Origin of the sequence: Paenibacillus lautus, from assembly GCF_050482385.1 — a bacterium.
Taxonomy (GTDB): Bacteria; Bacillota; Bacilli; order Paenibacillales; family Paenibacillaceae; genus Paenibacillus_AQ; species Paenibacillus_AQ lautus_B.
Window position 1 is genome coordinate 288358 of record NZ_JBCNHV010000005.1, and the last position, 57671, is coordinate 346028.

Annotated in this window: 57 protein-coding genes and 1 tRNA gene (2 of these 58 only partly in view); 12 read left to right on the forward strand and 46 right to left on the reverse strand. The window is 49.0% G+C overall.

Annotation, left to right across the window (positions count from 1 at the left end):
- The 3 genes in view from ABEW73_RS08960 to ABEW73_RS08970 are tightly spaced (at most 52 nt apart) and all read right to left on the reverse strand, a layout consistent with a single transcriptional unit that may run on beyond the window.
- Positions 1-299 carry the beginning of a ThuA domain-containing protein gene (locus tag ABEW73_RS08960; protein ID WP_430164381.1) on the reverse strand. The gene continues 433 nt to the left of window position 1, outside the view, so 299 of the gene's 732 nt are visible here — the first part of the coding sequence; it begins with the start codon at positions 297-299; its stop codon lies beyond the left edge, outside the window.
- A gap of 52 nt (positions 300-351) precedes the next feature.
- Positions 352-1512: a Gfo/Idh/MocA family protein gene (locus ABEW73_RS08965; protein ID WP_430164384.1), complete on the reverse strand. Its 1161-nt coding sequence runs from the start codon at positions 1510-1512 to the stop codon at positions 352-354.
- A gap of 25 nt (positions 1513-1537) precedes the next feature.
- Positions 1538-2590, reverse strand: coding sequence for a LacI family DNA-binding transcriptional regulator (locus tag ABEW73_RS08970; protein ID WP_430164387.1), 1053 nt, complete (start codon positions 2588-2590; stop codon positions 1538-1540).
- A gap of 263 nt (positions 2591-2853) precedes the next feature.
- Between ABEW73_RS08970 and ABEW73_RS08975 the strand changes: the two genes are divergently transcribed.
- Positions 2854-3897, forward strand: coding sequence for an ROK family protein (locus ABEW73_RS08975; RefSeq protein ID WP_430164390.1), 1044 nt, complete (start codon positions 2854-2856; stop codon positions 3895-3897).
- 29 nt (positions 3898-3926) lie between these two features.
- Entirely contained in the window at positions 3927-5180 is a 1254-nt protein-coding gene (locus ABEW73_RS08980) for an MFS transporter (RefSeq protein WP_430164393.1), read from the forward strand.
- A gap of 97 nt (positions 5181-5277) precedes the next feature.
- On the opposite strand, the gene ABEW73_RS08985 is transcribed toward ABEW73_RS08980, so the two are convergent.
- Positions 5278-7041: a beta-galactosidase gene (locus ABEW73_RS08985; protein ID WP_430164396.1), complete on the reverse strand. Its 1764-nt coding sequence runs from the start codon at positions 7039-7041 to the stop codon at positions 5278-5280.
- Positions 7042-7233: 192 nt separating this feature from the next.
- Between ABEW73_RS08985 and ABEW73_RS08990 the strand changes: the two genes are divergently transcribed.
- Entirely contained in the window at positions 7234-8148 is a 915-nt protein-coding gene (locus ABEW73_RS08990; protein WP_430164399.1) for an AraC family transcriptional regulator, read from the forward strand.
- 136 nt (positions 8149-8284) lie between these two features.
- The gene (locus ABEW73_RS08995; protein WP_430164402.1) at positions 8285-8677 is read left to right on the forward strand and encodes a DoxX family protein; all 393 of its coding nucleotides are present in this window, start codon (positions 8285-8287) and stop codon (positions 8675-8677) included.
- A gap of 226 nt (positions 8678-8903) precedes the next feature.
- Here the strand turns inward: ABEW73_RS08995 and ABEW73_RS09000 are convergent, their stop codons facing one another.
- The 6 genes from ABEW73_RS09000 to ABEW73_RS09025 form a co-directional block, all read right to left on the reverse strand.
- Positions 8904-10145, reverse strand: coding sequence for an MFS transporter (locus ABEW73_RS09000; RefSeq protein ID WP_430164405.1), 1242 nt, complete (start codon positions 10143-10145; stop codon positions 8904-8906).
- Positions 10146-10283: 138 nt separating this feature from the next.
- On the reverse strand, positions 10284-10562 hold the full coding sequence (locus tag ABEW73_RS09005) for a DUF6171 family protein (RefSeq protein ID WP_430164408.1): 279 nt from the start codon (positions 10560-10562) through the stop codon (positions 10284-10286).
- Between the two features lie 9 nt (positions 10563-10571).
- Positions 10572-12065, reverse strand: coding sequence for an alpha-N-arabinofuranosidase (locus tag ABEW73_RS09010; RefSeq protein ID WP_430164412.1), 1494 nt, complete (start codon positions 12063-12065; stop codon positions 10572-10574).
- A 194-nt stretch (positions 12066-12259) separates the two neighbouring features.
- On the reverse strand, positions 12260-13006 hold the full coding sequence (locus ABEW73_RS09015; protein WP_339290673.1) for an amino acid ABC transporter ATP-binding protein: 747 nt from the start codon (positions 13004-13006) through the stop codon (positions 12260-12262).
- Between the two features lie 15 nt (positions 13007-13021).
- On the reverse strand, positions 13022-13681 hold the full coding sequence (locus ABEW73_RS09020) for an amino acid ABC transporter permease (protein WP_113058793.1): 660 nt from the start codon (positions 13679-13681) through the stop codon (positions 13022-13024).
- Positions 13682-13840: 159 nt separating this feature from the next.
- Positions 13841-14608, reverse strand: coding sequence for an amino acid ABC transporter substrate-binding protein (locus tag ABEW73_RS09025; protein WP_430164415.1), 768 nt, complete (start codon positions 14606-14608; stop codon positions 13841-13843).
- A 280-nt stretch (positions 14609-14888) separates the two neighbouring features.
- On the opposite strand from ABEW73_RS09025, the gene ABEW73_RS09030 reads away from it, so the two are divergent.
- Positions 14889-15614 carry a hypothetical protein gene (locus ABEW73_RS09030; protein WP_430164417.1) on the forward strand — a complete coding sequence of 242 codons (726 nt, stop codon included), beginning with the start codon at positions 14889-14891 and terminating at the stop codon, positions 15612-15614.
- Positions 15615-15841: 227 nt separating this feature from the next.
- Here ABEW73_RS09030 and ABEW73_RS09035 read toward each other — a convergent pair whose 3' ends face one another.
- The 9 genes from ABEW73_RS09035 to ABEW73_RS09075 form a co-directional block, all read right to left on the reverse strand.
- A complete protein-coding gene (locus ABEW73_RS09035) occupies positions 15842-16357 on the reverse strand; it encodes a hypothetical protein (protein WP_430164420.1) in 516 nt (171 codons plus the stop codon).
- A gap of 332 nt (positions 16358-16689) precedes the next feature.
- Positions 16690-17619, reverse strand: coding sequence for a manganese-dependent inorganic pyrophosphatase (locus ABEW73_RS09040; protein ID WP_430164423.1), 930 nt, complete (start codon positions 17617-17619; stop codon positions 16690-16692).
- Positions 17620-17745: 126 nt separating this feature from the next.
- Positions 17746-18768: a UDP-N-acetylmuramate dehydrogenase gene (locus ABEW73_RS09045; RefSeq protein ID WP_430164426.1), complete on the reverse strand. Its 1023-nt coding sequence runs from the start codon at positions 18766-18768 to the stop codon at positions 17746-17748.
- A 202-nt stretch (positions 18769-18970) separates the two neighbouring features.
- Positions 18971-19921 (reverse strand): RNA polymerase sigma factor RpoD, encoded by a 951-nt coding sequence (gene rpoD, locus ABEW73_RS09050; RefSeq protein WP_430164428.1) that lies wholly within the window; start codon positions 19919-19921, stop codon positions 18971-18973.
- 262 nt (positions 19922-20183) lie between these two features.
- Complete coding sequence (gene nagZ / locus ABEW73_RS09055; protein WP_430164988.1) at positions 20184-21503, reverse strand: beta-N-acetylhexosaminidase; 1320 nt, start codon at positions 21501-21503, stop codon at positions 20184-20186.
- A gap of 174 nt (positions 21504-21677) precedes the next feature.
- Positions 21678-21833, reverse strand: coding sequence for a hypothetical protein (locus ABEW73_RS09060; protein WP_430164431.1), 156 nt, complete (start codon positions 21831-21833; stop codon positions 21678-21680).
- Positions 21834-21956: 123 nt separating this feature from the next.
- Positions 21957-22805 carry a DegV family protein gene (locus tag ABEW73_RS09065; RefSeq protein WP_430164434.1) on the reverse strand — a complete coding sequence of 283 codons (849 nt, stop codon included), beginning with the start codon at positions 22803-22805 and terminating at the stop codon, positions 21957-21959.
- A 150-nt stretch (positions 22806-22955) separates the two neighbouring features.
- Positions 22956-23309, reverse strand: coding sequence for a GIY-YIG nuclease family protein (locus tag ABEW73_RS09070; RefSeq protein WP_430164437.1), 354 nt, complete (start codon positions 23307-23309; stop codon positions 22956-22958).
- Between the two features lie 27 nt (positions 23310-23336).
- Positions 23337-24092, reverse strand: a complete 756-nt coding sequence (locus tag ABEW73_RS09075; protein WP_430164440.1) for a DUF2087 domain-containing protein — start codon at positions 24090-24092, stop codon at positions 23337-23339.
- Positions 24093-24249: 157 nt separating this feature from the next.
- On the opposite strand from ABEW73_RS09075, the gene ABEW73_RS09080 reads away from it, so the two are divergent.
- On the forward strand, positions 24250-25548 hold the full coding sequence (locus ABEW73_RS09080) for an MFS transporter (protein WP_430164443.1): 1299 nt from the start codon (positions 24250-24252) through the stop codon (positions 25546-25548).
- Here the strand turns inward: ABEW73_RS09080 and ABEW73_RS09085 are convergent.
- From ABEW73_RS09085 to ABEW73_RS09100, 4 genes are all read right to left on the reverse strand, one after another.
- Positions 25538-26215: a DUF4166 domain-containing protein gene (locus ABEW73_RS09085; RefSeq protein WP_430164445.1), complete on the reverse strand. Its 678-nt coding sequence runs from the start codon at positions 26213-26215 to the stop codon at positions 25538-25540. The genes ABEW73_RS09080 and ABEW73_RS09085 overlap by 11 nt on opposite strands.
- Complete coding sequence (locus ABEW73_RS09090) at positions 26199-27152, reverse strand: DoxX-like family protein (RefSeq protein ID WP_430164448.1); 954 nt, start codon at positions 27150-27152, stop codon at positions 26199-26201. Before ABEW73_RS09090 ends, ABEW73_RS09085 begins: the two co-directional genes overlap by 17 nt.
- A gap of 187 nt (positions 27153-27339) precedes the next feature.
- Positions 27340-27978, reverse strand: a complete 639-nt coding sequence (locus tag ABEW73_RS09095; protein ID WP_430164451.1) for a response regulator — start codon at positions 27976-27978, stop codon at positions 27340-27342.
- A complete protein-coding gene (locus ABEW73_RS09100) occupies positions 27975-29321 on the reverse strand; it encodes an ATP-binding protein (protein WP_430164453.1) in 1347 nt (448 codons plus the stop codon). Before ABEW73_RS09100 ends, ABEW73_RS09095 begins: the two co-directional genes overlap by 4 nt.
- Positions 29322-29582: 261 nt before the next feature.
- On the opposite strand from ABEW73_RS09100, the gene ABEW73_RS09105 reads away from it, so the two are divergent.
- From ABEW73_RS09105 to ABEW73_RS09115, 3 genes are read left to right on the forward strand one after another with little or no spacing between them, the layout of a single operon-like run.
- Positions 29583-30296, forward strand: coding sequence for a polyphosphate polymerase domain-containing protein (locus tag ABEW73_RS09105; RefSeq protein WP_430164456.1), 714 nt, complete (start codon positions 29583-29585; stop codon positions 30294-30296).
- A gap of 3 nt (positions 30297-30299) precedes the next feature.
- The gene (locus ABEW73_RS09110; RefSeq protein ID WP_430164458.1) at positions 30300-31010 is read left to right on the forward strand and encodes a DUF4956 domain-containing protein; all 711 of its coding nucleotides are present in this window, start codon (positions 30300-30302) and stop codon (positions 31008-31010) included.
- A gap of 18 nt (positions 31011-31028) precedes the next feature.
- Positions 31029-32963: a CotH kinase family protein gene (locus ABEW73_RS09115; protein WP_430164461.1), complete on the forward strand. Its 1935-nt coding sequence runs from the start codon at positions 31029-31031 to the stop codon at positions 32961-32963.
- Positions 32964-33056: 93 nt separating this feature from the next.
- Here ABEW73_RS09115 and ABEW73_RS09120 read toward each other — a convergent pair whose 3' ends face one another.
- The 9 genes from ABEW73_RS09120 to ABEW73_RS09160 form a co-directional block, all read right to left on the reverse strand.
- Positions 33057-33374 (reverse strand): hypothetical protein, encoded by a 318-nt coding sequence (locus ABEW73_RS09120; RefSeq protein ID WP_430164464.1) that lies wholly within the window; start codon positions 33372-33374, stop codon positions 33057-33059.
- A gap of 148 nt (positions 33375-33522) precedes the next feature.
- Complete coding sequence (locus ABEW73_RS09125; RefSeq protein WP_430164991.1) at positions 33523-34137, reverse strand: TVP38/TMEM64 family protein; 615 nt, start codon at positions 34135-34137, stop codon at positions 33523-33525.
- Positions 34138-34190: 53 nt separating this feature from the next.
- A complete protein-coding gene (locus ABEW73_RS09130; protein ID WP_430164467.1) occupies positions 34191-34661 on the reverse strand; it encodes a DinB family protein in 471 nt (156 codons plus the stop codon).
- A complete protein-coding gene (locus ABEW73_RS09135) occupies positions 34654-35253 on the reverse strand; it encodes a DUF4269 domain-containing protein (RefSeq protein WP_430164470.1) in 600 nt (199 codons plus the stop codon). Before ABEW73_RS09135 ends, ABEW73_RS09130 begins: the two co-directional genes overlap by 8 nt.
- A gap of 38 nt (positions 35254-35291) precedes the next feature.
- Positions 35292-36098 carry a GNAT family N-acetyltransferase gene (locus ABEW73_RS09140; RefSeq protein WP_430164473.1) on the reverse strand — a complete coding sequence of 269 codons (807 nt, stop codon included), beginning with the start codon at positions 36096-36098 and terminating at the stop codon, positions 35292-35294.
- A gap of 91 nt (positions 36099-36189) precedes the next feature.
- The gene (locus ABEW73_RS09145; RefSeq protein ID WP_430164476.1) at positions 36190-36909 is read right to left on the reverse strand and encodes a DsbA family oxidoreductase; all 720 of its coding nucleotides are present in this window, start codon (positions 36907-36909) and stop codon (positions 36190-36192) included.
- A 133-nt stretch (positions 36910-37042) separates the two neighbouring features.
- Positions 37043-37627, reverse strand: a complete 585-nt coding sequence (locus ABEW73_RS09150) for a uridine kinase family protein (RefSeq protein WP_430164478.1) — start codon at positions 37625-37627, stop codon at positions 37043-37045.
- Positions 37628-37795: 168 nt separating this feature from the next.
- On the reverse strand, positions 37796-38056 hold the full coding sequence (locus ABEW73_RS09155) for a YqkE family protein (RefSeq protein ID WP_076322198.1): 261 nt from the start codon (positions 38054-38056) through the stop codon (positions 37796-37798).
- A gap of 130 nt (positions 38057-38186) precedes the next feature.
- A tRNA-His gene (locus ABEW73_RS09160) sits at positions 38187-38259 on the reverse strand.
- A gap of 192 nt (positions 38260-38451) precedes the next feature.
- Between ABEW73_RS09160 and ABEW73_RS09165 the strand changes: the two genes are divergently transcribed.
- Positions 38452-39300, forward strand: coding sequence for an alpha/beta hydrolase family protein (locus ABEW73_RS09165; RefSeq protein WP_430164481.1), 849 nt, complete (start codon positions 38452-38454; stop codon positions 39298-39300).
- A 70-nt stretch (positions 39301-39370) separates the two neighbouring features.
- Here the strand turns inward: ABEW73_RS09165 and ABEW73_RS09170 are convergent, their stop codons facing one another.
- The 8 genes from ABEW73_RS09170 to ABEW73_RS09205 form a co-directional block, all read right to left on the reverse strand.
- On the reverse strand, positions 39371-39886 hold the full coding sequence (locus ABEW73_RS09170; protein ID WP_430164484.1) for a GNAT family N-acetyltransferase: 516 nt from the start codon (positions 39884-39886) through the stop codon (positions 39371-39373).
- A gap of 2 nt (positions 39887-39888) precedes the next feature.
- Positions 39889-40344 (reverse strand): RidA family protein, encoded by a 456-nt coding sequence (locus ABEW73_RS09175; protein ID WP_430164486.1) that lies wholly within the window; start codon positions 40342-40344, stop codon positions 39889-39891.
- 631 nt (positions 40345-40975) lie between these two features.
- Entirely contained in the window at positions 40976-42586 is a 1611-nt protein-coding gene (locus ABEW73_RS09180) for an S-layer homology domain-containing protein (RefSeq protein WP_430164489.1), read from the reverse strand.
- A 100-nt stretch (positions 42587-42686) separates the two neighbouring features.
- Positions 42687-44639 carry a type I pullulanase gene (pulA, locus tag ABEW73_RS09185; RefSeq protein WP_430164492.1) on the reverse strand — a complete coding sequence of 651 codons (1953 nt, stop codon included), beginning with the start codon at positions 44637-44639 and terminating at the stop codon, positions 42687-42689.
- A gap of 12 nt (positions 44640-44651) precedes the next feature.
- A complete protein-coding gene (locus ABEW73_RS09190; protein ID WP_430164495.1) occupies positions 44652-45953 on the reverse strand; it encodes a DUF4129 domain-containing protein in 1302 nt (433 codons plus the stop codon).
- Positions 45950-47056, reverse strand: a complete 1107-nt coding sequence (locus tag ABEW73_RS09195; protein ID WP_430164498.1) for a DUF58 domain-containing protein — start codon at positions 47054-47056, stop codon at positions 45950-45952. The genes ABEW73_RS09190 and ABEW73_RS09195 overlap by 4 nt, the downstream gene beginning before the upstream one ends.
- Before the next feature lie 13 nt (positions 47057-47069).
- Entirely contained in the window at positions 47070-48050 is a 981-nt protein-coding gene (locus tag ABEW73_RS09200; protein WP_430164500.1) for an AAA family ATPase, read from the reverse strand.
- A gap of 219 nt (positions 48051-48269) precedes the next feature.
- Positions 48270-48656: an antibiotic biosynthesis monooxygenase family protein gene (locus ABEW73_RS09205; RefSeq protein WP_430164503.1), complete on the reverse strand. Its 387-nt coding sequence runs from the start codon at positions 48654-48656 to the stop codon at positions 48270-48272.
- Positions 48657-48807: 151 nt separating this feature from the next.
- Here ABEW73_RS09205 and ABEW73_RS09210 point away from each other — a divergent pair, with 151 nt between their 5' ends.
- The gene (locus ABEW73_RS09210) at positions 48808-49107 is read left to right on the forward strand and encodes a hypothetical protein (RefSeq protein ID WP_430164506.1); all 300 of its coding nucleotides are present in this window, start codon (positions 48808-48810) and stop codon (positions 49105-49107) included.
- Between the two features lie 205 nt (positions 49108-49312).
- On the opposite strand, the gene ABEW73_RS09215 is transcribed toward ABEW73_RS09210, so the two are convergent.
- Both ABEW73_RS09215 and ABEW73_RS09220 read right to left on the reverse strand, forming a co-directional pair.
- Complete coding sequence (locus tag ABEW73_RS09215; protein WP_430164508.1) at positions 49313-50239, reverse strand: NAD(P)/FAD-dependent oxidoreductase; 927 nt, start codon at positions 50237-50239, stop codon at positions 49313-49315.
- Between the two features lie 168 nt (positions 50240-50407).
- The gene (locus ABEW73_RS09220) at positions 50408-51637 is read right to left on the reverse strand and encodes a chromate transporter (protein ID WP_430164511.1); all 1230 of its coding nucleotides are present in this window, start codon (positions 51635-51637) and stop codon (positions 50408-50410) included.
- A gap of 313 nt (positions 51638-51950) precedes the next feature.
- On the opposite strand from ABEW73_RS09220, the gene ABEW73_RS09225 reads away from it, so the two are divergent.
- Complete coding sequence (locus tag ABEW73_RS09225; protein ID WP_430164994.1) at positions 51951-52688, forward strand: YheC/YheD family protein; 738 nt, start codon at positions 51951-51953, stop codon at positions 52686-52688.
- 351 nt (positions 52689-53039) lie between these two features.
- Here the strand turns inward: ABEW73_RS09225 and ABEW73_RS09230 are convergent, their stop codons facing one another.
- The 4 genes from ABEW73_RS09230 to ABEW73_RS09245 form a co-directional block, all read right to left on the reverse strand.
- The gene (locus ABEW73_RS09230; RefSeq protein WP_430164514.1) at positions 53040-54275 is read right to left on the reverse strand and encodes a CynX/NimT family MFS transporter; all 1236 of its coding nucleotides are present in this window, start codon (positions 54273-54275) and stop codon (positions 53040-53042) included.
- Positions 54276-54443: 168 nt separating this feature from the next.
- Complete coding sequence (locus tag ABEW73_RS09235) at positions 54444-55829, reverse strand: transcriptional regulator (protein ID WP_430164517.1); 1386 nt, start codon at positions 55827-55829, stop codon at positions 54444-54446.
- Between the two features lie 39 nt (positions 55830-55868).
- Positions 55869-57248 (reverse strand): helix-turn-helix domain-containing protein, encoded by a 1380-nt coding sequence (locus ABEW73_RS09240; RefSeq protein WP_430164520.1) that lies wholly within the window; start codon positions 57246-57248, stop codon positions 55869-55871.
- 330 nt (positions 57249-57578) lie between these two features.
- Positions 57579-57671, reverse strand: partial view of a helix-turn-helix transcriptional regulator gene (locus tag ABEW73_RS09245; RefSeq protein WP_430164523.1) — the end only. It continues 1296 nt past the right edge of the window; the window shows 93 of its 1389 coding nt (coding positions 1297-1389); its start codon lies beyond the right edge, outside the window; the stop codon is at positions 57579-57581.

Below are 57671 nucleotides of genomic sequence, written 5' to 3' on the forward strand. Positions count from 1 at the left end.
TGCCAATCCACATTGTTGCGGAACGAATCACACATGCCGCCGTGGCAGCCCGCCAAACCGGTTCCCTTCTGTACGGCAAGCGATACGTTCTCCACCTGCTCCTTCGATATTTCTCCCATCGTCCATACAGGCACGATCAGATCCAAGGCTTGAAGCTTCTCTGCATCATGAAAGGCCTCCAGCGTGTCGGATACCTCTACCTCATATTGCTCACTCCGAAGCAATTCCGCGAAAATGCCGGCAACCTGCTCGGGCTCGTGTCCGTCCCAGCCGCCCCATACGATTAAAGCCTTTTTCATGCATAGCACTCCTTTTTTTATGTGTCCGGCCAAGGGTGGCCGAATGACTTGATTACATTTCCGACAGCTGCACCCAGCGGCGCTCTTCAATGGATTTATCCACGGCTTCCAGCACAGCCTGACATTTCACGCCATCCTCGAAATTGGGCATAGGCTGCCTTCCCTCGGATATAGCGGTTGACAGCTCCAGAATTTCATGCGTAAAGGTGTGCTCGAAACCGATCGTATGCCCCGGCGGCCACCATGCTTCCATATAATCGTGAACGGGATCGGTTGCCAATACGCGGCGGAAGCCCTGAACGTCCTCATCATCGGATGTAAAGTAAACCTCCAGCTCATTCATCCGTTCAAAATCGAATTTAACGCTGCCTAAACTGCCGTTGATCTCGAAGGAGTTAGTGCTGCGGTGGCCCGCAGCAAAGCGCGTCGCCTCAAAACTGCCCAGCGCCCCGTTCTCAAAGCGGGTCATGAATAGCGTAGCGTCATCTACCGTCACTTTCCCCATGGGACCGCCTGTGCTTCCTTTTGCGCTTAACCCGGTCATCTCGCTGGCAATAGGACGCTCCTTGATAAAGGTCTCACTCATTCCGATCACTTCCTGCATATCGCCGACCAGATAATGGGCGAGATCGATCAGGTGAGCACCAAGATCCCCGTGAGACCCGGATCCTGCTACTTCCTTCTGCAACCTCCATACCAGCGGGAACTGCGGGTCCATGATCCAATCCTGCAAAAACCAGGCGCGAAAATGATAGATCTCACCCAATCTTCCACCTTCAACCAGCTTCTTGGCCAGTCTTACGGCTGGTGAAAATCTATAGTTAAACCCGACCATATGGGTGACTCCCGCTTCTTGCGCAGCCTGCAGCATCTCTCTGGCGTCCGCCAAGGTCAAAGCAAGCGGCTTCTCGCAAAATATATGCTTGCCCGCCTTGGCCGCGGCAATGGCAATCTCCTTATGGGCATCGCTTGGAGCATTGATATCGATCAGATCGATATCTTCCCGATTGACAAGCTCCTTCCAATCGGTAACGCTTTCACTCCAGCCCAGCTGAGCCGACGCTGCTTGAACAGCCGACACATTACGGCCGCAGATCGCCACCATTTCTGGCTTCAGCGCCTCCGGAAAAAACATCGGAAGGCTCCGGTACGCATTGCTGTGAGCTTTACCCATAAATTTATAACCAATCATACCGACACGTAATTGTTTCATCCTTCATTCCTCCTTGAATAAGGGTTCATTGATTTCGATGAAGCGAAGATCCACGGACGACCAGGCGAGTTGGCAGTTGGCGATGGAGCACTGCGTTCGTTACGTTACCTTCTGGCAAATCGGAGGCGTCCAGCATGCGAAGCACATGCTCTGCGGCAAGGCATCCCAGTTCATAGAACGGAACTCTCACGCTGGTAAGCGGTGGGGTGCACAGCTCGGCGGCATCCGAATCGTCATACCCGACAAAGGCTGGCATTCGCTCTTCTGGAGTGCCCAACGCACGCAGGCCCTGCTGAAGTCCAATCGCCATGCGGTCATTGGCGGCAAATACGGCTTCAATCCGGTCCAACTTCCCGGCGATTAACTCGGCTGCGGCATAACCGCTTTTGCGGCTGAAGTTGCCTTCGAACAGCAAGGATTCATCCAGCACGATTCCCGCTTCATTCAGTGCCCGGGTGTACCCCTTCAACCGGTCGCGACTATTGGAATACTGAGGCGGCCCATTCAGAAAAGCAATCTTCCGAAATCCCTGCTTCGTCAAGTGATGAACGGCTTGATAGCTTCCATCCACATGATCGGCATCCATAACGTGAAACGCCTCGCCGTCAAAGTATTGATTAATCAGGCAATAGGGTTGATCCGCTTCACTCAGCTGTTTGATGGCCGCACGTTCGCCATCATCATCCCGGGCGCCCAGAATAATGCAGGCATCAACCTTCTGGGTTCGGAATAGGTTCAAGTAGTCCATCGAACCGCCGGGCTCGCGGAACAGCATCAACAGATCATATTGACTCTCCAGCGCCTTACTGCCAATGCCGCTTAATATTTCGGAAAAATAATAAGCGGAGAATATACGAGCCTTCGGCAGGTAGGGCATGACGACGCCCAGGTTACCACTTCTTCGACGGGCAAAACTTCGGGCAAGCGCACTCGGGGTATACCCGAGTCGATCCGCCGCTTCCAGCACTCGCTGCTTGGTCTCCTCCTTGATTGGTCCGACCCCATTCAGTACACGGGATACCGTTGCTTCCGAAACGCCGGCAAGCTGTGCGACTTCTTTACGACTAGCGATATTCATCAAGCCTCCTGCATTTTATGTACGCGCGTACATTTTCTCATGGAGCCTTTCTGTTGTCAACCGCTTTAATCTAATTTCATGTTTAATCGGGCGCCAAGAACGCTGCTGCGGTTCTCCATGATCCTGATGCCGATCCTCGGCGGTGCCATCATGCTTCTGCGATAATCTCATGTCGCAAAATTGTTCTTGCACCATCATTTGAGATATGCAATAATCTTCTCCAGACACTTATTAAACTCGTTTAAAAAGAGGGGGGAGTGGTGATGACAACGCGCAAAGAAGCTTTACCCACACCGCAATCCATGAAGTACGCCGTGCGGCGCGCGCTCCGATCTTCTCTACTGGAGCTCGGCAGTGGAACCAAAGCGGAGCTAAGCGATCGGCTCGGAATCAGCTTTCCTACGGTGAGCAAAGTTCTGGAACAGATGGCGCAGGAAGGCGAGGTCACCCTGCTCGGACTGGATGAATCCAGCGGCGGCAGGCGTGCAAACCGCTACGCTTTTAACCCGGACTATATGCTGGGTCTCGCCGTTTATTATGAGAAGGAGCAGAGCGTATATACCATTTTTAATTGGAACGGCGATCTGATCGAACGGAAAGCTGAAGACGGCATACTTCAGCTTGGGCCGGAAGCGCTGGCTTCCCAGCTAAGAAGCTGGATCCACCGTTATCCGAAGATCCGCTCGATTGCGGTCGGCATGCCGGCTGCGGTGCGAGATGGCGTCATTTTTTATGTGCCGCTGTACGGGACATTCCAGGATTACGACCTCAAATCTTACCTGGAGAACCTGTTCTCCATTCCTGTCATCGTGGAGAATGACATGAATGCGGCCGTGCTTGGTTATCAGAGTTTGAGCCGGTCGGAGGAAGCTTCCCTGGTATACGTGTATCTCGGACATAATGGACCGGGGGCGGGGCTGCTGATCAACGGAAACGTCGTTCGGGGCAGGTCGTTCTTCACGGGTGAGATCGGCTATGTACCGATGAGCAAAGACAACAATTTTCATGATGTATTGGACCGTAAAAGTTCCGTCATGAGCAGTCTCACCCAGCCGGATGAGGAGCAAATCGATGCGTTAGGCCGATTAAGCGCCGCCTTCACCGCGATTCTGAATCCGGATGCCATTCTGTGGTGTGAGCATAACCTTCTGCCCTCCACCCTGCTCTCCGTCAAAGACCGGGCTTCCGCCTACGTCCCGGAGCGGCATCTGCCCGAAATGCTGCTTCGCGAGTGGGAACATGACTATATAGCCGGCCTGCAGCGGCTTGCTCTGGATATGATGATATCCGATACAAGTGCAATGTAAAATTCAACGATGACGATTGGGGAATAACCGTGAATACAGACCTTCAAACGAAAACAAAACCTAAATTCAGCAAAGACTACACCCTTCATTTGGCAACCATCTTTCTCGGCTTTATCATTTTCGGAATATCGGAAAATATTAAGGGACCCGCCATCCCAAGGATTCAATTCGATTTCCACCTGGATGAAATGCAGATCGGTACCCTGCTATCGCTGAACGCGCTAGGGTACTTGATTGCCTGCTCTTTCACCGCGCTGTTAACCCGGAAGATCGGGATCAAGTGGGTCAGCATGGCTGCCTTCGGTTCGATGGCCATCTCGGGTGTGTTGATCTTCCTGTCGCACAGCTACCCGATGTTTACCGCATCCTACTTCTTCATGTACATCGGAAACGGTATGCTGGAGATCGGCCTTGCCATATTGGCGGCCCGGATCTTTGTGCGAAACACAGGCACGATGATGAACCTATCCCATTTCTTTTACGGAATCAGCTCAACCGTGGCGCCGATGATTGCATCCGGCCTGATGACCGTAACCGTGTTTAATTACACGCTGGACTGGCGGGGCATGTATCTGGCCATGCTGATGTTATCCGTACTGCCGATGATCCCGGCACTCATGAGTAAGTTTCCCGGGGACGATCTGTCCGAAACAGAACGAACTCCGCTCAAGTTATTAGTTAAAGATCCTGCGCTGTGGCTGGTCGTCATGATTCTATCCTTCGGTGTTGTATCGGAGATGGCAGTTGGCGGTTGGCTCGTAAACTTTCTTGAAAAATCGTACCAATGGGAACCTACGGCTGCAGCCGGGATGCTGTCCGCCTTCTTCCTCTGCTTCTCGGCAGCACGCCTGCTGCTTGGCCCGATAACGGATCGGATCGGCTTCACGCTGTCCATCATCATCCTGTCCGCGCTGACCGGAGTATGTACGTTTGTCGCGATCTTTGGCGGGGAATCCTATGCCTTCCTGTTCGCGGCTGCCGGTATTGGGATTGCTCCGATTTATCCCACGGTCATGGCTCTCATTGCCAAAAGATATCCAAAAGAGAGCGACACCGCGATTACGTTCATCGTCACCATGATGGGAGTCGGCAGCGTTATCGGAAATTATGCGATCGGAGCGATCACGAACGGATTCAAGCAAATGTACGGCAGCGGGACAGAGCTCGGGTTGCTGCGCGGGCTGCAGGCTGGCTATAGCTTCATCGGATTGTGTGCCATCCTATGTTCACTCTTCGGCATCGTTCTGTACCGTTATTTAAAAGTTCGTAAGCAATTGGTCTAACCCTTTGGTTCTCTTTTGAACACTAAAGGGAGCCCTCTCATGAGTACAAGAGGGCTCCCTTTTATTCATTATTACCGTTTGTCTACTTACACCCTCATTAGCCTAAGTCGGGTTGATCAACAAGTTCGATGCTTGCTGTTTCGGTATGATGCAGCTCAAACACCAAGATTTCATTGCGCCCCTGCTTCAGCAGTGGTCCAGGCAGATAAAGCGCTGCTTGCGGTCCTTGTTCCCAGTAACGCCCCAGGTTAAAGCCATTGACCCAGACGACCCCTTTTCCCCATCCATCCAAGCGGATAAACGTATCGCCAATGTCATCCACCGAGAATTCACCCCGATAGAAGGTAGGGCGATCTCGCTGTTCAAGCGGACCCGCAAGCGGTTGAAAAGGTGCCGCATTCGGATTCTCCAGCGGCAAAGGATAGATGCTCCAGTCATATAGGAACTGGTTGTTCATCCGGACTCCCTCAGTAATCCCTTTATAATCCTTCAGCTTCGGGCCGTAATTGATACGCCCCATATTCTCGACAACGATCTCCAGCTTGGCGCCGGCTGCCGGAACATCGATCTGCAAGGCTTGGGGATTCCAGCGTTCAACCGTACCCTGATATTTACCGTCCAGGAATACCTGTGCCCGGTCATGCACCTCTTGCAGATACAGCGATTCTCCTTGACGAGGTCCGGAGATATCCGTTGCGTAAACGATGAAGCCATAGCTTTGAGCCAGCAGTTCCATCGGTACAGGTGTCGTACGTTTCACCGGCTCGGATAGCACCGGCAGATGCTCCAGCAAGTCAGCATAATGCGTCATGCGAACCGAACCATAGCTTTTTTTCTTGACGGACTGAGGCAGACTTGGGAAATCAGAGAGCTCTTTCCCCTGATGCTTCGCAATCGTGCTGCGAATGGCCTCGTACTTAACGGTTACATCCCCGCACTCCGAGAGTGGGGCATCATAATCATAGCTGGTGATCGTGGGCTCATACTTCTCGTGGAAATTCGCCCCGTTATAAAATCCGAAATTCGTTCCACCATGAAACATGTAGAAGTTCACGGATGCATTCAAGTCCAGCATCTCCTTGAGCACGGCAGCGGCATCTTCCGCGTCCCGGGTATGATGCGGTTTCAGCCAATGATCAAACCATCCATTCCAGTATTCCATGCACATCAGAGGGTCTTCCGCCCGATATTCCCGCAGTTTAGCAAAAGCCTCCTCGGTTCTTGAACCGAAATTGACGGTGGCAAGCACGCCCGGAACGGTTCCCCCTTGCAGCATCCCGTCGGTGGGACCATCCGAAGTGAACAACAGTACATCTACGCCCCGCTTGATCAAGCCATCCTTCAGATACTCCAGATAAGCCGTATCATTTCCAAAGCTCCCGTACTCGTTCTCGATTTGCATGGCAATGACCGGACCTCCATTGGAGGTTAATAACGGAACCAGCCGCGGAATCAGTTCATCATAATAATGGTCAACCTTCTCCAGATACACCGGGTCCATGCACCGCAGGTGGATATCCGGATACTGCAGCAGCCAGGACGGAAGCCCGCCAAATTCCCATTCTGCACATATGTAAGGGCTTGGTCGAAGGATCACATGCAGCCCGAGATCGTCGGCGATTTGGACGAATCTCTCCAAGTCGGCGATACCATCAAATGTAAATTGTCCTTCCTTGGGTTCATGCAAATTCCACGGAATATAACTTTCCACGGTGTTCAATCCACAGCTTTTCAGCTTCATTAGCCTGTCTTCCCAATATTCCGGTACGATCCGAAAATAATGTACGGCACCCGACAGAATCTGGATCGGCTCATCCCCGAGCACGAACTGTTGATTAACCGCTTTCAATTGAGCTTTCATATCCTGTTTCCTCCCTGCTCGCATCATTTCGCTTTCTATTATCATCATCTATCAAAAGCTCGTGCTGCTCAATCTCCAAATGGATCATTCTTTATACCTTTTGTGCCGAACATTCAGAATCGCAAGCTCCTATTATGATACAATATATGGCATAATCACTGGAATTTTCGATGCCAAAGGAGCCTGACCATAATGGATATCGCTTTTCGCTTTCCTAATATGATTAACACGCTTCAAGTAACAGGATGCCTTTTTGATTCCCATCCCCCCGGATGGAGTTATCCGAGGCATCATCATCATCTGTTTGAGCTGCTGTACTGTCTGGAAGGCGAGGTCCTGCAGGAAATTCATCGGGAGTCCTTTATGCTGCGGCAAGGGGAATGGCTTCTGATCAAATCCGGGGTGCCCCATCAAACCTCTAATCTGGCGAGCGGGCCGTATGGATACTTCAACGTTCATTTCGATCTCGATGACCAGGAAATTCGGAGGTTATTGTCCGCCGCCCCTTACCGTCACATTCGCCAGCAGGAAAGCGAGCACAGCAATCTGTATGCATACGTTCAAGAGCTGGAGGGAATCGTTCGGCGCAGTCAGCCGGCAGCCCACTCGCTTCACCCGGAGAACCCGAGAGCTGAATACAATCTCACCTTTGAAGACAGGCTGCTGCTCCAATCCTATACATTGCTCATCATCCACGATGTCCTCTCCCTTCTCAAGGTGCAGGATGAAGTCAAGCTGCCTTCGTCGACACAGGCTGCAGCAGGCTTGCATAAACCGTCTTCCTTGCTTGCTGCCGATGCGGCGCATGCCATTGAAGAGAAACTATCATCAGGGCTCACAGAGGAGATCTCTGTCGCTGCGGTATCCAAAGAGCTTAATTTAAGCCGCAGCCAATGCAGCAAGTTGTTTCGCCAGGTTTATGGAATCTCGCCAAGACAATATATCAGCCGTCAAAAGCTCACCCTAGCCAAGGAGCTGCTGGTCACAACCCACCTGCCAATGACGGCGATCGCAGACAAACTCGGTTTTCGCTCAGCCAGCCATTTTTCAAGACAATTCCGCCGCTGGACTGGGCAGTCGCCGACCGAATACCGCCCCAGACACTAAATAGTGGGATTTGATTATTTTTAGTAAGTTACTTGACAATTAACAGCATTGTTGAGTATGATACAATCTATAGTTTCAGCTATACAAAAGTTAGTTGATAACAATTAAAAACAAAAACAAGGAGCTGTTACCATTCATGCGTAGTTATTCTTCTACGGGTACATTTATTATTCGGGTTATTCTGGGGGTCATCTTTTTGGCTCACGGTTTGGATAAATTCCAGAGCGGCATCGGGAATATCGAGGGCTTTTTCGCAAGTTTGGGTATCCCCGCATTCATGGCATCCGTTGTGGCCATTATCGAAATTGTGGGTGGTATTGCACTGATTATCGGTTTGGGAACGAGAATTGCCTCCCTTGTTCTTGGCGTTGTGCTTGTCGTTGCTATTTTTCAGGCCAAGCTGGGCATGGGCTTCCTAGGTGGCTATGAATTGGATATAGCGCTGCTCGCAATGGCTGTCCACCTTGCCCTTAGCGGCAGCAGCCTGCTCTCGGTTGATTCATTGTTTAGCAAGAAGAACAAAGCCTAAAATAAACGCAAAGGTTTGCCGGTGATCCGAGGCGACAACCTCATGAAAGAAAAACGTCTATCGGCGTACTCTCAAAGAAGACAGACCGCGTTTAGCGGTAGTTTTCCTTGCGATATCAGGCAGCAGATGCTCCGAAGTTTATACTTTCTGAAATTTAAGAAAGAGCCGTACCTGACGATCAGTCTCCCATGACCCTGATCCAGATACGGCTCTTTTTATAACATTTTTATGAAAAGTTGCTTCCGCTCGATTCTGCTGCTAAAGCCGAATTCCTCTGCAACCTCAGAAGCGTGAATGACAACCCTGCGGATATCGCAATACAGATTGAACCTGCGATGTACACCATACGAATGCCAAGTGTATCCGCTATTAGACCTATTACGGCAATAGATAAACTCGTTACCGTGGATAGCAAGATATCACGCGAAGCGTAAATTTTCGGCAGCATCTCTTGATTTACACTGGATTGGAGCGCGGTTTGCTGCGCCACATCCCGCAGCTGATAGGCTGGTCCCATCGCAATGCACAGGATCAAAGCCACGATCGGGATACTGTTCAGACCATACCACAGAGTAAGTAAACTGAACACCGCTGAACCTACAGCCATGCATGGAATCAGATTTTTCTGGATAAAGGAAGACAGCAGCAGCATCAGTAACCCACCCACAATGGCGCCTACATAATAACTGGCGTTAATGAATCCCCACCAAGCTTCGCCTTGATGCAGCACTTCCTTGACATATACCAGCGTGATCGCTCCAACCCATATGGTTCCGGCAATCCCTTCAATCATGTCCATCATCGTGACGATTCTTAATGTCGGATTTCTCCACAGGTAGAACCAGCCTTCACGAATCACTTCCCAGCTTGGTTTCGCTCGTCCAGCCGCAGCCGTTTCCTTCGCCTTCATGGAGCGCGCTGCGATCCAAAGGGACAAGACGGATACCCAGATGAGTACGCAGCTCATGATTAAAGTCGGCATATGTCCAAACCGTACAACTAGAAAGCCCGTAAAGGTATACCCTGCAATCTGCAAGGATTGGCTGGTCACGGATAATGAGCTGTTGGCCTTAACCAATCGGTCAGGTGCAACTAATCTCGGAACCATGGACTGGATGAGCGGGTTTCCCCATCCTTCGGTAAAAGCTATGAACAAGATAAACATACACAGTATGGAAACCTGAGATGATATGTATGGGAATGCAATGACCAATCCAGTTAACAACAGAGCTTTCATGACTTGAAGCCTTACCAAAAGCTTGGAGAAACCGAATTTCTCCATGACAAGCGGAGCTGTAAGACCGGCGACAAACCGTGCGACTGCGTTAAACAGCGGGAACAACGCGGCAATAAAGGCCGAGCCGGATTCTTGATACATAAAGGTAGTCAGTACCATAATGTAGACAACGCCTGCCAGCGAAATGCTCGAGTGCGCAGTCCAGTAGTATAGAAAGCCTCCTCTTTTCATGTTCACACCCTATCCTGACGATCTTTTTTTCTAATAGTCGTAACATAGGTTGAAAGCTATGTAAAGATGTAAGAAGTTCCCCCATACTAAAAAGCCTGCTCCCACGATCCATCCATGAGAGCAGGTCTGACTATAATCTTATGAAGCGCTACTGGCAACCGACCAACGGTCTTGCCCCGGATATGGGCATCGCTTGTCTTTCAGCTTTGCTGCGATCTGTACGATGCAGCCGCACAGCGTGCACGTCGTGTCCCCTTGCAGCTTTGGACAAGAGAAGCACGCACGCAGACGGGCGTCATACTCACTATCCGACACGCACCGATCAGACGCAAACATGGGAGATGCTAGAACGCGTGTAATTTGTTCATCGTTAACCTGGTAATCGTCATGACAACCTTTACAGCGATTATCCGCCATCACCTTCGTTTATCCTGCCGTGATCTCGAGAACAGTAACGGACATCGGTGCCAGCTTCGCACGCAGAACGTCGCCTTCCTGTTCAAAAGCATGGAATGCCGCTGGCCTCAGGGTCTCCGGCGATTCAAAGGTGTTATGAGCGTCCAGCGAATCGGAGGCAAGCTGCTGGCCTACGATCTTGGATACCAATCCGTTTAATCCCCGAAGCTGAATGGTCACGTCACTTTGCTCCGTGTGGCTCACATTACACAGGCTCACATGGATTTTGCCGGCTTGATCCTTCGAGGCCGTTACGGATACTTGCGGAATCTTCTCGCCGTCCATCTCGTAATCGGCGCCGCTGTAGTTGGTTGCCAAACGTTCTGCATCCTGATGCACTTTATACATATCAAACACATGATAGGTCGGAGTCAGGATCATCTTCTCGCCTTCGGTCAATACGACAGACTGAAGGACATTGACAACCTGGGCAATGTTCGCCATGACCACCCGATCATTATGCTCGTGGAAGATATTCAGCGTTAACCCCGCCACCAAGGCATCACGAATCGTATTCTGCTGATACAGGAAGCCCGGGTTGGTGCCAGGCTCTACATCAAACCAGGTCCCCCACTCGTCTACAATGAGGCCGATCCGCTTATTAGGATCATACTGGTCCATGATCGCGGAGTGTCTGGTAATCAATTCATCCATATGAAGTGCCTTCTTCATCGTGGTGAACCATTCCTGTTCGCTGAATCCGGTAGCAGGTCCTTTACCTGTCCAGAATTCGCCCGGAATCGTGTAATAGTGAAGACTGATCGCATCCATGAACGGATGCGCTTCTCTCATCACGATTTCCATCCAGCGGTAATCATCGACGTTCGGGCCGCAGGCAATCTTGTAGATCTTGTTATCGCCATAACTGCGAACATAAGTCTGATAGCGTCTGTACAGGTCCGCATAATACTCCGGCCGCATATTCCCTCCGCAGCCCCAGTTCTCATTCCCAACGCCAAAATATTTCACGTTCCAAGGCTTCTCGCGGCCATTCTCCTGACGCCACGCAGCCATCGGCGACACGCCATCAAAGGTCATATATTCAACCCATTCCGACATCTCCTGCACGGTACCGCTGCCGACATTGCCGGATATGTAAGGTTCGCAACCCAAGAGCTCGCAAAGACGCAGGAATTCGTGCGTGCCAAAATGGTTGTTCTCTACAACGCCTCCCCAGTGCGTATTGACCATTTGCTTCCGATTCTCGCGCGGACCAACGCCGTCCTTCCAGTGGTACTCATCGGCAAAACAACCGCCGGGCCAGCGCAGCACCGGTATGTTAAGCTGCTTCAACGCTTCCAGCACATCATTGCGGATCCCCTCCGTGTTCGGAATCGGTGAATCCTCCCCCACCCATATGCCCTCATAAATGCAGCGGCCTAGATGCTCGGAGAAATGACCATAGATATTGCGGTTGATTTTACCCTTGGATACATCCGAATGAATGGTAATAACATGACTCATGACTTATTCCGCTCCTCGCTGTGTTTTATAGATGTTTATATCAAACAGTTTAATAATCTTTAAAACAATGATATCGACCAAACCAGATTCCGTCAACCCGTAATTTAAACGCTTTCACGAAATAACCATATTTTCGCCCAAAAAAAAACGGGCCCACAGCCGATCTTTCGATCGGGCTCTGGGCCAGTCACTCTTCAACGCGTCGCCCGAATTAGGAATTCCCGGGTCCGCTCTGCCTTCGGTTGGTTAAATATTTGATCCGGCGTGCCGGATTCGACAACCTGTCCGTTATCCATGAAAATAATTCGGTCCGCCACTTCTTTGGCAAAACTCATCTCATGCGTCACGATGACCATCGTCATATGCTCCTCAGCCAGCTGCTTGATGACCGCCAGCACCTCGCCTGTCAGCTCGGGATCCAGCGCCGATGTCGGTTCATCAAACAGCATGATGTCCGGATTCATCATCAGCGCTCTCGCAATGGCCACGCGCTGCTTCTGCCCGCCCGACAAATTGCCAGGATATACATCCGCCTTATCAGATAAACCGACCTTCTGCAGAAGCGCTGCGCTGTTTAACCTAACTTCTTCCTTCGATTGTTTCTTCACATGTTTGGGTGCCAGCCCCAGATTCTCCTGTACCGTGAGATGAGGAAACAGGTTGAAATGCTGGAATACCATGCCCATCCGGGCTGTGATTGCTTTGATCTGCGGTGGGCTGACATACACGCCATCCTTCACGAGATATTGATCCTGCAGCTTGATCGATCCGCCATTGATCTCCTCCAGATGCACCAGGCTCCGGAGCATGGTGCTCTTACCCGAGCCGGAAGGTCCAATGACGGCAATCACTTCATTCTTCTGTATCTCAAAGCTGACGTCCTTCAGCACGTCCAGCTGGCCGAAGGATTTCTTTACATGGGTTACTTCGATAATTGCCATTACACGACAGTCCTTCTATTCATATTTAAATCGGCGTTCCAGAAACTTAAATAGCATGGTTAACACTAGCGTCATTAGCAGGTATATAACACCTGCGATGAAAAACGGCATAATCGTAACATCGCGATTGACCGCCGTATAGGCGAAGTGCAGCAGCTCCGGAACCGCCACGGCATACAGCAGCGCCGTATCTTTTACCAGCGTAATGGATTCGTTGGATACCGCCGGCAGGGCTACGCGAAACATTTGGGGCAGAATCACTTTCGTGGTCGTTTGCCAGCGGTTCAGGCCCAGCACCTTGGACGCTTCGTATTGGCCCTTGTCAATCGCCAAGAGACCTCCCCGGAAGATCTCCGCAAAATAAGCAGCATAGTTTAGCACAAAAGCCAAGCATGCGGCTACAAAACGGTCCAGAACGAGATATTCGCCGATCACTGGCAGCACCGGCAGCCCGAAGCAAAAGAACAGCAGCTGCAGCAGCAGCGGCGTACCCCGAAAAACATAAATATAGGCATTGGCCAACCAAGCGAGCGGCTTGATTGCGCTTCGAACCATTAACGTGAACACAAACCCGAGAGGGATGGAGACCAGGATGGCAATTAAAAACAACAGGATCGTTGTCTGTGCGCCCTCCAGCATCGGTTTGCCGATTTGAACAATGTAATCCATACTCATACACTCTTAACTCCTAATGGAAAAACTTCTTGAGATGCTTGAAGTTCTTCAAAGATATCGTTGACCCATGGCAGGGAACACAAAACCGGAGCCTTTGGTCAAAGTCCGGTTTCTTGGAATACCTATGGAAGGATGAATTGCTATCCTTGTGGGAACGCCCTACTTCAACACTTTGTTTTCACCAAACCATTTCTCGGAAATCTTAGCTGCCGTACCGTCGGCATTCATATCGTCCAGTGCTTTTTGCAGACTTTGAAGCAGCTCCTCGTTGCCTTTCTTAACTCCAATGCCGTACTGCTCCGGTGCCAGGGATTCCTCGAGAATCTTGTACGTTCCCTCTTCCTTGGACATGAAATATTTCATCACGACTTCGTCTATGATCACAGCCTCTACGCGTCCATTCTTCAGATCGCTCAGAGCCAGCATATTGTCAGGGAATTCGTTGATCTTCTGCACTTTAGTGTGAATCTCGTTAGTACTTAACGCATCAGCAGCTGAGGATAGCGACTGCAAACCGACTTGTTTGCCTGCCAAATCGCTGATCGAAGTTATATCCGAATCAGCCAGCACGGCGACGACCTGACTGTTCTCCAGATAAGGCTTGGTGAACAACACTTTCTCCTTGCGTTCATCAGTAATGGTATAGCCGTTCCATATCAAATCAATACGGCCGCTGCTAAGCTCGGACTCCTTCGATTTCCAGTCAATGGGCTGGAACTTGACTTCCTTCCCCATCTTCTCGGCGGCTGCACGAGCATAATCGATATCAAAGCCGACAATTTCATTGCTCTCGTCACGAAAACCCATGGGCGCGAACTTGTCGTCAATCCCGACAACCAGCTCATTGCCATCGCTTGCTGAGCTTGAACAGCCGACTACGGTTAATAAAAGCATGAAGCCTGCTAATACGGATGCTATCTTTTTCACCAAAAAATCCCCCTCGTAGACATTAAACGCAGCCATATTCAGGATGTATAGAAATCCGTTTCATATGCAAACTGCTTTTTCACTTTAATACGTTATCAAGACTCCATGATACCATATTAGCATAGAAGAGTCGATAGTTTCATAGAATGGCCACTTTCACCATTCGACAAGAAATTTATGTATTTTCATCCTATTTTAAGGTTACTTTAAGGATGATTTCAGTTTAGCGGGAAAGAATGATGAGCTGTAAGACCAACATCAAGAAAGGCGGTAAACAACAATGACAACCCACTTGAAGTCAATGAAGCGGCTGGTGCTTGTCGCCATCGCTGTAGTCATGGGCCTCGCTTATCTTCCCGTCTCGGTCTCAGCGGAACCGATTGGACAGCAAACAGAATCACCGGCTGTTCCTTCTTCCCAGGACGAACGCGGGCAACATAAACCCGGTCATATGTTCAAGGCAATCTCCCAGTTTCTGAAGCTGGAACCGCAAGTTCTTCAGGATAAACTCAAAACCTCGACACTCGCGGAAATAGCCAAGGAACAAGGTATATCTAGAGATGTCATGAAAGCCAAAATCGTTGAGCTGTTGAAGGATAAAATCGCCTCACATCCGAAGCAGCTGGGTAAATCCATCGATTACTCCGCTGCGGCAGACAAGCTGCTTGACGCCAAAGGCGGGTGGCATAAGCAGCGGATGCATCAGCGTCATGGCCGATTAATCTCGGATAGCGTCGAGCTGGCCAAGCTTCTGAAGACAACGCCGGAAGCACTCAAGCAGTCGCTCCAATCCGGAAAATCATTGGCTCAGATCGCGAAGGAGCAAGGCGTGCCCGTCCAGTCCGTCATTGATCAACAGGTCCAGGCACTTACCAAGCGCCTGGACCAGAAGTTGACCGAAGGCAAGCTGACGAAGGAGGAATACGAAGAGCGCAAATCCAAAATTCCTCCGTTCGTCAGCGATGTGGTGAATGGTAAACTCAAACCGATGAAACATAGTCGGTAAAGTGCCGCTTATTCTTGACCCTTTTGTCATTGGATAAGAAAAACGTCTATCGACGTACTTTCTCAGTAGACGGACCGCATTTAGCGGAAGTTTTTCTTGCGAGATAAGGATGCTAAGCCTCGGATGTTTATACTTTCTTATCTCTTAACACAAAAGCCGCTCCAGCGGTTAGGAATAACCAATGAGCGGCTCTTTATCATCATCCGTTTATTCTATTCATCACCCATTTAAGGCACGTATTGTTGGATCATCTTCACAACGACACCGTCTTCGACGGTGACATGAAATGGAAACCATTTCATATCTACGATATCATCCTTTTTGTAGATGTCCGTGAATTTGTCAAGACTTACCAGCTGGTTCCAGGAAATCTGGGCATCCTCATACCGTCCGGTATGATCATACAATTGAAGCAGCACTTCTGCATCGTCTGCCACAGGAAGTTCAATCTGTTCTTCCGTATCGTTTACGATATAATAGCCGTCCGGAGCTTCCGTCATCTCAGGGTCCTGCTCCCGTTCGCGGAATACCTGATTCGCTTCCTCTCCCTCATACCATTCAATCGGATCTACTTGCAGATAGACCTTGCCGTCTTTAATCTCGAGGCCGTTGATGTAGACAGCTTCCTGATTCGAAGCTTTCGGAACCGGCTCATAATTGTTGCCTGAGGCTACGCCAACGGTTGTCATCATGATCAGTACAAGCAGCATCATTGCTCCCAATTTCCAAGCCGACTTCTTCATCTTCTCATCGCTCCCTCTCATCCTTCTATTAAATAGATTCACCTGTGAACCCGACTTATCGTACATTAAACATCATTAACCCAATTCCTGGATATTTGAAACGTATATGTATTTTATCATTCCTATCTTTATTATACGAACCCACTTGGTAAAAAGGATGTCAATTCGATGTAAATTCATTACAATATTTCAATCTTCGCAAGCGCTTAACATTCGCGGGCGTTGAAGGGTCCTCCAATTATGGATGAACCAGGAAATGGCCGCAATAAAAAACAAGCCTTCCCCGCTGATTCCTCAGTCGATGGTCAGGCTTGTTGATACTCATTCAGATATTATGAATTGAATGCTTCGGTCAGAACAGGAACGATCTGCGATTTGCGGGAAACCACGCCTTTAAGCAGAGCCTTGTTCTCCGACAGAGACACATTGTAAGCTTTCTCAACGGCTTTGGACTCTTTACCGAGTGCAAGAGCGATTGAATCGTTGTTCAGAATATCTGTTACGACGAAGACGAACAGGTCAAGGTTTTTGTCAGCGATAATCCCTTGAATCGCATCTTCGAGTTCTGCTTGACGGGACAATACATCATTGGTATCGACCGCGTTAACCTGTGCGATTTCCACTTTGGCTCCGCCCATTTGGAATTCCTTGGCGTCCAGGGAGATCAATTGCGCGATAGTTTTGTCGCTCAGATCGGCGCCTGCCTTGAGCATCTCGAGCCCATAGCTGTCTGCATCCACGCCAGCGATCTCAGCCAGCTCGCGAGCTGCTGCGATATCTTCGTCCGTGCAGGTTGGGGATTTGAACAACAGGGAGTCCGAGATGATGGCGGACAGCATCAGGCCAGCAATTTCTTTACGAACGGCCACACCTTTTTCCTTGTAGATCTTGTTTAGAATGGTAGCTGTGCAGCCGACAGGCTCAGCACGGTAATATAATGGATGGCTTGTCTCAAAATTCGCGATACGGTGATGATCGATAACCTCAATCACGCGAACCTGATCAATGTCGCTTGCGCTTTGCTGACGCTCGTTATGATCCACGAGAATAACGTCTTGCGCTTCGCTTGCAACCGTCTCAACGAGACGTGGCGCTTCTACCTTAAAGTAATCGAGCGCATATTGCGTTTCACCGTTAACGTCACCAAGACGTACGGGCTCGGCGGAAAGGCCGAGCTGGTTCTTCAAATCGGCATAAGCAATAGCAGAGCAGATCGTGTCCGTATCCGGATTTTTGTGTCCAAAAATTAATGTTTTTGCCATATATAATGCCCCTCTCGCAACAAAAATTTCATCGTTTATATCGATAAACAGATGATCACCTATTTGATTATATCGTTAAATTCTACTTATTCCAATTCCTTTACAGAGATTATTTTTAGGTCGTGTTTATACCAATACAATTTCCGGTTCCGGAACGAATCCAAAATGGTTGTTAATAGACTCCGAGATCAGATTCATCAAGTACAGAATGTCGGTAGCCTTGGCATGCTTCTGGTTCAGAATCATGTTACCGTGATGCGGAGAAATAATCGCGCCGCCATATTCGGTTCCTTTCATATTCAGCTGATCCACGAGCGAGCCGACGGCTACCCCATAATCATAGTTATTTTTGAAAACGGAACCGCAGGACGGGTAATCGAAATGGCGTTTACTCGTCCGGTACTTGATGATGTCAAGCATTGACTGCGGCGTCTCAATTCCTCTTCCTGCCAACGCGTGCACCTCGCCCAGGAAGAATGAGAAAAAGGACGGCAAGGATGATGGATGGCTGCCGCGGGTCTTCCACTCCGTAAGCAGTTCGGACGTCATGCTGATCTGCTCCTCCGAGCTGACCGGAATATTGAGATCGGCGCCAACTATGATCCAAGGGTGCTCCTGGAAGATGGATTGCTTGTATGCAAATAAACAGTCCGCCACGGGAATGGACTGTACCTTTAAGCTCGAATCCGTTGTATCGATATAATAAACCGTGTCCAGAATATCGCAGATTTGGCGCGCATTATATTTGGCGTTCATATAGATGCCGGCCCCTACGCATCCTGGCAGCAAAAAAGTAAAGTCGAGCAAATCCGTTCCACCCATTAAACCCATCAACGACAGTAACGACATTGGCGCGCCGGATGATACGTACCATTTATCTCCTGACACCCGAAGCTCCACCAGGTTTTTGAGCGATATAAATACCAGATCATGGTTCGGTACATCCGGGAACAGGATATTGGAGCCCATCCCGAAGATGTACCATGGCATCCCGCGTTTCCTGCAGTCCTGCAGCAGATCCGCCAGGTCATTTGCCGTTTCAGGCATGGCCAGATAATTGGCTGAACCGCCGATCCCATACGTAGAAAAAGCAGATAGCTCCACATTGCGCTTGCACAATCGGTCGATAGCAGATGTATGTAAAGTCATCGTAGACATGTCACTCCCTATTCTTCACATTAGGCACAACATTCCTTACTAAATGTGGGGATGTTACATCATTATGATCCAACTACTCGGGTGGTGTCAAACTGGAGTGGGATCCTGGGTAAATAGCAAAAAATCCCTGGATCACAGCCATTAGACCGTAACCAAGGGATTCATTCATGATCTCTGTATTTGTGCACCGATTTTATTCAAGGAAATCCTTGAGACGTTTGCTGCGGCTAGGATGACGCAATTTACGAAGCGCCTTCGCCTCAATCTGCCGAATGCGTTCACGCGTAACGCCGAACACCTGCCCTACTTCCTCCAGGGTGCGGGTCCGTCCATCCTCAAGTCCAAAGCGCAGCCGGAGTACATTCTCTTCACGCTCGGTGAGCGTATCCAGCACTTCCTCCAGCTGTTCCTTCAGCAGCTCAAACGCTGCGGCATCTGCCGGAGCCAATGCGTCCTGGTCCTCAATGAAATCACCCAGGTTGGAGTCGCTTTCCTCGCCGACCGGCGTTTCCAGGGACACAGGTTCTTGGGATACCTTCTGGATCTCACGTACTTTTTCCGGCGTGATATCCATCTCTTTACCGATTTCTTCCGGTGTCGGTTCGCGCCCCAGCTCCTGAAGGAGCTGCCTGGAGACACGAACGAGCTTATTAATCGTCTCTACCATATGGACCGGAATCCGGATGGTTCTTGCCTGGTCAGCGATCGAGCGGGTTATCGCCTGACGTATCCACCAGGTGGCATACGTACTAAACTTAAAGCCCTTGGAGTAGTCGAACTTCTCCACCGCTTTGATCAGGCCCATATTGCCTTCCTGTATCAGATCAAGGAACTGCATTCCCCGACCAGCATAGCGTCTTGCTATACTTACAACGAGACGAAGATTCGCTTCGGCCAAACGGCGCTTCGCTTCTTCATCTCCCTCCTCTATTCGTTTGGACAGTTCCACTTCTTCATCGGCTGTAAGGAGGGGAACCCGACCGATTTCTTTCAGGTACATGCGAACCGGATCGCTAATCTTGATGCCTGGTGGAAGTGAGAGATCGTCATGAACCGAAAAATCCTCTGTCGGAGAATTAGCCGCTTTCTCTGTATCCGTAACCTCTCGTTGCAATGCAAAATCCGCACTTTGACGGTTCTCCATTCTATGCCCCCCTGTTGACAATCCCATATTTTCATGCTAATCTAGCATTAGGTTATTATGACATTAAGCCAATAGTTATTTATCCTTCATTCTAGCATATTTATCACACTATATCAACTTCTAATATATTCTAGTTCATTTCACCCGATCTCAGCCTGAGATCGGGTTTTTATATGCTCCAAGTTCGTCTTTGTCTTGGGGAACTAGACATTGCCTCCTCGTACAAGTACAAGATCATCCTCTTACACTACATATGCTACGTTTATTTGAGCTGATCTAGTACAGCTTTCGTTTGCTGATTCAACGATTTCACATCGGGAGCCTTCACGGGCTCATCGCTCAGCTGATATTTGTGCTTTAATTCAAGCGTTGCCCTTACGCGGTCGTTCAGCATCTCCTCCGGGATTACGCCGCTATCAACAGCTTTAGTCAATGCCTGAATGACCGCTTCTTCCAATGCATATTCATGTCCGACCAGAATCATGTTACTCCCTGCGACGACGGACTTCACGGAAGCCTCTCCTACGTCCGTGCTGCTGGAAATAGCCCCCATTGTCATATCATCCGTTATAACGACACCCTTAAACCCCATTTCTTCCCTTAACAAATCGTTTATGACGGGTTTCGAATAGGAGGATGGCGTATCCGGATCAATGCCCTTCATCAGCAGGTGCGCAACCATGACCACATCGGCCCCTTCATCAATCGCTTGTTGAAACGGTACCAGCTCCACTTCATGCAGACGCTTCAGATCATGGCCAACGACGGGGAGACCGAGATGGGAATCGACCGATGTATCGCCATGACCGGGAAAATGCTTTACAACAGGAACGACACCTTTCTCTTGTATCCCCTTCATGGAGGCGATTCCCTGCACGCTTACGGTTTCTGCTGTTCTGCCAAAGGCTCGATCGCCGATGACCGGATTGTTCGGGTTGCTATGAATATCCAGCACCGGGGCAAAAACCATATTGAGTCCGACTCCCGACACCTTCTGCGCGATAAGACCACCAACACGTTTGGTCAGTGCAAGATCCCCGCGGCTTCCGATTTTGCCGCTTGACGGCAGCTTCACATATTCATCGGGAAAACGGGTAACCCGTCCACCCTCCTCATCAATACTCAGCCATAGCGGCACTGGATTCACAGCATTTGCCTTCTTCAGCTCATTCAACAGGTCTACTGACTGCTGTACGCTCTCGATATTATCCTTAAAAAGGATAATTCCGCCTACATGGTAATCCTCCAGCAATCTGCGCGAGGTATCATCCAAGGCAGTCCCTTCGATTCCAACGAGCACCAGCTGACCGATCTTCTCCTTGACGGTCATGCTATTCAGAAGCTCAGCTACCGCATCATCAGGCTCGTTCTCAGGCAAATTCCCGTCCTCGCCTTCGTTGTCCGTGCTGCTTGATGGAGGCGGTGTCCCGTCTTCATCATCTTGAGAAGGAGTCTGCGGCTCCTCCACTTGCTCCGAAGGCGAAGCTCCTGGTCCGTTGTCCGCGGGGCTGCCCGACTCGGCTCCGCCCCGGCAACCTGCCACAGCCAATAGCAAGATGACAACCAGCATCGTTAAGCACATCCATGTTGTCTTACGCTTCAACTTGTCACCTTCCTTCAAATTCACACTATTATATTCGTCCTCTGTTCCACAGAGTCCTTCCATCATAACATGATTTCCTTACAGCCCAAACCAAGCCTAAGCTGCCCACCTAAGAAAGAAGAAAGAGCTGTATCGACAACGGCCCTTCCTGGTCTATTTAAGCAGTCCGAGCTTACGGGCTTGCTCCTCGGTTAATATAAACTGCTCCGTGTCCCACACTTCATCCTCATCCGTTCTTCCGAACATCAGCATAATTTCATCCCATATATTCTTTTGCATCGCCTCAGCTTGCGTGATAATCACCTTCATGTGAACGTCATTCCTTTCCTTGGTATCATCTCCTACTACATATACAACCATAACAGGTCGTATAGAATCGAAAAACAAGCAAAAGCCTGCAGATAGTATCTGCAGGCAGGATCTATACTATAACTAGGAATAAGCAGGATGATATTTAATCCACGACATCGCAATGGTACCCTCGCCGGCATGAATGCCCGCAACGGGAATAAAGGTCATGATTTCGGTTTTCAACGCTGGATGGGCCCCGCTAATTTCCTTCTGGATTTCTTCGGCCTCTTCTACGTTGTTTGCGTGCATGATGCAGACCGTTTTAATTTTCTGCAAATCCAGCTTCATAAGTTCCAGCATTCTCTGCTTGGCCTTCTTGAACGTCCGGATCTTCTCTTCCACAATGACCTTGCCTTCATCAAAACGCAGCAGCAGATGAATGCGGAGCAGGTTGCTGAGAAGAAGCTGGGTACCGGATACCCGGCCGCTGCTGTGAAGCCGGTGCAGGCTTGCCGGAATAAGGTAGAACGACATGTTTTGCACCATGGACTGGATTTTATCTTTGATCATCTGCACGGTATCCCCTTGGCTATGCCAGTGAATCCCGGACATGATCATTTCACGTACCGGAAACGCTCCCGCTTGAGAATCGATGCCAACCACGGGTACCTCGGCAATCTCTGCCGCCTGCATAGATGAATTCAATGTTCCGCTGAGCTCGGATGAACAGTGAATGGCGATAATATCATCATACTTCACTTTCAGCGATTCATATAATTCGATGAATTCACCGATTGGAGGCTGTGAGCTGCTGACTTTCGGTTCATCTTTCATTCTTTCATAAAAGGTCTCTGCCGAGATGTCAATTCCTTCCCTGTACGCCTCCTGTCCAAGTATCAATCTCAAAGGTACAATATAAATATGATGTTCCTTGGCGAATTCAGGATCGATCGTACTCGTGCTGTCGGTTACCCAAGCTATGGATCTCATTATCGTGTTCACGTCTCGCTTTCGTGTAGTAAGAAGTAGGAAAGGAAGCGATTTAAGCCTCTAAATTCATCATATCTTACCCTTACAGCGCATTGCAAACGAAAGGAATGTGATTTCATATCCTACACATAGCTTCGCCACACAAAAGCCTTATTTTCGCTCTGTGTTATACCCCTTTTCTCCAAAAGGTTCCAGCTGTTCCATCCAATATGCCTCCCGTTTGCTGACCGCGTCCTTCAGATCATAGAAAGGATCTTGCTTCGGCTCAATCGTCTCCAGAATCTCGAAGACAAAAGCATCCTCACCATACTCATTCCATTCCCGCTGAAGCGTCTTATTGTAGCTTGTTCCCATCTGCAGCTCGAATCGTTTGCCGTTCATGGTCTTCAAGTTATTCGTTCCGGCAACAAATACCTTGCCGTTCTTTGTGTTTCGAATTTGATACACGCCTGCTTCAATCTTGATTTCCTTATACATTTGATTTAGTTCCTGTCTGCGATTCATGGCGTTAAAACCTCCTAATCTTAGCGTTTATGTCGTTAACCAGTACTGGCTTCCATCATCCTTGCGATTCAAAAATCCATATTCGATCAAATATCGGCGAATGGTCACATAATCGGGATTGTCTCTTCCGATCGCATCGTTGATTTCCTGTTCGGAATACAAGACATCCGGTTTAAAACGGGCTGCGATTTCTCGTAAAACGACATACTTCTGCTTCTCTTTGAGCTTAAATGTCGTTAGCGGGCCATCGGTCCCTTCGGGAAACACCTTGGCCAGGATCGATTGTCTCTCTTCTTCCGTGACATTGTAGCGCTCATCCACCATCTTGGCCCGCTTGGGAATTTCCACGAATGCCGGTGCATGGTCATCCTTTTCCTTCAGCAGCTCCATTAAAGTCAGCAGCACCTTGGACTGTCTTTCCTTCTCCTTCAAGGCAAACCGGTGATTGCGAATCGTCGATGCACTGCCTATGCCGAGCTCCTGTTGTACCTCTTTATCGTTCTTGCCTTGGTAGAAGAGCTGCAGCAATCGATTCTGATGCTCGGTCAGTCCAGTCAGCTTCTTATCGAGGCCAGACAGATACTGAAACACGGACCCATGCTCCCGGCGGATATGAACGGTCATATATCGTTCTGACTCATATAACACATCTTGGTCCGGGTAGATAATCCCTTTCTCAATCGTCTTGCCGCACAGGAGGCATACCCATATGGGACCTTCGTCGATATAGCCTTGTTTAAGTTCATCTATAGAAGCATTCCAGAAACGCTCGTTCGGATCCAATGCAAACACCACTTTTCAATTAGTTATTTATATAGACATTTTATATTTTTGTCTATGACATGTCAATCACGCTCCGATCCGATATAATATTTCTTCCTCCCTTATGTGGAACCTGCTAGAATAGAGGTTGCTGCTGTAAAATTTAGGGGGTATCATCATGGGTTTCATTCAACAGTCGGCAAAAGAAATGCGTTCTTGGCCGCGTAACATCAAGCTGTTTTTTCTAGCTAACGTGCTGTATCAGATCGGTACCGGCATGTTTAGCGTGCTCTACAATTTGTACATACAAGGCCTGGGGTATAATGACTCCATGAATGGAACAGTGGTCAGTATTCAATCCCTGGCAACGGCATTGATGTTCATTCCGATCGGTCTGATCGGAGACCGTGGCAGCCGCAAGCGAATCCTTGTCCTCGGGGCATTGTTAAGCGGTGCGGGACTGATCGCGCGCTCTTTTCTGCAAAGCGAGTTCAGCTTGCTTGGTCTTGCGATATATACTGGTTTGTTCGCATCCTTTTTTCAGGTGCTGGCTATCCCCTTTTTAGCGGAAAACACGGCGAAATCGGCTCGCATGCGGATCTTTAGCATTCACGCCTCGCTTGTTCTTGCTTCTCAAGTGCTCGGAAGCATGGGAGGCGGATTCTTGGCGGATGCCCTGCAGGCCGTTGGTATGAACAAGGTCGGCAGCTTGAAAACCGCGCTTTTCATAGGCGGCCTGGCAACCTTTGCAGCGTTTATCCCGCTCTTGTTCACAACCGACCAGAAGGCCGAGGAGATACAGGCACTGGATGCACCGCCTATTGATCATCAACCAGCTCAGGCAGGAGGATCTGTGAACACCTCCGGTTTGGGGGATTACAAAGTCATCGGTCAGTTCGCGCTTGCCCAATTGTTAATCGGCCTGGGCTCAGGGCTTGTCGTACCTTATTTGAATTTGTATTTTACCAACCGCTTCTCGGTATCGTTATCGGCTGTCGGAATTCTGATATCACTCGGACAAGTCATGACAATCGTATCGATGCTGATTGGACCTACACTGGTAAATCGGGTGGGAGCCGTCAGGGCCGTGGTGCTCTTTCAAGTCCTATCCTTGCCCTTCCTGCTGCTAACCGGGTTCACGAACGTACTCCTCATTGCATCGGTCGGCTTTCTGTTCCGCCAAGCCCTGATGAATGCCGCCAATCCGATACAGTCCTCCATTCTGATCGACCGCGTACCGGATCACCGAAGAGGCATCGCCAATTCGGTCACGCAAACCGCCTTCATGCTGGGCTGGGCTACCATGGGACCCGTACAATCTAAACTTGTCACCACTTATGGCAGCTATTGGGGATATGCGATCACATTTTGTATTACCGGAACGCTATATGTTGTATCTTCGTTTCTTTACTACCGAATGTTCCGTGAGCGCAAGAGCAGCAGCCTCTCCTCCTCCGATACCGCCGCTATTCTCTAGACTCAACCCGCAGAGGTTTCACATGGAGCGGAACAGCTCCATCGGCTACAGCCATGGTCCGGGCCTGAAAGCTTCCCTTGTACCGGAAGACAGGCCCCCATATCGGATTGTCCACCTCAACGGAGATCCGGTATTGTTGGTTCCCGTCATCATACCACTCGCATACATCGGCAGTTCCGGTGAACCACCGGGGAACTCGAAACTGCAAAAGTCCCTCATACAACCTCTGCTCCCCCGATTGAATGCGAATTCCGCCGTTAACCCCCGCAGCTATCCGGAGATCGACCGCCAAGTGCTGTTTATTCCCTAAATAATCCACGACACGGCAGCGCTGCGCACTATAGATCATCGTGGCATCAAACCGCCGCTGAATACCCGGAAAATCAAAGCTGCGACACCACGTCACCGTTTCTCTTCCCCATTCGTCACGATAAGCATAATTCTCAATCCGAAACGGGATCCCTTTCCCTCGATTCGGAAACATAATATGCCGCGTCGTGCCTATATAGAGAGACAGTGCAGCCCAAGGTGCGTACCAGATCTCCTCCATGACGCCTTCGCCAATCGAAGCAATGTTATCCCTGCTGTCAAACCCGAACCGCTCCCGAATTTTAGGATGAAGCCTTTGAAATTGTGTGCCTAGAGCTTGTTCATAGATCGAGGTCATGCCTCTCCCCTCCTTTGCGGGAAGTATGCCCGGGGACGCGTCTTCGTGCCGGGCGGTAGGCGCTCGGTAAATCTGCAGCAGACAGCAAAGCCATGATGCATAATCCCATCATGGATACGCTAAGCGTTAACGGATTGAACGGGGCTTTCATTAATTGAGGGTCTGTTATCCATGCTCCAACCATCAAGATCGCCAGCAAGAGAATTTGCAGCCTGTACCACAATCGACTCTTATGAAAGAGCAACGTCAATAATCCGACGCCGATCTCGGTGATGCCGAGCAATGTCAGCACCAAGCCCTCCTGGCCTCCTGCCAAGCCCGACTGCCTCAATAGATCAAGCTCCCCGGCTTCCGGGAACAACAGCTTCGGTACCAACCCCTCATAACACCATAGAATGACCAGCATAAATACGCTCAAGGCATGGATGAGTGCCTTTTGGATCGTTGCCGAAGGCGGGATATCCTTCTCTGCCCATAAACGCAGCACATCAAAGCTCCATGCCGTCGCTGCGCCGAATATAGGCCGGAACAGCAAGCGGTCAAACCAGGCGCCCGCCATGCCGAACCTCGTTTTGTAATCGTATTGGGTAGAGAAACTTATGCCATCGCTTCCCTTGTCAGCATACTTCCAATAGCCGCTGCCCTCCCGAATTAGGGAGCTGCGCTGATCCGAGCCAAAGCGCAGCACCGAGATCCGATTCCCCGTCTTCGGGTGGACAGCCGTTTTCGTGGCTCCCGCCCCTGTAACTTCCAGTCCGAACCCAATACAAGTTTTATATAAAAACCGCTGGATGTCCGAATCAGCCTCCGGTAAATAATGAATCTCGGAAAATCGCAGATCCCACTGTTGATGCAGCTCAGGCCTTTGCGTCAACGTCCACAGCTTATCCATATCCGTCTTGATATCAAGTTCAACATAGATCGGATTTCTCTTCATGTGCTTTAGCTCCCTTGGGATGTCCTTTAGATTTTCAGCCGGACACCTCTCTAATTTACAAGTCATTTTACAGCCTCGGGTAACTCGCGGTTAGACCTCACTTTTGTAGAACATACCAAGAAGAGGTACTACGTTTCGTAGTACCTCTTCCAATCCTTCTATATAATTCGGTCTTAATTTACAAGAGCTAGTTGTCGTCCTCTCTTACAATCCCTTTGCGGCGGACCTTCTCCACGGCTTCCTTGCTGCTTCTTACCCCGAGCTTTTTCAAAATTTTATTGATCTGGTTCTTGAGCGTGCTCTCGGTTTTGAACAGCTTCTTCTCCATCTGGGAATGGGTGTACCCTTCATCCAACAGATCAAACACCTCACGCTCCGCAGGCGTCAAGACGCGCAGCTGCTCTTCACGCTTAAGGCGGGCAAATTCCTTGAGCAGCACCTCCATCGACCCCGGATGGAGCACGGCGCTTCGAATCGCCGCCGGAAGCTCTTTATACTTCGACTTCTCAATATAATTGACGGCTCCAGCCGTAAAGGATTTAGTGATTACCTGCTCATCACTCAGCGAGGTCAACATAATGACCTTGGCCTGCGGCTTACGCTCATAAATTTCGGCGGCAGTGTATATCCCGTCAAGTCGGCCCGCAGTCAGTTGGATATCCATAAGCACGATATCAAAGGAGAGGATTTGCGCCATCGCAATTGCTTGTTCAGGCGACTCGGCTGTCCCGACAACGATCATATCTTCCTGCGCATTTAGAAAAACGGTCATCGATTTAATCCAATCCGGGTCATCCTCTACCAAGAAGATTTGTATGCGATTCAAGCTTCTTCCCTCCCGGATAAACGAATAATTTTACTACGCGGAAAATATAACGTAATCTCCGTACCAACCGATTCACGGCTCTCCAGACCTACGGAACCTCCGCTTTTCTTCATCACGTTATACACATACGACAAACCAAGCCCGAAGTTATCCTGCTTATGACCCTTGGTGCTGTAAAAAGGTTCAAACACAAGTGCCTGCTGCGCTCTCGGAATGCCAATCCCGTTATCCTTAACGGAAATCGCCGCTCCTTTGCGGTCTGCGATTATCGTTATCGTAATCAGCCCTCCTTCAGGCATCGCCTCCACACTGTTACGAATGAGATTGCTGATCGATTCCTTCAAATGGACGGAATCCGCGAGCAGCCACGGCCGCTGACTACAGATCACCTTCAATTCAACGCCATGCCTGAGCAGCAGATCCCGTTCGCGGAGTTGCAGTTCAGCAAGCAGCTGATCCACGCGGACTGGCTGTTCCATCAGCTTAAACGCCTTCATCTGCTGCTGCATGCGCCCCACCATGGCAAGCAGATGTTCCGATGAGTTCGCTATAACTTCAAGCTGTTCGATGGCAACGCCGTTGTCATGTGGCAGCAGCCGCTTTACGTTTTCCGTGCTCATTGCAATCTTCCCGATCTCGTTCTTAATCGTATGATTCAGCATCGATGTCCCCGAGCTGACAGCTTGCATCGTGCGATCCAGCGGATCGCGCTCGAATTTCAGGCGTACGCCCAGGACGCCGTACACAAAGGTACAGATGACGGCAACGCCCATCGAATACAGAATGAACAGGGATACGTACTGAAATGAATCATAACCGGGCGAGATCAGATTTCCCACATTAATCAGCAGCATCACACCGAGCAAGGTAGGCACCATAATCCAGGTGGTGATCCACATGCTTTTGCGTTTTTGCGGATTCATCTCTTGCGACAACGCGCGAATAAGCAAGGCACATGCGGCCACATAATAGGGAACCGTCCACACGAATAACCAGCCATAATGAATTCGGTAACCCTCCGTCAAAAGCACTTGTGCCAGCATCGCGAGAACTGGCAGAAACAAGCCTAGCTTGAAATCGCGCATACTCTTATGATGCTGAGGTCTGCGGGTATACACCATGCAAAATATCAACACGCCGTACGGTGTCAGGGTATGGTTGAGAACTTGTATCCACGGCTCGTACCGAACCGGAATAAAACCGGAAGGTCCAAGCAAATCCGTCAAGCCGCCGATCCCTGCGCTCCATAGAAAAAAAGCCGCCCAGCGGTTCACCTCGCTCCGAGGCTGATTGAACAGCAGCACAGCCGCCGCGCTCCAAAGCGCTACCACATAATATATCATGACGCATCGTCCATTCTCTTCCCGATTATAGTTTCATCCTACCACAATTGCGACAGCAGCGGGACCTCCTGCCTTACCTTCACGAACATGCCCGATCCATCGAATCATGAATTCTGTTTTACTTCGAAACTCCGATTTTTACATAGCAAAAACATTCAGTTTACATTCAGCCGCATTTAAGAAAGATATCAGGAACGATTGATAGGATAGATTTCGTAAGCAAACAAGCAAACGAATGATAGAGAGAAACGAGGTGGAATCATGACAACCCCATTGAAATACCGGAACGAGCTGAAATTTTTCGTGAATATTCACCAATACCGAATCATCCGTCAACGATTGGAAAATCTGGTGAACTACGATCAACATGCAGGGCCCGGCGGGGAATATCACATTCGAAGTTTGTACTTTGATGATATCAACAACAAAGCTTTATACGAGAAGCTGGCTGGGGTTCGGGACCGGGTGAAATACCGCATCCGCATCTACAACGGAACTGACGACACCATCCATTTTGAGAAAAAAATCAAATTCCGGGATTACATCGCCAAGCTGAAGGAGCCGCTCACAAGGAAGATGGTCGATCAGATCATGGCTGGCGAATATGAATGCCTCTATCAGCCAGACACGCCATTGATGATGGAGCTGTATCACGAGATGAAGCATAAGCTGCTGCGGCCCAAGGTTATTGTCGATTATGTCCGCGAGCCGTATGTCTGCCCTAACGGAAATGTCCGGATTACGTTTGATAAGGAGCTTCGAACCGGCCTGCACTCCACGGATCTGTTCAATCAGAATCTGCTGCCCATCCGGGCGATCGATGAGAATCTGATCATACTGGAAGTCAAATATGACGAGTATATCCCGGATTACATCAAAATCGCGCTGCAGTTGGAAGGACTGGGCCGTCAATCGGCCTCCAAGTATGTAATGTGCCGCAAATTTCTGAAATATAACACATGGGAGGATCAATAATTCATGAACACCACATCTACATCAAGCAGTACAAGCACCACCAATTTTTCGGATATCATCAAAAACTCCGTCATGGAAAACTTCGTATCCGATATCAGCATCGCCAAAATTCTAATTACGCTGGCCGTTGCCTTCATTATCGGATTATTCATTTATCTGCTCTATAAAAGAGTCTTCAGCGGGGTGCTGTATTCCAAAAGCTTTAACGTGTCTCTGATTGGGATGACCATGATCACGGCCGTTGTCATCATTGCCATCAACTCGAATCTCGTGCTCTCGCTCGGTATGGTCGGCGCGCTCTCCATCGTCCGTTTCCGTACGCCTATAAAGGACCCAACCGATCTCATCTTCCTGTTCTGGGCCGCGGTTGCCGGGATCGTAACCGGAGCCGGGTTCTACACACTGGCAGCCATCGGCTCCATCGTAGTCGGTCTTATCCTGTTCTTCTTCATTAAAAAAGCAACTGTGGATACGCCTTACCTACTCGTCATTCACTGCGATAATGAGCAGAGCGAGCAGGCTGTAAAGGAACAAATCGGTCAAGCCGTGAAGCGTTATAATCTGAAGCAAAAAACCGTGACCCCAGGCAGCATTGAACTGACGCTGGAAGTAAGGCTCCGTGACGCCGAAGGCCAGTTCGTAACCAAGCTGTCCCAGCTCCCGGGTGTCCATAACGCGGTTCTGATCAGTTACAGTGGCGACTATGTATCCTAAGTCAGGCGGTGGTCAGAGATGAAAAAGATAAGATTGACGGTCCTGCTGTCCCTTGTGCTGACCCTAGTCCTCCTGATCTCAGGCTGCCAATGGACACCCCCAGCTGCCGAAACGGTGAGCAGCACGGAGAGTGATGCCCAGCAGGAGCAAATCGATTCAGCGGTTTTTCCGAAGAATAAGGTCATAGATGTTAAAATCACGATGAACGAAACGGATTTTCAGAATATGCTGGACAACGCCAGCGCCGAAGAGTATAAAGAAGCATCCGTCAATTACAACGGCATGCAATTTGATCATGTCGGCATTCGCACCAAAGGCAATTTAAGCCTGCGCAGCGTGGTCAATTCCGACTCCGACCGCTACAGCTTCAAAATATCCTTTGACGAATACCTCAATCAAACCTTGAATGGAATCAGTAAAATCAATCTGAACAACAACTACAGCGACGCCTCCTATATGCGGGAATTTCTGACCTACGAGCTGGCGGATTCCGTCGGACTGCCAACACCCGGCTTCTCTTACGTCAATGTATACGTTAACGATGAATTATGGGGGTTCTACCTCGCGATTGAACAGATTGGCGATTCCTATCTAGAGCGTCATTTCGATCATTCGTACGGCGCCTTGTACAAGGCCGAAATGAACGGTGCGGGCAGCGATCTGACTTGGCTTGGCAATGACCCGGATTCCTATACCGGACTTGTCATGAAATCCAAATCATCCAACGACGATGTATTGATCGATATGCTGGATGAGCTCAATAACGGCTCCGATTATGATAAGGTGCTGGACGTGGATAATGTACTCAAGTACGTTGCCTTGAACGTGGTTGCCTCCAATATGGACAGTTATCTGGGATCGAACAAACAGAACTATTACTTATATGAGAACAACGGCATTTTCTCCGTACTGCCTTGGGATTATAACATGGCATTCGGGGGGCTTGGCGGCTCCGGCATCCTCATTGACGAGCCGACCCAGGGGGCTTTGGCTGAACGACCCCTGATTGCCAAGCTGCTCGAGGTTGACGAATATAAGGAACGCTATCACGCCATCCTCACGGAGATGCTGGAGGGCTACATGCAGCAGGAAGCATTCAACGAGCGGGTGACGCAATTACAAGACTTAATTTCCGAACACGTAAAGCAAGACCCTAGACCTTTCTATTCCTATGAGGAGTACGAGCAATCCATCCCGACATTGACCTCATTCGTGGAAGAGTCAATGGATAATATCCAGCAGCAGCTGGATGGGACGATCCCTTCCGCAGGTGACGGAAGCGGCAGCGGCGGCGGCATGCGACCTGGTGATGGCGGAATGGTACCTGGCGGGAATAACAGTACGCCGCAGCCTAATTCGAATGAAGGTGCCAAGGGGAACTCGACTGATACTGATACTGATACTGGCACGAGCACGACACCGAAAGGAGCTGCCAGCGGCCGTACGAATGGAAATGGGTTAGTTCCTCTAATCGACACCCCGGCCGGAAGCATCTCTGGTGGGAACACGCCTGCCAACAACGACGGCGCTACTCCTGAACCTTCTGGCGACGCATCGGGAAGTAGCGCAGATGCTACAGGCAAAGCTGAAGGAGATCTCGACACCGACACCGTACCTACAGGAGATGAACCTTCCTTGTCAGTCGTATCGGCTGTCGGATCGAGCGCTAGCGCCCCTTCCGATGGAAACCAATCAACCATGCCTCAGGACCCCGGCCAGAATGGTCAAGGCCAGATGCCGGATGTCCCTCAGGGGCAGAGGGGGAACGGATTCGGCGGCGAGTTTGGCGGTCAAATGCAGGGAGGCCGGGGAATGGGCCGGCCGGGCGATTGGTCGAACGGGGCTGCCGAGGATCAAGGCAGTGCCAAGGAGGCCTTGTACGCCGGAGTCTCAATCGTGCTTCTTCTTCTCTCTTGTCTCTTTGTAACGCTGTATAAACGTAAAAGACTGTAATCATCAAACAAGGGGCAGCTCCAAAGGTCGATACCTTTGGAGCTGCCCCTTTATATCCGATCGTTTGAGCCTATGGCCGATGGATTAAACCTGTTATACAATGAACCACGTGATCATGATGGGCGCTCCGATGAGGATCATGCCCGGACCCATGACGATCCTCGTCATATTTCTAGACAGCTTGCGCTGGGTCGCGGTTGAACGATACCAACCGCTGAACTGCAGACGATTTCGGTAAAGTACAAGAAACCACAATACATTCCCCACAAACAGGAACAGGAAATATAGTCCGTTCCAAGGTATCCAGGCCTTCAGTATTTGATGTTCAATGTTGCCCAGAACCGTCACAAAGATCATCATAATGATCATCATGCGTATCATTTCGAGAATGGATGAGGCCAATTTGGTCATAACACTTACTCCCTTTTCAATCATGCTGGTTTAGATATCACGATTTTTCCATTATACAGCAGAAGGCGAGATCGTGATATGCCAAAAGGCGATATGGCCATAAAGAACCATACCGCCAACTTTATTTTTTCCTCAGCAATGATGCTATTCAATGGGACTCGAACTCTGCTTGTTGATCGTGTACCGATTGTTTTCTTATAAAGTATGAATCCAGCTTCCGACTGACCCATAAGGACAGCACGATAAAGGCAAGAACACCGAACAATTTAAAAGGTTCCGCAATAAAATCGGACAGGTTGGCACCGATGTATGAGACACAGAACACCATAATGCCCTTGCCCAAGGTTACAGCCATCAGATAGGACATCAGGTTCATTCTGGCCAGCCCGGCGGCTACGTTGACCGCGACAAACGGCCCTACGGGGAGTATGCCTAGCAGGAAAACGTAACTGAAACCGTTGCGCTGAATCCAGCGCATACCACGCTGAACTTTAGGTTTATTCGCCCAGCGTTCGATCAGAGGTGTACCCGATATTTTGCGCACGATGAGAAAGGTCGTTAAGCATCCAGCCACCATACCGATCCAGGAGTAAAGAAACCCTGCCCACAGCCCATACACCGCCGCATTCACACCTACGATCACGATCGTGGGCATCGGTGGAATGAAGGATTTCAGGAAAGTCAGAAGGATGCCCGGCAGCGGGCCTAAGGCTCTAAATTGTTCTAACAACCATTCCAGGTTGCTCTCTGTAAAGTAAGACATGATGTCCAAGTAGCCAATCAATGACTTCACCCATTTCTGCTAAGTATTGCCGACTAGCTGACCTGAAGCACCTGATTCAGCTGAGCCAGATGGTGGTTGTCGTGCCAGATGAAATCCCGCATAAATTGCGCTACCTCAAAGGGATGCCCGTCCCCGTCCGTGTACCGCAACTCATATGACGTTTCAGGCAAGGATTCGATCGCCTGAATCAGTTTCTCCCTTGCGGTTATCGTCTGATCCACCAGCGCTTCTGTTGATAACGTCTTGGCATATTGCCTCGACTGTTCATTGAAAGTGTCATAATCCACATGCCGGACGGTCAATACATCCCCTGCAGAAATTTTGGCAATGGCTTCATTGTAAAAATACTCATCCCAGCGCATGATATGGCACACCACATCACGCACGGCCCATTTCCCCTCAGCAATCGGGGTGCTCCAGAATCCCTCTTCTTGTTCCGCGAATTCTTTCACTTTGCCAATCCATGCGGAATACTCATTCAGCAGCTGCTGTTTGTCACTCATATCCATTCTCCTTGTCGATATAAGATTTAATATAGGCGTCCATTCGATCCTCCGGCCAGTGATACATCTTGAGCAGCTCCTCATAAGGATCGCCTGTGATATGTAACAGCTTCGCAAAGGCAGGCTCCGTCTTGTAACCCGACCTCTTCAGCTCGATGATGCCTTGTCTTGCAGTTTCACCGAGTCGCTGCAAAAGCTTGTATTCCACAATCATATGACGGTAACCATTCTGCTTCGTCGAAGGTAATGGCTGTGCAAAAATCTCAAATTCCCACCCCTTATACCGAAAACGAGCTACCGTTCGATTCACGTTGTTGACCATACGGGATGAGCAGGTGAAATTCGAATCAAGTTCACTATAACGCGACATGAGCTCTTGCTCAAAACGGGCAAAATCCGTCACATGGCATATGATATCGAGATCGCTTGAAGCGATGTCAATCCCAATAGGGATCGTACCCACCAATATCGGGTTGCAGGGTTTCAAATGATCCCATAGTTTAAGCTCGTCTATAACTAGGGCTGCTTGCTTCTGTTTAGCAGTGCCTAGTCGTAAGTACTCCAAATTAAGAAAATCCATATGATCTTGCATGGCTGCCACCACCTGCCTTACTGCTCTGAACTTTCTGGTTAGCGCTCGGTCCACGTCGTCCGAACATAGCCCAGCTTCATGCCAACCGATTCCATATTACGATGGCTCTGCGATAAGAAGGCACATTGGGAGGCAATCAGATCGCATCCTACAAGCTTCGCCTCCTGTATTCTCCTACGAAGCAGCTCCTGCTGCAAGCCCTGTCTACGATGCTCCGGGATTGTTGCCGCAAATGTTAGTGACGCTGTCAATTGATTTACATACATGACGCCAGCTGCAGCCGGCTCATCTTCGACATAAGCGATATAGAAGCTCCATCCCGGGCGTGAATACAATACACGGTTATTCGCGGCTACAGATGGAATCCCTTGATCAGGCAATCCTGTTCCACGGCAATGAACTTTAGCATAATCCTCAAATTCATCTTTGTCTATTGTTCTGATCACAATTCCATTACCTTGCACACCCTTCAGCTCTTGCGGGTCCATATACATGGAATTATGAAAAGCAGATTGATAGAATCCGCGATCGGCAAGCGCAGTCAGAACTTCCTGATTCACCAGGCCGGGTACGATCTCAAACTGGAATTTGCGGTCCCTCGATTGATAAAAGTCGATGATATCGTCCAAATTATTCAGATCCTCTGAACGCAGTCCTTTCACCGTGTTAAAAGAAAGCCAAGGCATCGTCTTGCTGTACAAGCACAGCGCATGGCCGAAGCGCTTCATTTCGACCCCTTCGGGATTTCCGGTCCGACCTTCGATTGCTTTCATTCGATCCAACATATATTCCGTTTCCGAATCCTGAATGCGATGGATAAGTTCCTCAGATGGAAGATGCCGCATATGGCCTCCTATGTATTATCATTAGTAATTGGAAAAATAGAGCCCGAAGATCGCTTACTGATGCTTCGGGCCCTTACTTGCTGCTTATGTTTTATTTCGCGCTGCCTGGCAAATCGCAAGATCCGTCGGCACACATGCCGTCGCTGCTGTCGGAATCATTCACCATCACTAGCGGATTCGCTTCACGATAAGCCTTATCTAGAGCGTCCGTGAACACTTCCAGCGGCTGCGCACCGGACACGGCGTATTTGCCTCCCAGCACGAAGAATGGTACTCCCCGAATTCCCAAATTGGTTGCAGCTGATTCATCTGCCCTTACTTCGGATTGGAAATCGTCACTCTCAAGCGCGGTCACTGCCTGATCCCGCTCCAGGCCGACTTCAGCTGCCAGATCGGCCAACCGATTCTTATCACCAAGATTCTCGCCGTCTGTAAAGTGTGCACGGAACAACCGCTCCGTCATTTCTTTCATTTTACCATGCCCGGATGCAAAATGAACCAGACGGTGAGCATCAAATGAATTGGCAGGGATGACGCGATCCATGTGATAAGTAAGCCCGACGCTTGCCGCTTGCTGGGTCACGTTGGCGTTCGCAGCCTCAGCCTGTTCGATACTCATGCCGTATTTGGATGCCAATATCTCATCCATTGAAATCCCGGCCTTATACGATGCATTGGGATCAAGCTCAAAGCTGCGGTATACCACTTCAACCTGATCTTTATTAGGGAATTGCTCCAAAGCCGATTCGAAACGGCGTTTACCAATATAACAGAACGGACACATAAAATCCGACCATATTTCAACTTTCATTCTTTACGCCTCCTAGCGAGTATGAATACTAACTTACTTATTGTAACCCGCTTTCAGCATGACATCAACACCTCACATGAATACGGAGAGGTCTTGCATGGATGTTCCAGGATTCCGAGTACAAACACGCCTGTTATCTAAGCGGATTCCTGTTCTCCAGTAATCTGGTTAGAATCCAATCCGTCACAACCTCAAAGCCTTGATTTCTCGTCAGGGAACTATTCATTACCAGATCCGCATGCCAGCGGGTAGGCTCAACGTATTCATCGTGCCTGTATCTCACAAGCTGTAAATATTCCTGAAGCACACTTTCCTCGTTATGCCCCTTATCGATAAACCAGCGGTTTCTGCGAAGCATTCTTTCATCTGCAGGGCAGTCTACGAACAGCTTCAAATCAAGGGTGTTCCGAAGATATTCGAATTGATACAGAAGAAATCCTTCCATGACGATTACATCGTATTTGCCACTATGGACGGCGTGATCATATTCCTCGGTCAGACGCTCGATATCGACGGCATCCGGATGGTTAAAATCCTCAAATATTTGATTCGTGAAGGGCGCCTTGGTCAAGGGCCTCACGGACTTATAGTATTTATCCATATGGAAGATGACCACCCGGTACTCGCTTAACCTCTCCTTGAGCTTAAGGCTTAGCGTTGTCTTGCCGCTGCCTGAACCTCCGCCAATCCCGATCCTTAAAGTCTGCCTATGCTCCATATGCTTTCATCTTCCTCCGCATGTATGTCCAATGTATAGGTTCCATTATTATACAACCGATCCAAGGAAGTTGAAAGTTCCTGCGTTACAAGAAACACATCAACCGGCGTACTCTCACACAAGACAGTACCGTTGTAACAAAAAAAACAGACAGCATACCGCCGCCTGTTACTTATATTTTTTCCAATCCATCTCGCTGTGTTCCAGTAAATATTCAAAATCATTATCGCGCCGCTTCTGTTCAGCCTTGCGCACAGCTTCCCGTTCCTGCCTTTCCTGCTCAAGCCGCTCGGCTTCATTGGCTTTCAAGGATTCGGTTGTTGCCTTCAACTTCGCCAGAACTTGAGGGTCCAGCATATCCTTTAACGTTGCGGGTTTATCGGCAGCTTCGGTTCGCGGCAATGGGGATGTTCGTTTCTTTTTTGCCATGATGATTCACCTCGATTTCCACATCATTATATCATCTTATGTACGGTCTGGCATCTATATCTGTTTGAAAAAATCAAAAAAAAAGAGAGCCTCTTGGCTCTTCTTCTCATTACGTATACTTTACTTTGAGGGCGATCGATGGGACTTGAACCCACGAATGCCGGAACCACAATCCGGTGCGTTAACCCCTTCGCCACGACCGCCATGACAATGAGAATTTCATATTCTTGAGAAGATATTTTATCAGACATTTATCCATTTGGCAAATTGTAATTTTTTACAGACCATTCTTGATTTCAACGGAAAGAACGTACTATACTTACTTGAACTCCAACATCTGATAATAGAGCCCTTTTTCGATACAATATGATTTTAGCATAGGAGGTAGGACATCGATGATCTATCATATTGATTATGTCTCAGAGGGATTACATGTTAAGGGATATCTGGGTTTGCCGCCGCAGTTACCCCGTTCGAGCACCCATGAGATGTCCAAGACGGTCGATGCCATACCCGGCGTAACGGTAACCGACACGCTTGCATGCTCCTTGAATCAGGACAATGTCCCGGAAGGATCCTTCGGGTCAACTGAACCTAAGCTGCCACTGGTCCTGTATTGCCGCGGTGGCATTGGACGGGTTGGGGCGGTAAGGTTGAAGTGGGTCGAAGAATTCGCGGCGCAAGGTTATGCGGTGTTTGCTCCAGCCTATCGTGGGAATGAAGGCAGCGAGGGCAGGGATGAATTCGGCGGTGCCGATACGATGGACGTGATCTCCGCAATCGAATGGCTATCGCGCATTTCATGGATAGATAACAATCGTATTCATCTGTTAGGCTTTTCCCGCGGAGCGATCAATGCAGCCGTGGCAGCCGCCCTGTCACCGCATGTATCCAAATTGATTCTTTGGAGCGGCGTCTCCGACCTGGCGCAAACCTACGAGGAACGAATCGATCTGCGCAGGATGATGAAACGCATCATTGGCGGTACGCCAACCAAGTTTCCGGAACGATACATTCTCCGGTCACCGATCCATTATGCGGACCGAATCCGATGTCCGGTCCTGATTGTCCATGGGACGCAGGACGAACAGGTCCAGGTGGAACATAGTTACCGGATGCTGGACAAGCTTCATGAGCAGGGACATCAGCCGGAAGCCCACCTGTACGAAGGGCTTGGGCATCATTTCCCACCGCCGCAGCATGCAGCGGCGATCAACCGGATGTTCGACTGGTTGAAGAAATAAGAAGAAGTTGAGGAGCGCTCCTCACTTCTCCTCATCTCTCTCCAAGCGCGTTTGTTTGGATTGCTTCCACCTAGTTGTGCCCAGCAGCCGTCTCAATCCAGTATTTACACGTCCCGTTCGTCATGGAACTTAATTCACCGTGATTCCATTCAATGATGCAACGTGAAGCCAGGTTGAATTCATCACAGGTCAGAAGGACCCGGTTTATGTTTTTGTCATAGGCTTTCTTGACCAACTCCGCCAGCAGCCGCTTGCCATATCCTTTCCCACGCTCCGACGGCCTGATGACATACCCGATATGTCCCCCTAGCTCTTGCAAATTCTCATTCAGTCGGTGTCTCAGCTTACCGTATCCTACAGGCTTGTCGTTATCGTATAACCAATATATCGTCTGGGGAACATACTCTTCCGGCAGATCGATGCCTCTCGCCATTTCGTAGTTGCGTTGGACCTTAGAGGCGAACTCTTCCATGCCTCCGCTATTTAGACCATTAACGAAGCCATTCTCGCCTTGGCCGATTTCCTGGACCATAAGCAGCAGGCTTTCATCCTCCTTCACCTGCAGCTCCCTTAACACTAATACCATGCCTATTCCTCCACTTGAAAGATTGAATCTACAATAACAGGCAGTTGTTCCCGTAAGGATACGGCTCCGAATACGGATCTGGCGTGAGTCCCTTGGTCTCCGAACACCTCAAGCATCAAGTCCGAGAATCCATTCAACACCTTATGATGCTCCTCATAGTCGGTTGTTGCGTTAACGAAGCCTTGAACCTTGACCACGCGCTTCACTTTATCAAGTGATCCCAGGCCTTCGCTCAATACGGCCAAGACTTCAATCCCGGTCAATCGAGCATATTCATACCCCTGCTCTGTTGTGTAATGCTCTCCCAATTTCCCTCTTGGCTGTCCTGAGGGACCCTTGCCTGAAACATACATCAATCCGTTAACGATGACATAATTGGCATACTTCGCTGCTGGCGAGCCTGCTTTAGGTAGGCTGATGCCCAGCTGCTTCAGACGTTCCTCCGCACGATCGGTCATATGATCCCCCCTACAGGAAAAATATTCTATGTAAATTCCAACTATTGTATCACGGAATGACCTCTTTACAAGTAAAAAAAACTTTTTTTTGAATTAGATGGTGGTGCTGAAATAGAGTTGTACTGTATCTATGATTATTGTGATCCGGAGCAAGATTGTTACCTAGACGCGCACCTCTACCGTAAAATCGGATACCTGAATTGTATGAAAAATCGTACAAAAGCATGTACACAGTCATTCGTTGTAAGAGAGTTGTACGAAAAAACGTACAACAACGAATACATAAGGATACAGCTCCAGAAATTTGCACGAGAAATCGTTCAAAAACTAGTGTAAAGCGATCCTAGTGGGATTTTTGGACGAAAAATCATTCAATATTTGGTGTGCTTGGCTTATCTCCTTGCAACTTGGAGCGATTTAGATAAGATATACATACTTATAATCAGCGCGGCGAAGCACGCCATTTCATTGGATGAGATGAAAGAAAATCCATCGATCGTGCTGGCCATGGTGCGGAGCATTTTAGCCCCTTATCTTGCGGCAATCCAAGATGTGAGCGGAACAGTCTATCGAGGAAAAAAAGACCCGCCTCACTCATCGAGGCTGGTCTTGAAATCAACATATCTGATGTTTAGATCCGGAACGAATAATAAGCATAACGTTCCGCATTATGAATGGCCTGCCATACGTCAATTGTCTCGGCGCCCGGATACCAGTAGGCGTAACCGGAAATAGGGTATCTGGCAGCCATAAGATGTTTCATGGATAAAGAGCGGGCCTCCTCGGTCCATATGCGATGCTGAATGCCGCCGCTGCTATAAGCCGCTTCATACTGCGCCACGCTGGCATTCCATGTGAGTGGAGCCTTGTTAAGGCGAATGCGATGTCCTTGCTCGGCCAAACTGATGTCCTCCGAGGATACCGACGAAGCGATCTTCCAATCCCTCGTGTACAGCGGGTACGCGATAATGCTCTTCTTAGCCGGAACTTGAGTCAGCAGCTTGCGCAGCGCGGATTCACTCCAAGGGAGCGAGGAAACGGATCCCGCTATTGGCGAACCACCCCAGTGCTGGTCATAACTCATGAGCACCATATAGTCCACCTGAGTGCCAAGCGTGGCGTAATCGAATGCAGCCGTCCAATCCGTATTCAGATCAGGTGAAACATCGATGGATAACTTGGCTCCAAGCCGCCTCATCTCTATGGATAATTGCGTGATAAAGGCCGTCAGATTCTGACGATCCTGTGGCAGTGGCATGACGTTCTCAAAATCAATATTGATCCCGTTCAATCGATACCGCGATACATTCGCTGCAATACTGTCAACCACGGACTTCCGGGACTGTGCGCTGCTTAAAACTTGATGAGTTCCTTCCGCATTCCCGCGGTTCCCCACCATAGCCCACACCTGCCGACTGTTGTTATGAGCCCAATTCAACAGCTCCTTGTCGGTATGGTCCGTCAGCTTGCCGTTAGCCTCCATGTAATACCAGCGTGGTACCAGAACATTCAATCCGGCCCGTTTGGCATAGGAGATATATTGATTCGTTGTACCGTTATACAACCAGCCCATATGAACATTTGCAGGAGTCTGAAGGTTTATCTGGGTCAGCACATTTCCCGACTGCAGGACCCGATCCAACAGCATAGCCGTTTCCTCACGGGTGATCGCATCCTGCGGCCTGAACTGTCCCTTACTCCCCTGCAGCCAGCCTGTATCGGTCGCTTTGCCAACGGCATTCCAAGCCCATTCCGCGATAGAAGCAGAATCCGTGTATTGGCCAGCTGTATTTCCGTTCATATATCCATTATCTTTCATGGCACGAATCACCATCACAGCAGCCTCTTGCCTTGTTATAGAAGCATTGGGGTAGAACCGGTAACCGTTCCCCTCAACAATGGACAAATTAAGTCCCGCGTGAACCCAGCCATAATACCATGCGGATTTGGGAACATCCCGAAACGCGGATAAATCATTCGGAACGGGCTCCATCTTGAGCATCCTGGCAACCATGGCAATGAATTCGGCCCGGGTAACCGAATTTCGCGGCAAAAAAGCTCCTGTGCCATCCCCGCTTACGATACCTCTCTTGGCCAGACGCTGGATCGCGTCTTTTGCGAAGCTTGCCGAGATATCGTGAAAATCGGTCGGGCTAGGAGCTTGAGCCGCTGATGCCTGAAAAAGGCCAAAAAACGATGTACATGACAGCAGCAAACAAAGTGACAGGAAATACTTCTTCAAAGAGACGCCTCGATTCTATCATCTGATACCATCAGCATATCAGATGATCATAGAATCAGGCATTATTCATTTTTTGGTAATATCCGCTTCCTGTTTAGTATTAACAGGATAAAATGACAGCACCGATCCCTTCTACGACAAGGGAATTCCGGGTTAAACGCTTAATATGCTCTTCGCCAAGCAGAATCTTCCATTCGCCCAGCTCAGGTAAAACCAGGGAGGATTCTTTCCGTGCTGCATAATAGAGAACATAGATATGCTTCTCTGGATCACCGCCCGCATGATCACGAAGCGTGAAAGCAACGGTATGCTCAGGACATGGTTCAAACTGAAGATGCTTGCGAATCGACGCGGCATCCCTCAATCTGAATGCCGGATGTTTCTTGCGGAGCTGAACGAGCCGTTGAATGTATTTCACTCCATCCTGGTGCTCCGATGCCATACCCCAGTCCAGCCGGTTCACTTCATCACTAGAATTATAGCTGTTCTCCACTCCGTTCTTGGAGCGGTAATACTCTTGACCAGCATGCAGAAAAGGGATGCCTTGACTGGTCAAGATCATGGCTGATGACAGCCGGTGCATATCGCGACGTATGGCATCTTTCTCCCCCGCGGTGGACTGTATAATTTTGTCCCATAAGGTATGGTTATCATGACATTCCACGTAATTTACGCACTGATCCGGTTCGGAAGCAAACGCCTTGATATCTTTGGAATACGGAATACCACCGACGATGCCTTGCTTCACCTTGTCCTCATATCCTTCTCCGCCGCTCACGAAGCCTCTATAATCAAACTGGAAGATGTCTCCTTTGACCGCATCGCGGAATCCGTCGTTAAAGTGAGCGATGCGCGGCATCACGGGGGCCTGCTGCTGATTCGCTCGCTTCTTCTCATCCAACTCGGTATTCATGACCCAGCCTTCGCCGATCGTGATGATGGACGGATCAATCTCGTCCAGGCGCGCACGGATTTCATTCATCGTCTCCACATCCAGCAATCCCATCAGGTCAAATCGGAAACCGTCAATCCGGTACTCCTTCACCCAATGTAGGACGGATTCCACAATGAATTTCCGCATCATCGGACGCTCGGATGCCGTGTCGTTACCACACCCGGATCCGTTGGAGAATTTGCCGTCCTTCGTATAGCGCAGGTAATATCCGGGGACCAGCTTCGTGAAATTGATCAGATACCCGTCATATACATGGTTATACACCACATCCATGATGACCCGAAGGCCATGATCGTGGAATGTCTGAATCAACTGCTTCAGTTCACGAATCCGAACCTCAGGCACATACGGATCCGTAGCATACGAGCCTTCGGGAGCATTGTAGTTCTTCGGGTCGTATCCCCAATTGTACTGCGGCTCATGAAGCTTGGTTTCGTCCACGCTTTCCGTTGCAAAATCGTAGATCGGGAGCAGCTCCACATGCGTGGCCCCTAGCTCGACAATATGATCAAGCCCTGTGCGAATCCCTCCCGGGCCTCGGGTACCTGTCTCCGCCAGACCTGCAAACTTACCTTTATGCTTCACTCCACTGTCTTGATGAATGGTGTAATCACGAACATGCAGTTCATAGATTACGGCATCCAGAGGACTATGAACTGGGGGTTTCTCTTCTGTCCAGTGTTCCGGATCGGTCGAGGCCATGTCCAAGATGTAAGCACGATCCCCATTGACGCCTACAGCGGCAGCGTAGGGGTCGACAGCTTCGTTCCATTGATCCCCGATAAGGACCTGGTAGGTGTAGAACATCCCTTGAAGATTTTCTCCTACTGTCAGTATCCAAGTTCCCTTCACATCACGCGTCATCGCGATTCGCCGGGCTTCTACTGCATGCCAATCCGGATAGAGCATAACGTATGCCTCACTAGCAGTCGGTGCCCACAGGCGAAAGGTGGACTCTTGAGCTTGGTAGGTTAGCCCCAGGTCCGTTCCATCATAATAAAAAAGCTTGTCAAATTCCTTATCGAAGACGGAGACTCCCCCAGTAACCGCGGGATCTCCGTAGTGAATAACAGCATTGCTTTCTTTTTGTACCGACAAGATGTTCACTCCTCATGTATGCTTCCTATCCAATTGCAGCCGTTCAACTTCTTCTTCCGTAATGGTGCGGGTACCATATCGGGCTTCCTCGTAAAGCTCGATCAAGGATTGTGGAATACGATCCTTCCTTCCGTCCCATTCCTTAAGATCGCTTTCGGTTTCCCGCGGTGTTAGCGATGCTTTCCAATGATAGCCTTCCCTGATACTTCGGGAAAGTATCATCCGATACATTTGGCGAATTTTCTCATTCAAACGCTCAGATCCTTCTCCCGTCCGAAACTTTCCGCCGATACGCATACCGGACAACAGCCGTTTTAGTCGTTTGGATGCCGGGTCATGTTCAATATTCTCCACTTCATCCTCATAACCTAGTGAGGGCTGAACGCTCTGTCTGTTCATCATCCTGTTCATCCATGCAGAGAATCTTCGATACAGCTTAGGCAGTACTTTACCAAACCTGAACAGAACATACAAAATCCCGATCCCTATAGCGCTGAACACGCCATAGATCAGTACTTGCTCCAATACTTTCATCCATGGACTCGGCTTGGCTTCTTCATCAAGGACTGGCATTTCGGGCGGAGGCTCCGACATCGAAGGCGGCTCGGGGGCCTGCTCCGCTCCAGTGCTAAACCATCCGGAGATCCATGCAGCGATCCCCCGCGCCATATCAGAGACCCATTGCTGCAGCTGCGGAAGAAAAGCGAGCACCGCGACCAGAAGCAGCAATACGATGATAAACCAGCGATTGTAGCGCAGAACTCGCCGTTCCAATATGGGTTGATCATTGCCTGGCAGTGTTTCATCCAACACCAACTGCCGATTGACAATCAACAGGGTCAGTGCTAACGCCGCTGCCCCCATCCAGGTCAGAGATGATATGCCACCCTCAAATGAATCCATAAAACTTAACATAAAACTGCTGACCCCGTACAGAATCAAACCTATTAAGAAATAAGTCCCCGGAAACATCAAATTCCAGCTTCCCTGCTCCATTCGGCATCCGCGATAACTGGAAATAAATATCAGAGGGATGAAATAAACAAGAGTCAAATCAACGCCTATGAAAGCAATGGATACCGTAATGGAAACCAGGCTAGCCCATAAGGTTGCCTTAAACTGACGATCCAGCTTGAACCATCGCGCACCGGTATAGCCAAGTAAGTACCCGCCTAATACTAGGACAGGCCATACCCAGCGGTACGATTCAGGCAGCAGATAGAACGCCGGAATAAAGAGAACCGGAAAATAGAGCACGCATTCCACAAATCCCTGCAAGAAAGCCTTTATAAATCCAGTGCCTTGAGAGGTCATGCAGACACCTCCTTTGCAGGAGACGGCACATCATCGAGAGGAAATACCTGAATCGTGTGCCCATGGTCCCGAAATCGCTGAAACATCTCTTCCAGCCTAGGGCTGACGTAAGTGCTCAGAATGAGGATATCTCTTGCCTCTTCATGCCGGGACAGTTCATGGGCCAGATAATCATGAAAAGAAGCCTTGCGCGTCAGCTCCAGTCTCGCCAGCATTTCGAATATCAGCTGCTGCTGCGTCATGCCGCCTGCAACCGGGACGAATGCTTCATCGGTTGAATCCTCCCCAAGCGTTCCGTTCGTCCCCATTCCGATCTCCATGCCCTGCGCCAATAAGTGAGCTGTAATGCCAGCCGCCAGGCGGATGCCATATTCGATCGGCTCCGGCCTCGTCGCTTTGCTCCACATCTGCTCATGATCCTCTATATTCAGATAGATCAAGAGTCGGCTGTCCGCTGTGGTATCCCGCCTGTGGACCTGCAGGATGCCCGTCCGTGCGGTCGCTTTCCATTGAATATCCTTTAGCGGATCGCCGTCGCGATATTCGCGTACGCCCGATATCAGGAAAGGATCCTCCAAGATCCATCTGCGGACCAGCATTTCACCCATCCAAGTCTGGACCGGAAGGGCCATATCCGACACATCCATCGGCATCGGGTACACGATAATTCCACCAGACAACGTCTTACTCTGGACAATCGACTCCATTCCGACCAGATCACCCGTCGTCATGGATACCGTACCCAACTTATACAGGCCTCTGCGCTTAGCAGTAATCCGATGTCTGCGAAGGATTTTGGTCCAAGGCAGAAGACTGAAGAAGCTTTTGTGGTTCTGATTGAACTGCCCCTCGCTGATATCCAGGTTCAATTGATTATCAAATACCAGACCCGAGCGGAATTGGGATTCTACTCTTAACCAGGGTACAGGCCATGCTTTGCGGTTCTCAATGACTTCGATCAGTTCCACGGAATCCCCCTCATAGCAGGTCGACACTTTGAAGGAGCGGCTGTAGTTCAACCTTTTCAAGGCCATCCGTTTGAAAAGCTTGCCCTGCACGACGACGACCACAGCGGCGATGAACAATATCCAGTAGGCTCCCATAGCCATCCGCCCCCTACGACGAAATGCCTTCTTCAGTCGGTACGGAAACCTGCTGCAGCAACCGTTCGATCACTTCTTCCGCCGCAGCAGCACCGCCGCGGCTGTGGAGCGTCCCGCGAAGCTTCAACCGATGCGCCCAAGTCGGAACAGCCAAATCCTTCACATCATCAGGGGTAACAAATTCCCTGCCCTTCAGGATAGCTTGTACCTGCACAGCCTTCAATAAGGCTTGACAGCCTCTTGGGCTTACCCCGGAGGCAACCGCTTCATCCCGTCTCGATTGCTCCGAAAGCGCAACGATATAAGATAACATCTCATCGCTGACATGTACTTTGCTGACGATCTGTCTGGCTTGTACGATCCGCTCAGATGTTGCAACTGCCATTAATGACTCCAAGGGTTGATCATCTTTAAATCGCTTCAGAATATTCACGCTTTCCTCTGAGGTAGGGTATCCCATATTCAGTTTGAACAGAAAGCGGTCCAGCTGCGCCTCAGGCAGCGGAAACGTTCCTTGCTGTTCCAGCGGATTCTGCGTCGCGATGACCAGAAACGGCTCTTCCAGCTGATGGGTTACCCCGTCAATGCTGATCTGGCGTTCCTCCATGCACTCCAATAGACTGGACTGCGTACGAGGTGTCGCCCGGTTGATTTCATCGGCTAGAAGGATATTCGTGAACAAAGGACCCGGACGGAATTCAAACGTCGCGGATTGTTGATTATAGAAGTAAATGCCGCTCAGATCCGTCGGCAGCAAATCCGGCGTAAACTGAACCCTCTTAAACGTGCAATCAATCGACTTCGAGATGGATTTAGCCAGCAATGTCTTGCCTGTACCCGGCACATCTTCCAGCAGAACATGACCTGAAGTAACCATGGCAATAAACAGTCTGTCAATCAGCTGCTCTTTACCTACCATAACTTTGGAAACGTTTGCCCGAATGTCGTCGGCAAGACGACGAACGCCATGATAATCTAGAGTAATTGTAACCACCCCTTATGTAGTTTAACCTTACAACAAAGTTCGTCATGACACCCCATAATTCCTGTTATTCGGGACAAAATAAGACCGATTACAATAGACCGGCTTCTCCTTCTGTTACCATAAGCATATATCCCGGTCTCCTGTGCTTCCGATATGCCAAGAAGCTGTCCAAGGACAGCTTACGAGAATGCACCCTATTGGCATATCACCCGATATTCGAAGATATGATTATTCTGTCGTCCTTTCGTCATGGGAAACCGAATCCGTTCCGCTCTCAGGGATCAATAGCTTAGTCAGCTCCGCCTCAGCCTGCTCGCGACTATCGATCCGGATATCGATATAATGCCTAACCTCAGGCGGCCGGGCATAAAACGGCTCCAGAGACGCATTCCATAGCTTATAGTCCGGATGCCCGCGGAAGCCGATCAGATGATCCTTAATGCCGCTCCAGCGGACGAGGAATATATATTCATCCCGGTTCTCCACGCACTTGTTAAGCTCATGGCTTACATATCCCTTTTTCGTTAACAGAATGCCGGAAGCTTCCCGAAAAGCACTTTCAAACTCGCTTGCCAGCCCCGGTTTGATATAAAGTATCGCTGATTCCAGTATCATATCGCATCCCCCTCTTCGATATCCATTCGATCAACGGTAAACAGTTACGCTTGTTATTTGGCAGCGCCATGCTAAGGAAAACAAGTAGGTGCAGTCAAGTATATGCTGATATAATGAGAAGCATGAATACACTTATAAGGATGAGACAAACATGGCATTCGGCATCTCGAGACAGGAACTGCAGCAATGGAAGCAGAAGGTCGCACAAGGAGACATCGCTTTTTTAACCCATTTTTGGTACGACAAGCGGTTTCCGGAGTTCCATACCGTAACCAAGGTAGGCTGCTCGAACATCCAGCGCCTTGAGGACTGGTGTGTATCCAACGGTCTTAATCCGGAATATATCCATTATCGCCTGCCTTACCCGCATTTTGATCTGATCGGTCCCAAGCAAACCGAATTATTGCAAAAGTATAGGCTCGAAGAGCATATCACCCGATTCGGTCTGTAAATGCCTATCGGCGTACTTTTTTTAGGACAGACCACATATAGCGGAACTTTTTCTTGCGAGTAAAGGATGGTCAGCCCTCTGAAGTTTCTATGTTCTTATCTCTTAACAAAAACCCGCCTTGATCCACGGCCATGCTCGCTAGATGCCGTGCCTGATCAGGCGGGTTTTTTTAGAATGTTTATCGACTGAATCGTACCGTGATTTTCTAAGCCCCGCTAGTCATCTTCTTTAATGTCTTGTTGATCCAGATCGCAGCTGTCGCACCCTCCCCCATCGCCACGGTGGTTAATTCGGAATGGACGCCCAGGTCACCAGCGGCCCAGAGCAACTCGACACTCGTCATTTTGGACCTTGGATCGGTCTTGACATGACGATTGTGCTCCAGCTCTGCCCCCAACTGCTCGGCCAATTCGGAATAGATCATATTCCCGCCGAAAGATATGAACCCCCGCTCTGCGGGCACGATGCTCCCATCCTCCAGCACGACGGCCGACAGGATGCCGCCCTCCTCATGAATTTCCGATACCTTTTTCTCTATATACGGAATCCCGAGCTCCGCCAATTGGGACATATGCTCGGAAGAAGCTGGCTCCCCCTCATGATTAATGTAGATGATATCCTTGGTTCGCTCCGATAGCAGCACGGCCATACTGGCACCGGGATCCCCCGATCCCATCACGACGGTCTTTCGATCCTGAATTTCATAACCATCGCAATCGGGGCATACAAAGACGGATGTGCCCAGGGTGGGCATCAGGCCTGGCAGCTTGGGAAAACGATCCATCACGCCTGTTGCGAGTAGCAAGGTTTTGGCCCTGTACTGAACTCCATCTTTACCGGTTAACACAAAATATTCCGTCACATCTCGTTCCGCCTTCCGAATATCATCAGCAGCAAACGTGACACCAACAGACTCCGCCTGCTGACGTCCGCGTCGCCTGAGCTCTTCACCAGCAACCCCATCCGGCCATCCTAGGATATTGCGGTAGCTCTTGCATATGGTGGACCGCCCCGTTCCCCGGTCGATCACCAGGACATCGTAGGCAGAATACCGCCCCAGCTGTATAGCTGCCTGCAGACCTGCAATTCCGCCGCCAATGATAATGCAATCTTTCACTTCGGTATCCAACATGTAGCTTTATCCACTCATTTCTATATCGAATTAAGAGCAGGAACGCTTTGCGTCAAGATATACTTCAAGAAGAGAGGTACACCCTAAATATTTAACCAATCGGCCGTGATTTACTCCTGAAAAACCAAATAGACCCCGGCGCAAAGCGCCGAGGTCTAAATCAATGAATCACAGGAGTAGCTGTCCGGCTAATGCACCGGCAATCACAACCAGCCACGGAGGGCTCTTCCAGAACATCAGCATCCCGAACAGACCCGCGCCGATCACAAATTCAAGCGGACTGTGGATGGAGGATGTCCATATGGGATGATACAAAGCGGCCAGAAGAATCCCGACCACTGCCGCATTCATGCCTGTCAGCATGCCTTGCAATTTGGGGTTTCTGCGGATACTGTTCCAGAAGGGCATTGTTCCAACGATGAGCAGAAATCCAGGCAAAAAGATAGCGAGTGTAGCAACGACACCTCCAGGAATCCCCTGGATCAAGACCCCGAGGTAAGCGGCAAAAGTAAACAACGGACCGGGCACGGCCTGAGTTGCTCCGTAGCCGGTCAGGAATTCCTCTTTAGACATCCAGCCGTTCAGCACCGTCTCACTCTCCAGCAGTGGGAGAACGACGTGTCCGCCGCCGAATACAAGCGATCCTGCTCGGTAGAAGCTGTCCACAATGGCTACCCAACCATTGTCGGTCAGCCCTTTAAGGAGCGGCAGACCCACTAATAACACAACAAACATGCCCAAGCAAAAGAGTCCGGCTCTCCGTCCGATCGGCATCTTCATTTCGGGTGCTGCCTCTTCGTTCGCTTGACGCTTGAACAACCACAGTCCCGAGATGCCGGCCAGAGCGATGACCGTCACTTGAGAAATGGGGCTCTGCCACAGCAGAACGACGGCCATGGCTACCAACGCGATGGCCGCCCGTACGGGGCCAGAAGCCAGCTTTCCTGCCATACCCAGAACCGCTTGCGCCACGATGGCAACTGCCACAACTTTCAGCCCTTGAATCCAGCCTGCCGAGCCGGGATCGAAGGTTTGCATCAAATAGGCGAAGATCATGAGCATGAGCACGGATGGCAGCGTGAAGCCAAGCCAGGCCACGATACCGCCCCATAATCCCGCTCGCATCACCCCAACACCAATGCCCACCTGGCTGCTGGCGGGTCCAGGAAGAAACTGGGCCAGGGCCACCAAATCAGCGTAACTCTTCTCATCCAGCCATTGTTTGCGCCGCACATAAGTCTGGTGGAAGTATCCGAGATGGGCGATCGGTCCGCCAAATGAAGTAAGTCCCAGCTGTAAAGCAGTCCACCAGGTTTCGCCGAGGGCACGCCACCTGCCAGACGGTTGTCTATTGGAAACTTGAGCCTGTGCTTGTTCTTTATCTGTCTCCGGATTCAAAATCCATCGCTCCCCATATGCTTGATTAAATGAAATGAAACTGTTAATTCGTGCATCCCAAGGTATACAGAACATTATCAAATTTCAGATTATAACAAATACTCATTATCAATCTACCCATTTATGTAAACGCTATGTAAAATTATATAGGATCTTGAATGCTACGATCTGGTCCCTTGCCGATATCCATTATTCAGAGCACCTAGGCACTCACTCTGATTTTTTCTTAATTATTGGAAACTAGTCCATACAGCAGGGATGTGTGATGAATATGCTCTTTATACCTGGAATTCAACAAGAGGAGTGGATTTCATTGACAGTTGGAAAAATGAAGGATCAGAGCGGAATGTTACAGAATCATATCTTGCGTCCACATTTGCCTGAAACTCGCTGGATGACAGGTTCAAGGATCTTACGGATGCTGAAAACTTATTCATCCGTCTTCATAAAACCCAATCTCGGAAGTGGCGGCAACGGAATCATCCGTGTCAAGGAATTAAGTAGGGGATATGAAGTTCGCTGCGGCCCAAGTCGGAAGATTGTTGGAATTCACTCTGTCTTAAAAGCAATTGATTCATATCGGAATTCAAAGCGCGGGTATTTGGTGCAGAAAGGCGTGCGAATGGCGAAGTACCATGGGGAAATCTTTGATATCCGTGTATACCTGCAGAAGCCAAAGCACAAATGGATCATTTCAGGTATGGTCGCCCGTGTAGCTGCACCTCATAAATTTGTGACAAACTATCATCAAGGAGGGCATGCAGAACCATTGCAAGAGGTTCTCTTAAAGCTTTTTCAGAATAACCAAACCAAAGTGGACGCCTGTTCTCGTAAAATTAAACAACTCTCCATTACCATTGCCGAGACGGTTAGTAAATGGAAAACGACTCATGAATTGGGGGTTGATCTTGCCATAGACAAGAACGGCTACATTTGGATCCTTGAAGCTAATCCACATCCCGGCCATAGTTTGTTTACCCAACTCTCCGATAACACAATGTACAGAACCATAATAGAAAACAAACGACGCATAGCAAAACAAACTCCATGATTGCAGAAGCTTTTATTACAGATGGGGATTAGGGCGTTCGTCAACAATTGGATTCCCGCTTCCGTTGATGGAAACAGGGCTTGTTGCTGCTCCACCATGTCCGAAGAGGTGCTTTTCTTGTGCGGCCGTTTCCCACCCGGTTTCATCCCCTAGTTCGTATCTTCATCGTCCTTCGCCGCTTTTGCGCCCTCGGTCGCTACGAGCTCATTGAGTTCCCCAAGCACATCCGCCAGCCGCTGATTTCGATAGAAAGAATCTAAATCCCTTGTTCTTATGCAGTTTTCAGTCCAAATATGTGTCGTTCAGCAAGCCCTATTTACTCACAGATATTCGTCGTTGTCATGATGATCTCTATCGGTACGCCTCCGGCTTCGCATCTTTCGGTACGGAGAGATAACCTGGTTTCGCTGCACCGAAGCCGAAGATAAACAACACCACAACAATAGCGGACAGCACCGCCAGCGGCACCTTCCATCCTCCTGTCGCATCATGCAGGAACCCGATCAGCATCGGACCGACGGCAGCCAATAAATAACCCAGTGACTGAGCCATTCCGGATAACGCGGCAGCTTCTTGAGCCGTTTTGGTACGTAGGGTGAAGAACATCAGGGATAAACTAAAATTGGCCCCGCCTGAAATACCTACCAGCATCACCCATAGCAGATTCAACGAAGTCATGCCGGAAAATAAGCCTGCATAACCAGTCAGCATGGACAATGCAGAGATCGTCACCAGCAAACGCTGATTAGGATTTCGGCCAGCCAGAACAGGAATAATGAAGGAAAATGGCAGGCTGACAAATTGGAGAATCGAGAGCATCCATCCCGCAGCACTATAATCCATGCCTTGGCTTCTCAGAATCTCGGGCAGCCATGAGATGTTCACGTAGAACGTAAACGATTGAAGACCCATAAATAAAGTAATATACCAAGCAAGCGGAGACTTCAGCACACTCTGTTGTTTGGTAGCAGTCGAACTAACCGCAGCTGTTTTACCGGCACTCCGGCGCTGGATGATCCACACGATCAGGGCCAAGACGGACAATGAACCCCAGATTAGTAGGGAACCTTGCCAACCAAGCCCGGCTTGGGTTGCCAGCGGAACGCTAATCCCGGATGCGATTGCGGCGAGGAGGTTCATCGAGGCAGAGTACGTGCCTGTCATCAATCCGATATGCCGCGGGAAATCCCGCTTGACCAGACTCGGAAGCAGCACGTTCCCTACAGCGATGGCCATTCCAAGAAATGCGGTTCCGATTAACAACGTATATGGAGATGATACCGAGCGTATGCCAATTCCGAATGTCAGCACCACCATACTGAGCAAAAGGGTATTCTCCAGTCCCCATTTTTTGGCCATGGCCGGTGCCATCGGCGATAGCAGGGCAAAGGCTAATAGCGGCAGCGTGGTGAGCATACCCGCCAACGTGTTTGAGATTCCCGTATCGTCGCGGATGATCCCGATCAGCGGGCCGACCGATGTAATCGCCGCTCTCAGGTTAATGGCAATCAGGATGATACCTGCAAAAATCATCCATGTGCGCCCTGCGGAATTTGTGTTTTGATCTATTGATGTTCTTGATGTCATGACATGGACTCCTTACTTTCAAGCGATATGTAAAAATAAACTTATCCGAGTTTATCACAAACCCGGACATTAGGCCATAGCCTCGGGAGGCTATCATGGCAGCTTTTAGGACCAGTCCGCCGCCGATTCAGCGCCTATGCATTAGCCTGTAGACGCACGTATAGAGCCCTACACAAGTGGGCTCCAAGCATACACGGATAATTTTTGAACATCACGAATGAAATCATTATACCGTTTCTGTGTTTCCTCGGATGCGTACTGACGGAACTGCTCGAAGATCCCCATGCACCGCAGCATTCCTCGATCGCTTTTGATCTTAATGGAATACTCCAGGCTATCTACAATGTACGTCAGCCCACGATCAAATTGCTTGGAATTTAAATAGTATATTCCCAATTCGGATAGAAGCCGCGTATATTGATTCATTGTGATGTGCTCACTAACTTTCCCAAGTTTGTTTTTCTGTAATTTAAATACCTGGCATTCCCGAAACTGTTCCAGTACATGATCTATGTTGAAATGATATCGGTTAGCAGCTAGTGCAATATTACAAAGGGCTGGAAAAATCTCATCCGTTCTTGATTCAATATAATCTATATATTCAGGCAGTACGTCAGAATCTCCAGCCATGAGTCTATACAAGTAACGGTTCGCTTTGGCCCATTCTTTAAACTGATCAACAGTTAAAATTTCCTCATCAGAAAATTCCTTTGCCTTTAACCAATTAGGATTTTCATACATTGAAAGATATCCTAATGCACCTTCAAAATCCCCTGCCTCACGATGAGTATTTGCTAGAATTAGATACGAATATAATATGTAAAAAATGGTGGGTTTCTCTTGTTCATCTTTCGATATCTTTTTTTTATTATGGTTTCTATATTGTATTTTTGCCTTATATCCCATTTTTTCAGCCAGAACTTTCACCATATCCCATCTGAGCAAAGAAACGTTAACGTTAATAAGCTTCCTATATGCATCAAGTTGATATGCCTCATCCAGCCGATCAACATAATGTTCGAAAGTTACAGCCACCTTTAAGTTAGATTCCATATCATCACTTAATTCTAACTTAAACAATCGATAATGACATAGGGCAAGCCTTTCAGAATGCTGGAACTTCTCACTCTCTGCTACACACTCATACAATATAACCGCTGCTTTATAATTTTCTTCATTGAATAAATCTTCCGCCAATTCAAAAAGCAGCGGAGCATAACTGATATTTTCCATCGTTAATCGGGCGGCTTTTTGCAGACAATCCAGCTTGCCAATCTCTGCGCATCGCTGAAGAAAAACTCCTAACCGTCTCCAGTCAGGCGTGGTATGAAATATACATTCAGAAATGTATCGATCATAAAAAAATCCTTCAGGATATCCTATACTGGTATTGATGCGATCCAATTGATTCATAGACATGGGACGATTTCCGTTAAGTATACTGCTTAAGGACCCCGTATTCACACCGGATATTCTCGCAAATTGATTTAGAGTTAATTCGTTATCCTGTAAAAATTTCATTATTTCTCCGCGAATCGTGGCTGTCGTTTTCAAATAACAACACCCCCAGGGAAATCCAAATATTAGTGTATTCTACACTTGCGGGCTCCAGGCGTATACCGATAGCTTCTGAACATCTTGGATTAATTCGGTATATCGCCTCTGAGTTTCCTCGGAAGAAAAATGACGGAATTGCTCAAATATCCCCATGCATCGCAGCATTCCATTGTCACTTTTGGTTCTGATGGAATACTCCAGACTGTCCAAGATGTATGCCAGTCCACGGTCAAACTGTTTTGAATTTAAATAATATATCCCCAGCTCCGCAAGAAGCCGCGTATATCGGTTTAATGTTACCAGATCACTGATCTTTCCAAGCTGATTTTGCTGCGTTTTGAAAACCAAATGCTCCTTGTACCGATCCAATATATGATCGATATGAAGTTGATAGCGATTGGCTGCAATCATAATGTTACACAGCGCCAAAAAGATTTCATCTTCTCGTGAGTCCACATAGTCTACATATTGGTTTAAAGCGTTGGGTTGTCCACTCATTAAACCGTACATATACCGATTAGCCTCAGCCCAATCCTTGAACTGCTCTATAATTAGTAACTCTTCCTCATTAGGTTTGTTTATCCAATCAGGATGTTCATATAACGACACATAATAAAACGCATTATCATAGTCTCCTTGTTCTTGATGCATAGAGGCCTGAATTAAATACGAATATAATATGTAAAAGATAACTGACTTCCTAGGATATTCGTACGTTCTGAACCTATATCTATTTTGTTGATAATGAATTTTAGCTTTATGTCCCATCCTTTTTCCAAGCGCAACAATTTTATCCCACCGTTGTAATGATATATTCACATTAATCAACTTAACATACGCGTCCAATTGATACATATCATCTAATCTGTCGATATAGGGTTCGAAGTATACAGCAGCTTGTAAATTCTCATCCTGATTCTCACCTAATCCGATGACAAATAATCGATACTGACAAAGAGCTAACCGCTCAGAATACTGAAACTTTTCACACTCAGCCACACTTTCATACAACAAAGCTGCCGCTTCATGCTTGTCCTCATTGAATAAGGCCTCGGCCATATCAAATAGCATCGGTGCGTACGAAATGTTCTCCAGCGTCATTCGGGCTGCTCTATGAAGACAACCCAGCTTACCCAGCTCTGCACATCGGAGAAGAAATGGCCCCAATCTCCGCCAATCCGGAGTCGTATGAAAGATACACTCAGGAATGTACAGATCATAGAAATAACCTTCTTCCAGACCCATTCCGTCGGTAATCCGATCTAACTGATGCATGGACATAGGACGATGACCATTTAGAATGTTGCTGAGCGTCCCGCTGTTGATGCCCGATATCCTGGCAAACTGGTTAATTGTCATAGAACGATTTTGCAAAAATGTAACGATTTCTCCGCGAATCGTGGCTGTCGTTTCCAAGTAACAACACCCCCAGATGAGTACCAGAAATTAGTATATTAAATATTTAATTACATGCTATTATTTTACTTTCGCGAGGTCAATAGCGAATCAACATAATGGATCTGTAGTTTTCAAATGATGAAATATACTAATAATACTACGAAATATAATAAAGAACGCTTCCGAGGATTTCGGAAGCATCTCAAAAGACACATCTATTCGAGTTTAAAAGATAATTATGTACCTCCAGATCCAAATCCATGACTTAAAGTTGAAAATACCACTATTTGTTTGTTATTGTTGTCAGCATGAGTCGTTAAGTTTGGAACAGCAAATGTCCAAACTAAACTAAACATAACTAATAGAGAAACCAATTTTTTTCTCATTTAATTTTTGCACCTCTCTAACTAAATTGGTATACCGTTTTTGTGATTCCAGAGA

Excerpts from the sequence above, each read along its gene's own strand:
- ABEW73_RS08965 (WP_430164384.1), bottom strand. The coding sequence starts at position 1,512 with ATGAAACAATTACGTGTCGGTATGATTGGTTATAAATTTATGGGTAAA.
- ABEW73_RS08970 (WP_430164387.1), bottom strand. The coding sequence starts at position 2,590 with ATGAATATCGCTAGTCGTAAAGAAGTCGCACAGCTTGCCGGCGTTTCG.
- ABEW73_RS08975 (WP_430164390.1), top strand. The coding sequence starts at position 2,854 with ATGACAACGCGCAAAGAAGCTTTACCCACACCGCAATCCATGAAGTAC.
- ABEW73_RS08985 (WP_430164396.1), bottom strand. The coding sequence starts at position 7,041 with ATGAAAGCTCAATTGAAAGCGGTTAATCAACAGTTCGTGCTCGGGGAT.
- ABEW73_RS08990 (WP_430164399.1), top strand. The coding sequence starts at position 7,234 with ATGGATATCGCTTTTCGCTTTCCTAATATGATTAACACGCTTCAAGTA.
- ABEW73_RS08995 (WP_430164402.1), top strand. The coding sequence starts at position 8,285 with ATGCGTAGTTATTCTTCTACGGGTACATTTATTATTCGGGTTATTCTG.
- ABEW73_RS09000 (WP_430164405.1), bottom strand. The coding sequence starts at position 10,145 with ATGAAAAGAGGAGGCTTTCTATACTACTGGACTGCGCACTCGAGCATT.
- ABEW73_RS09005 (WP_430164408.1), bottom strand. The coding sequence starts at position 10,562 with ATGGCGGATAATCGCTGTAAAGGTTGTCATGACGATTACCAGGTTAAC.
- ABEW73_RS09010 (WP_430164412.1), bottom strand. The coding sequence starts at position 12,065 with ATGAGTCATGTTATTACCATTCATTCGGATGTATCCAAGGGTAAAATC.
- ABEW73_RS09015 (WP_339290673.1), bottom strand. The coding sequence starts at position 13,006 with ATGGCAATTATCGAAGTAACCCATGTAAAGAAATCCTTCGGCCAGCTG.
- ABEW73_RS09020 (WP_113058793.1), bottom strand. The coding sequence starts at position 13,681 with ATGAGTATGGATTACATTGTTCAAATCGGCAAACCGATGCTGGAGGGC.
- ABEW73_RS09030 (WP_430164417.1), top strand. The coding sequence starts at position 14,889 with ATGACAACCCACTTGAAGTCAATGAAGCGGCTGGTGCTTGTCGCCATC.
- ABEW73_RS09035 (WP_430164420.1), bottom strand. The coding sequence starts at position 16,357 with ATGAAGAAGTCGGCTTGGAAATTGGGAGCAATGATGCTGCTTGTACTG.
- ABEW73_RS09040 (WP_430164423.1), bottom strand. The coding sequence starts at position 17,619 with ATGGCAAAAACATTAATTTTTGGACACAAAAATCCGGATACGGACACG.
- ABEW73_RS09045 (WP_430164426.1), bottom strand. The coding sequence starts at position 18,768 with ATGACTTTACATACATCTGCTATCGACCGATTGTGCAAGCGCAATGTG.
- rpoD (WP_430164428.1), bottom strand. The coding sequence starts at position 19,921 with ATGGAGAACCGTCAAAGTGCGGATTTTGCATTGCAACGAGAGGTTACG.
- nagZ (WP_430164988.1), bottom strand. The coding sequence starts at position 21,503 with ATGTGCTTAACGATGCTGGTTGTCATCTTGCTATTGGCTGTGGCAGGT.
- ABEW73_RS09060 (WP_430164431.1), bottom strand. The coding sequence starts at position 21,833 with ATGAAGGTGATTATCACGCAAGCTGAGGCGATGCAAAAGAATATATGG.
- ABEW73_RS09065 (WP_430164434.1), bottom strand. The coding sequence starts at position 22,805 with ATGAGATCCATAGCTTGGGTAACCGACAGCACGAGTACGATCGATCCT.
- ABEW73_RS09070 (WP_430164437.1), bottom strand. The coding sequence starts at position 23,309 with ATGAATCGCAGACAGGAACTAAATCAAATGTATAAGGAAATCAAGATT.
- ABEW73_RS09080 (WP_430164443.1), top strand. The coding sequence starts at position 24,250 with ATGGGTTTCATTCAACAGTCGGCAAAAGAAATGCGTTCTTGGCCGCGT.
- ABEW73_RS09085 (WP_430164445.1), bottom strand. The coding sequence starts at position 26,215 with ATGACCTCGATCTATGAACAAGCTCTAGGCACACAATTTCAAAGGCTT.
- ABEW73_RS09090 (WP_430164448.1), bottom strand. The coding sequence starts at position 27,152 with ATGAAGAGAAATCCGATCTATGTTGAACTTGATATCAAGACGGATATG.
- ABEW73_RS09100 (WP_430164453.1), bottom strand. The coding sequence starts at position 29,321 with ATGATATATTATGTGGTAGCGCTTTGGAGCGCGGCGGCTGTGCTGCTG.
- ABEW73_RS09105 (WP_430164456.1), top strand. The coding sequence starts at position 29,583 with ATGACAACCCCATTGAAATACCGGAACGAGCTGAAATTTTTCGTGAAT.
- ABEW73_RS09110 (WP_430164458.1), top strand. The coding sequence starts at position 30,300 with ATGAACACCACATCTACATCAAGCAGTACAAGCACCACCAATTTTTCG.
- ABEW73_RS09115 (WP_430164461.1), top strand. The coding sequence starts at position 31,029 with ATGAAAAAGATAAGATTGACGGTCCTGCTGTCCCTTGTGCTGACCCTA.
- ABEW73_RS09120 (WP_430164464.1), bottom strand. The coding sequence starts at position 33,374 with ATGACCAAATTGGCCTCATCCATTCTCGAAATGATACGCATGATGATC.
- ABEW73_RS09125 (WP_430164991.1), bottom strand. The coding sequence starts at position 34,137 with ATGTCTTACTTTACAGAGAGCAACCTGGAATGGTTGTTAGAACAATTT.
- ABEW73_RS09130 (WP_430164467.1), bottom strand. The coding sequence starts at position 34,661 with ATGAGTGACAAACAGCAGCTGCTGAATGAGTATTCCGCATGGATTGGC.
- ABEW73_RS09135 (WP_430164470.1), bottom strand. The coding sequence starts at position 35,253 with ATGCAAGATCATATGGATTTTCTTAATTTGGAGTACTTACGACTAGGC.
- ABEW73_RS09140 (WP_430164473.1), bottom strand. The coding sequence starts at position 36,098 with ATGCGGCATCTTCCATCTGAGGAACTTATCCATCGCATTCAGGATTCG.
- ABEW73_RS09145 (WP_430164476.1), bottom strand. The coding sequence starts at position 36,909 with ATGAAAGTTGAAATATGGTCGGATTTTATGTGTCCGTTCTGTTATATT.
- ABEW73_RS09150 (WP_430164478.1), bottom strand. The coding sequence starts at position 37,627 with ATGGAGCATAGGCAGACTTTAAGGATCGGGATTGGCGGAGGTTCAGGC.
- ABEW73_RS09155 (WP_076322198.1), bottom strand. The coding sequence starts at position 38,056 with ATGGCAAAAAAGAAACGAACATCCCCATTGCCGCGAACCGAAGCTGCC.
- ABEW73_RS09165 (WP_430164481.1), top strand. The coding sequence starts at position 38,452 with ATGATCTATCATATTGATTATGTCTCAGAGGGATTACATGTTAAGGGA.
- ABEW73_RS09170 (WP_430164484.1), bottom strand. The coding sequence starts at position 39,886 with ATGGTATTAGTGTTAAGGGAGCTGCAGGTGAAGGAGGATGAAAGCCTG.
- ABEW73_RS09175 (WP_430164486.1), bottom strand. The coding sequence starts at position 40,344 with ATGACCGATCGTGCGGAGGAACGTCTGAAGCAGCTGGGCATCAGCCTA.
- ABEW73_RS09190 (WP_430164495.1), bottom strand. The coding sequence starts at position 45,953 with ATGACCTCTCAAGGCACTGGATTTATAAAGGCTTTCTTGCAGGGATTT.
- ABEW73_RS09195 (WP_430164498.1), bottom strand. The coding sequence starts at position 47,056 with ATGGGAGCCTACTGGATATTGTTCATCGCCGCTGTGGTCGTCGTCGTG.
- ABEW73_RS09205 (WP_430164503.1), bottom strand. The coding sequence starts at position 48,656 with ATGATACTGGAATCAGCGATACTTTATATCAAACCGGGGCTGGCAAGC.
- ABEW73_RS09210 (WP_430164506.1), top strand. The coding sequence starts at position 48,808 with ATGGCATTCGGCATCTCGAGACAGGAACTGCAGCAATGGAAGCAGAAG.
- ABEW73_RS09215 (WP_430164508.1), bottom strand. The coding sequence starts at position 50,239 with ATGTTGGATACCGAAGTGAAAGATTGCATTATCATTGGCGGCGGAATT.
- ABEW73_RS09230 (WP_430164514.1), bottom strand. The coding sequence starts at position 54,275 with ATGACATCAAGAACATCAATAGATCAAAACACAAATTCCGCAGGGCGC.